Here is a 57,671-nt window from a genome sequence, read left to right as displayed (position 1 = left end):
GCTGGATGAATGCCGGTGGCACGCATCACAGCTGCTTCTCTTTCGGACTCACAGACGAGTATTGGCGTGACTTTGCAGAAATCTTCGACGTTGAGGCATGCATCATCAACAAGGACACCGACTACGAGCAGTTCCGAAAAGAGCTCCGATGGAATGAGGTCTACTACATGCTCAACAAGGCTTTAAGGTAACATTGTGGGTTGTGAGTTGTAGGCCTATGCCTAACAACTCACAACTTTCAACCAGAAACTAACGAACTATCAACTAAAAGGACATGATCGCAAAAGAAACCATACAGAACGGCAAAGCCATCCTCGGTATTGAGTTTGGTTCTACCCGCATCAAGGCCGTCCTCATCGATGGCGACAACAATCCCATCGCACAGGGATCGCACACATGGGAAAACCAGCTTGAGAACGGATTGTGGACTTATAGCATCAAGGCTATCTGGGAGGGCCTGCAAGACTGCTACGCCTCCCTGCGCGAAGATGTGAGAAGACAATACAGTGTAGAGGTCGAGCGTCTTGGGGCCATCGGCATCAGTGCAATGATGCATGGCTATATGGCATTCGACAAAGACCAGGAAATACTCGTGCCTTTCCGCACGTGGAGAAATACCAATACCGGCAAGGCTGCGGCCAAACTCTCGGATCTGTTCCATTTTAACATCCCCCTACGCTGGAGCATCTCGCATCTCTACCAGTGCATTCTTGATGACGAGAGCCATGTCAAGGCCATCGATTACCTCGCCACCCTCGACGCTTACATCCACTGGCAACTCACCGGAAAGCGGGTCACGGGCATAGGCGACGCTTCCGGTATGCTGCCTATCGACCCTGATACAAAGGACTACGACGAGGCAATGGTCAAGAAGTTCGACGCACTCGTGGCCTCCAAAGGCTATCCTTGGACGCTTCGCGACATTCTGCCGAAAGTGCTCGTCGCAGGTCAGGAGGCCGGTAAGCTCACGGAAAAAGGTGCGAAGCTCCTTGATCCGTCAGGTCATCTGAAAGCCGGAGCGCCTATGTGTCCACCCGAAGGAGACGCCGGTACAGGCATGGTGGCAACCAATGCCGTGAGACCACGCACAGGCAATGTATCGTGCGGCACCTCATCCTTCTCCATGATCGTCCTGAAGAAAAACCTCTCCAGGCCCTACAAGAGCATTGACATCGTCACTACACCTGACGGTGCACCAGTGGCCATGGTACACTGCAACAACTGCACCTCAGACATCAACGCCTGGGTCAACATCTTCAAGGAGTTCTTAGAGGCTACGGGGCAGAAGGTGGACATGTCGCAGCTCTTTACCCAACTCTTCAACATCGCAGCCAAAGGCGACACTGACTGCGGCGGTCTGATGGCCTACAACTACTTCTCAGGAGAGCCTGTGACAGGCCTGGACGAAGGCCGTCCGATGATCGTCCGCTCGCCCAACGACAAGTTTACGCTCGCCAACTTCATGCGTGCCAACCTCTATGGGGCTGTGGCCGTGTTGAAGATCGGCAACGACATCCTCTTCAAGAAAGAGAAAGTGACCGTCGACCGGCTCACCGGACACGGTGGATACTTCACCACTCCTAAGGTAGGACAACGCATCCTCGCAGCAGCTCTCAACCTCCCCATCTCTGTCATGAAAACTGCCGGCGAGGGTGGTCCATGGGGAATGGCACTGCTTGCCTCCTATCTGGTCAACAATGAGAAGCGTCAAAGCCTTGCTGACTTCCTTGAGACAGAAGTCTTTGCGGGAAACCAAGGCAGCGAGGTGAAACCCACACAAGAGGAAGTGGACGGCTTCAATACATATATTGAAACCTACAAGAAAGGGCTGGAGATAGAGCAGGCTGCCGTCAAGTATAAAGTTTAACGGTACAATCTGACGATGACCACGGCGTGGTCACCCCATGACCAAAGCGTGGTCATCCTATGACCACGGCGTGGTAATGCAAACTATACAACACAACAGAGGTGCCGCCTTTCTGCTACCGAACGGCATCATCAACCATCGTATCATTACGAATAGCACCAATAAATAAAGATTATCAATGAGAAAGTTCTTTTCCCTTGCGCTGATAGCGGCCGCCTTTACCACTCAGGCACCAGCTCAGGACGTCACCGTGACCATCCATGCCGATCAGGGCAAATACAAGATTAATAAGGAAATCTACGGTCAGTTTGCCGAGCACTTAGGCTCTTGCATCTATGGCGGCCTGTGGGTGGGGCCAGAAAGTCCAATCCCCAACACACAAGGCTACCGTACAGATGTGCTCAACGCGCTCAAGGAACTGAAGGTTCCCGTCCTGCGATGGCCCGGCGGATGCTTCGCCGACGAATACCACTGGCAAGACGGCATCGGTCCGCGAGAAAAACGGCCTAAGATGCAGAACAACAACTGGGGCGGCACCATCGAGGACAATTCCTTCGGCACCCACGAGTTTCTCAACCTCTGCGAGATGTTGGGCGCAGAGCCCTATATCAGTGGAAACGTAGGATCGGGAACTGTTGAGGAGCTTGCCAAATGGGTGGAATATATGACTTCAGACGGTGATACGCCTATGGCAAACCTGCGACGCAAAAACGGGCGGCAGAAGTCATGGAATGTGAAATACCTCGGAGTAGGCAACGAAAGCTGGGGATGCGGTGGCAACATGCGGCCCGAATACTACTCCGACCTCTTCCGGCGCTACTCTACTTATTGTCGCAACTACGACAACCACCATCTCTATAAGATTGCATCAGGAGCCAGCGACTATGACTACAACTGGACCAAAGTGCTGATGGACAGGGCCGGAGGCAATATGGCTGGACTCTCACTCCACTACTATACCGTGAAGGACTGGAGCAATCACAAAGGCTCGGCCACCAATTTCACAAACCAAGAATACTACTGGACCATCTCCAAAGCCCTGCAGATCGAAGACGTTATCAAGAAGCATTGCGCCATCATGGATGAGAAAGATCCCCAGAAGCGCGTAGGCTTGCTCGTCGATGAATGGGGCACATGGTGGGACGAGGAGCCTGGCACCATCCCCGGACACCTCTATCAGCAGAACTCCATGCGTGACGCAATGGTGGCCGCCCTCACGCTGAACGTCTTCCACAGACACACCGATCGCATCAAGATGGCTAACATCGCACAAGTGGTCAACGTGCTTCAGTCGATGATCCTAACCGATACGAAAGGCACCGGACATATGGTGCTCACGCCGACCTACTATGTCTTCAAGATGTATCGCGACTTCCAGAATGCCACACATCTGCCTATCGATGTGAAAGAAGACTCTGTCAATGTCACTGACAACAACATGCAGAATGCTGTCGATAAAGAGATACCAATGGTTTCCGTTTCAGCTGCCAGACAATCCGACGGAAACCTCATCGTCTCTCTTGCCAACACCAGTCTCGACAAGGCCCAGGAGGTACAGCTCAACGTCACTGGCAACAACGTCAAGACGGTCAGTGGAAACATCCTCACCGCCAACAAGATCAGCGACTACAACGACTTCGAACACCCCACCGTTATCAAGGAGACAGCCTTCAAAGACGCCAAGCTGAAAAAGAATACCGTCAAGGCAAAGATCCCGGCTAAGTCGATTGTCGTCCTGAACATAAAATAAAGAATCCGGCAACACCTCAACCTTGTAAGAGCAAGCCCCCGACAAGGTTGAGGCATTGTTGCAGCAATCAGAGACATATTTGAAACGCCAACAGTTGCATTAAATGCTTAAAAAGCTGTATCTTTGCAACAATATTATTATTATCTAACGGCAAACATATTTCTATGAATGACATTCAAATCATGAACCATGCGGCCAACAACATCCGTATCTTAGCGGCCAGCATGGTTGAGAAGGCCAAGTCAGGGCACCCGGGAGGCGCTATGGGCGGCGCCGATTTCATCAATGTGCTTTTTTCTGAATACCTTGTCTGGGATCCTTCTGACCCCACGTGGACAGGCCGTGACCGTTTTTTCCTCGACCCTGGCCACATGAGTCCGATGCTCTACGCAGCCTTGACGCTCCAAGGCCGCTTCACGCTTGACGAGATTCAACAGCTCCGTCAGTGGGGCTCACCCTGCCCGGGTCACCCCGAGCTCGATGTTGTCCGTGGCATTGAGAACTCATCAGGTCCCCTGGGCCAAGGCCACGCCATGGCTGCCGGCGCCGCTGTGGCCGAGAAATTCCTTGAGGCACGTCTGGGCCATGAGGTGATGCAGCACCACATCTTCGCCTATATTTCCGACGGTGGTGTAGAAGAGGAGATTTCACAAGGCGTCGGACGCATTGCCGGGAAACTGGCTTTGGACAACCTCATCATGTTCTACGATGCCAACGACATACAGCTTTCCACTGAGGTAAACAAGGTGATGAGGGAAGATACGGCCGCCAAGTATCGCGCCTGGAACTGGACTGTCATGGAGATTGACGGCAATGACGTGAAACAAATTCGCGAGGCTCTCGACAAGGCCATTGCCGGTACGGGTAAGCCTGTACTGATTATCGGCAAGACTGTAATGGGCAAAGGAGCCCTAAAAGCTGACGGCACGAGCTATGAGCACAGCATCAAGACACACGGTGCCCCCCTTGGCGATGGCGCCTATGTAAATACCATCAAGAATCTCGGCGGTGATCCGGAGAAGCCGTTTGCCATCTTCGATGATGTGAATAAGCTCTACACAGACCGCGCAGAAGCACTGAAAAAGATTGTCGCGAAGCGTAAGGCAGCCGAAGCAAAATGGGCTAAGGAGAATCCTGAGAAGAAGAAACTCATGGATGAATGGTTCTCCGGTAAAGCGCCTAAGATTGACTGGAGCAAGGTGAAGCAAAAGCCTGACTCCGCGACACGAGCGGCCTCATCTGCCTGTCTGAAGGTACTCGCCCAGCAAGTACCCAACATGATCTGTGCCTCAGCTGACCTTAGCAACTCCGACAAGACCGATGGCTTCCTCAAGGAAACTCACGATCTCCGTCCAGGAGACTTCTCCGGTGCCTTCTTCCAGGCAGGCGTTGCAGAGCTGACCATGGCAGACATGTGCATTGGCATGATGCTTCATGGTGGCGTCATCGCAGCCATGGGTACCTTCTTCGTATTCTCTGACTATATGAAGCCTGCTGTCCGCATAGCAGCACTCATGGGTGTGCCTGTCAAGTTTATATGGACCCACGATGCCTTCCGCGTTGGTGAGGATGGTCCTACGCACGAACCTGTAGAGCAGGAAGCACAGATACGCCTCATGGAAAAGCTGCAGAACCATAAAGGCCAGGACAGCGTTCGCGTATTCCGCCCAGCTGATTGCTATGAGACTACAGTCTGTTGGCAAATGGCAATGGAGAATATGGAGACCCCTACCGCCCTTATCCTCTCCCGCCAAGGCATTAAATGCCTGCCCGAGGGCAACGACTATGAGCAAGCCCGCAAGGGTGCTTATATCGTAAAAGGATCGGACGACAACCCCGATATCGTTCTCGTGGCAAGTGGTTCTGAGGTCTCCACGCTTGAGGACGGCACCGAGTTGCTGCGAAAAGACGGCATCCGAGTGCGAGTGGTCAGTGCACCGTCTGAAGGTCTCTTCCGCCGCCAGCCCGTGGGATACCAGGACAATGTACTGCCCTACAACGTAAAGAAGTTTGGCATGACAGCCGGTCTTCCATGCACACTTGAGGGATTGGTAGGCAATGGTCACAACAGCCATGTCTTCGGAATGAAGAGTTTTGGATTCTCCGCACCATACAAAGTGCTTGATGAGAAACTTGGCTTCACCGGAGAAAACGTTTATACACAAGTGAAGGAATTCCTTTCTGAATAAAGGTTCCCACAGGGTTCATATTAAAATCGGGGTGGTTCTTGATGAGCCACCCCGATTTATTTGTATAGGATAAAGGCGAGATTATTTTGCGTAAGCAACGGAACGGGTCTCACGGATTACCGTGATTTTCACTTGTCCAGGATAAGTCATCTCATTCTGAATCTTCTCTGCAATCTCCGAAGACAGTTTGTTGCTGTCTTCATCGTTCATTTTATCTGCACCGACGATGACACGCAATTCGCGCCCCGCTTGAATAGCATAAGTCTTGGTCACACCAGGATAGCTCATGGCTATGGCCTCAAGGTCGTTGAGACGCTTAATGTAAGCCTCCACTATCTCACGGCGCGCACCGGGACGCGCACCGGAGATGGCATCGCAGACCTGAACAATCGGAGCAAGCAGAGTCTTCATCTCAACCTCATCATGGTGAGCTGCAATAGCGTTCACAATATCAGGCTTCTCATTATACTTCTCTGCCATCTTCGCTCCCAACAAGGCATGAGGCAGTTCACTCTCCTCATCAGGAACTTTACCAATATCATGAAGCAACCCTGCGCGCTTGGCTTTCTTGGGGTTCAATCCAAGCTCGGCCGCCATCACTGAGCAAAGGTTTGCTGTCTCACGAGCATGCTGCAACAAGTTTTGGCCATAACTGGAGCGATATTTCATTTTACCAACGATGCGGATCAGCTCCGGATGCAACCCGTGGATGCCAAGATCGATGACGGTACGCTTCCCCGTCTCAATAATTTCGTTATCCAATTGCTTCTTCACCTTTGCCACGACCTCTTCGATACGTGCAGGATGGATACGCCCGTCTGCAACAAGCTGGTGCAGCGCAAGACGACAAACTTCACGACGAACAGGGTCAAAAGCTGAGATGACTATCGATTCAGGTGTATCGTCTACGACGATTTCTACACCGCAGGCAGCTTCCAAGGCACGAATGTTTCGACCCTCTCTGCCAATAATACGACCCTTAACCTCATCGTTTTCAATATGGAAGACACTCACCGAATTCTCTATAGCAGTCTCTGTTGCCACTCGCTGTATAGTCTGAATGACTATTTTCTTAGCTTTCATATTGGCATCCAGCTTAGCCTGATCTACTACCTCATTAATGAAGCTGGCAGCGTCCATCTTAGCCTTGTCCTTCATGCTTTCCACCAGTCGGTTCTTGGCTTCTTCAGCTGAGAGGCCTGAAATCTCCTCTAATTTAACACGCTCCTGTTCCTGCATCTTTTCCAGATCTTGTTGCTTGACAGACATCAGCTGACGCTCGCTCTCTATGCGCTGCTGCTCCCGCTCCATATCCTGACGGATCTTGGCAAGCTCCTGTTGCTTCTGACTGAGCGTAAGCTCGCGTTGCTTGAGCTTGTTTTCTCCCGCCTGCATCTTTTGGTTATGCGCCTGAACTTCCTTGTCCAATTCGCTTTTCTTGTTAAGAAAGCGCTCTTTCACTTCAAGCAATTTCTTCTCCTTAATTACGGCTGCCTCTTTATTTGCAGCTTCTATCATCTGGTTATATTTTCCCGTAATTATATAACGGAAAATGTAGTAACCGGCCGCTCCTCCCACAACAAGGCCTATCACTGCGGCGATAACAATGTTTATCATATTAATACTATCGAGTTATAAAAGTAATATTCTAATCTGTTATGTTTTCTATATTTATTATATGCTATTGTCATTCTTTCGCACTTTCTCCTTCTCCAAGCAGGTCCTCAATCTCTTTAGTCAACTCTTGAATAGAATCATCGTATGGCTTCGTATCGTTGCGCTGCAATTCCTTCTGCAAACGAAGCCCAATATCAATCATGGCATAAAAGATAATTTCCTTATCAGAGATCTTGTCTTTGAAGTTGGCGAAATAGGTATTTAATCGCTCATTGATTAAATCAGCGTCTTTACGGTAAAGCGGTTCCTCCTCTTGCGGCACCTTAACAGGAATAAATGTGTCGTAGATGTGAAGCCTTATGTTTCTCTTTTGATGTTCTTCTTTCATAAGCTGTAAAAGGATCAAGACAATCTCAAACCTGTCCACTGAGCATTGCAATACTCCTGCTCAGATTTCTGATAAGTTTATTGAGTCGTTTACGCGCCTCATCGACATCCCCATCGGTAATCTGCAACATTCTGGCGGCCTTCAGCATCTCATAATCATGACTAAGCCGTTCAAAGCGCCCCTGCAGGTCCTTGATTTCCAATCCACGTGCATCCAACTGAGCCTTAAGAGCGGTGTTTTCTTCTCTCAACTGACTATAGCTGAGCATTAATTGCCGCACCCGTGTAGTAAAAATCTTTAAGCTTTCCGCATTCGACTCCATGAGCTCTTTATCACCTTATTGATTTAGACGGAACATCATCTGCCGCTGATGAATAATTCTATCCTTTGAGTTTCTTCTCCGCCTTCTGTTCTTCCTCCTGCGACGGCGCCGGCTCTTTCTTGGCAAGCATCACTACTTGATAGACGAAATCAGTGACCCATTTCTGAGAGAAATTCAGTTTCTGATTATATTTCCTCACAGACATTACAGACTTTACTACACTGGGATCAGAATAACTGTTTTTGGTGAAGATGTCACTAACAGTCTTTTCTGTCATCGTATAGATTGTCTTTTTGAAAACAGAAGGCACTCTCAGCTTAAACTTCATTAGATTTCCCATGAGCATCATCAGTTCCTGCGTGAAGTTCTGAAACTGTATAAGATACACCTGTACATCGGGGAGCTTGCGGCAATTCCGACGAATGCTTTGGTCAATCTCCTTGAAAAAGCTTTCGTCGGTACCATAGACTTCCTGCATCATCTTTCGGCAATACGACTTTTCTCCCACTCCGAGCTTATTGTTTTGTGTGGCCACATGTAGCGTGGACTTGAACATACGCAGATCCGGAAGCATGGCAAGGTTTGTGATGCCAATTTGGGCAGCCAGCGAAGCCTGAAAATAGACACGCACAAGCGTCATGTAATCTTGCATACCGCCCGTCTTCTCTTCATGAGGTCTCCGGCTAAATATTTTTGAAAATATTCCCATATTTTATTAATACTTAATTCAATTCTTAATTCACATTGATTAAAAATCAATGCAAATGTACGACTATTCTACGATTCCCCAAAGGGAATATCATTATTTTTCCACAATAATGCACTTTTTATATCCAAAAAAGATGTTAACTAAATAAATGTATGTAACTTTGTCCCCACAATCATATATTTGTAAAAACTATGAAAGGCATTGTTTTAGCAGGCGGTTCCGGCACACGCCTCTATCCCATTACCAAAGGCATCAGCAAACAGCTCATTCCTATTTTCGACAAGCCAATGGTCTATTACCCCATTTCCGTACTCATGCTTGCCGGTATACGTGATATTCTTATTATTTCTACTCCACAAGATATTGACTCTTTCAAACGTCTGTTAGGGAATGGAGAACAGTTTGGCATATCGTTTACTTACGCCGTCCAGCCTTCTCCTGACGGATTGGCGCAAGCATTCATCATTGGTGAGGAGTTTATCGGCAATGACAGTGCATGTCTTGTCTTAGGCGATAATATTTTCTATGGAGCAGGCTTCAGCAGCCTCTTGGAGAAAAGCGTGACACTTGCTGACAAGGGTACTGCTTCGGTATTCGGTTATTGGGTCAATGATCCAGAGAGATATGGTGTTGCTGAGTTTGACGATAAGGGTGACTGTCTGAGTATTGAGGAGAAGCCCGCCAAACCCAAAAGCAACTACGCCGTTGTTGGACTTTATTTTTACCCCAACAATATCGTAGAGACCGCCAAGAATGTTAAGCCAAGTGCACGGGGAGAACTTGAGATCACATCGGTCAACCAGGCTTACTTAAGAGCCGGAGCTCTTAAAGTACAACCCTTACAGCGCGGCTTCGCATGGCTTGACACAGGCACACACGACAGTCTCGCCGAAGCGAGCAACTTCATTGAAGTCATAGAGAAGCGTCAAGGGCTCAAAGTTGCATGTCTTGAGGAAATTGCCTATAAGAAGGGTTGGATTGACAAACAAACCCTTATCAACAATGCCAAGCCTATGACAAAGAATGATTATGGGAAATATCTGCTTCAATTAGCAAACGAATCCGAAGTAATATCGTAAAGACTATAAAGCTATGACTTTAGACAAAACGCAGAACAATACAATGAATACAGAGACGGGTAAACAACCTTCCAGCATGCTCTTCACCGATAGTTTCAAGCAGAGACTAATCGATATCATGCTCAATTGGAAATGGGTAATTCTTTCACTAATTGTATGTACGGGATTGGGAGAAGCTTTTATTCGCTATTCCAATACTGTTTATAACATCAGCGAGAAAGTCCTCATCAAAAGCAACGACAACAACTCTGGCAATAGTGCACTTAAGTCTGAAACCATGGGAATGGTATCCAATACCAATGGGTTCGACAATGAGTTGGAAATTCTAAGCACGCATTCTCTTGCCACACAAGCGGTGAGGGATCTCAAACTCTATGTTAATTATTACTCTGTCGGTAAATTAAAGAAGGCTCTCTATTATAAAAACCAACCTGTCAACGTTGGTATCAACATCGGTGATGCTGAGAGATTAAGAAACTCTTTCACCGTCGATGTTGAACATGCCAATGGTGAATACCATATTATTGCGCCAAATGTTGACCAAACAGTAAAGAGCCTGCCAACAACCATTGAGACAAGAGGGTGTCTGCTTAAGCTAAGTATCAATAACGACAATGCCGTGGGAAGCGATTGGAAAATGCAAGCAGTCGTTATGTCTCCCGATCAGGCAGCCTATCATTTTCAAAATAGTTTTGTCGTCGCTCCCGAGTCCGAGACTACAACTATCGCCCGTCTGTCCATCAATGATGAAAACCCCGACCGCGCCATGGACTATCTTCGCCAGCTCATACTCTGCTACAATCTGCAAGCCAATGAGGATAAGAATGAGATAGCACGAAGGACCGAGGAATTCATCAACCAGCGAATTGCCAAGATCAACGAAGAGTTAGGCAGTACAGAAGGACACCTTGAGAGCTACAAAAGAAGCCGCGGCATGGTGGAGCTCAAGACCAACGCCACTCAAGCTTTCACACAAGCCAATACCTATGAGGAGAAATTGGCAGATTTCAACACGCAAATTGCGTTGTTTGATGAGATGTCCTCATTTCTCAACAATCCCTCAAACAGATACCAGCCTCTACCCAATAATGTTGGCATAGAGAACAGTTCGATCACGGCACTCGTCAACAACTATAACCAGACCGTGCAGAAACGCAACCTCCTGCTACAAAGTGCCAGTGAGAGTTCACCGGTTATCACTCCGCTCACTGCTCAGCTTGACCAATTGCACAATGCCATCAGTCAAACACTGCGACAAGTGCGCAAGAGCATGGACATTCAGCGAAGCGGCCTGCAAAGGCAATATGGCAAGTATCAAGGCGAAGTAGGACAAACCCCAGAGCAGGAGCGCGTCCTTACCCAAATAGGCAGACAACAAGAGGTGAAGTCCGGACTTTATCTCCTTCTTTTACAGAAGCGTGAGGAAAATTCCATCTCGCTTGCCGCCACTGCTGACAAAGGCCGCATTATTGACGGACCTGCAACCAGCGGTATCGTAAGTACAAAAAATAGGACCGTAATGGGAATCGCCATCCTCGTAGGTCTTTTCCTTCCTATCGCCATTCTCTATCTGATGAACCTGCTTCGCTACAAGATTGGCGGACGCGACGATGTGGAGAAACTCACCGAGCTACCCATCCTATCTGATGTCGCAATTGCATCGAAACAGGCTAAGGAAGACGGTGAAATCGTTGTCAAGGAAAACCGAAATAATGCCATGGAAGAAGTATTCAGAGGATTACGCTCTAATCTTCTGTTTACGCTTAAGGAAGGAGAGAAAGTTATTGTCTGCACATCCTCTATTTCAGGTGAGGGTAAGACATTCATATCATCCAACCTTGCCATGTCATTTGCCATCCTTGGGAAAAAGACCATCATGATAGGCCTTGACATCCGTAAGCCACGACTGCAAGATGTCTTCGGGTATGAGCATAGGAAGGAAGGCATCACCAACCTCTTGAAAATCGAGAATCCATCGTGGGAGCAAATAAAAGAACAAATTCTTCCATCCAACAAACATGACAATCTCAGCTTGCTTCCTGCAGGTGCCATTCCTCCCAATCCTACAGAATTGTTAGCACGGAAGAGTCTCGACAACATTATCAATACCCTGAAAGAGCATTTTGACTACATTATCATCGACTCGGCACCAGTAGGCCTTGTCACCGACACTGTATCGATAGCGCGTGTGAGCGATGCGACCGTCTTCGTTTGCCGTGCCGACTACACACCCAAACGCGACTTCGACCTTATCAACACTCTTGCCAAAGAGGGACGACTGCGCAACGTCAGTGTGGTCATCAACGGCATTGACATGTCCAAGAAGAAATATGGCTATTATTATGGCTACGGACATTATGGCTATGGTCATCATTATTCCTACGGCTATGGAGGCTATCACTATGGATACAGTGATTATGGAAAAGACAACGATCATTCCATCAAGAAATAGACACTGGTAAACAATGGCAAAAATAGCAGTTGACTTTGATGGTACCATCGTAGAAGACAAGTACCCAAAGATAGGAACTGAGGTGATGTTTGCAACCGATACTCTCCGGATGTTGCAACAAGAGCACCATCAGCTGATACTTTGGACAGTTCGCGAGGGCAAATTACTGGAAGAGGCTGTAAGATGGTGCCATGAAAGAGGCGTGGACTTCTGGGCCGTCAACAGTGACTATCCCGAGGAGAAGCCTTCTGACAAGTACTTTACCCGGAAACTCAAGGCCGATTATTTCATAGACGACCGCAATATAGGCGGTCTCCCCGATTGGGGACAGATTTATGCCATCATCCATCAGCACAAGTCTTTCGCCGACATACTCAGAGATGGGACGATGGAGACCAAGAAGAAAAAGCATTGGTGGAATCTATAATCAGACGATAGATTGGAAAAGAAAGACCTAAGAATCGTATTTATGGGCACGCCAGAATTTGCAGTCGGCACGCTCAGCCGTCTTGTAGAAGACGGATACAATGTTATAGCGGTGGTGACCCAACCCGACAAACCTGTAGGACGCCACCAGGACAAGCTCCGGCCATCAGCCGTGAAGACGTATGCCCTCGCCCACTCCATTCCTTTGCTGCAACCGGTGAAAATGAAAGATCCGGTATTCATCGAGCAGCTGAAAGCGTTGAAAGCCGACCTGCAAGTAGTGGTAGCCTTCAGGATGCTTCCCGAAGTGGTATGGGCCATGCCGCGATTTGGTACATTCAATGTCCATGCGGCCCTGCTGCCACAATATCGTGGTGCAGCCCCGATCAACTGGGCTATCATTAATGGAGAGACGCAAACGGGCGTGACCACTTTCTTTATCGATAAAGATATAGACACAGGAAGAATCATCCTCAAGAAAACATTTGCTATTTCCGATGAGGCTGATGTGGAGTATGTCTATGACGGTTTGATGAAGCTTGCGCCCGATATTGCAGAGGAAACCATCAACCTACTGCTTGACAATGATGGGGAAGTGCCTTCGCAAGAGCAGGGCTGTCTCATTGAAAACAATGAGACACTGCATGCTGCTCCCAAAATTTTCAAGGAGACATGCCACATCAACTGGAATCAACCCGCCAAACAAGTCTATGACTTTGTACGCGGCCTTTCTCCATATCCTGGAGCATGGACAACGCTTCAGCTCTGCCAAAAGGATACAGAGCTGAAGATATTTCAGACCGCAAAAACAGGGACAGCAGCCGGTGACGTACAGCCAGGCAGCATAGTAACCGCTAAAAAATCACTCCGTATCGCATGCGCTGACGAATGGCTCGATATTCTTTCACTCCAGCTCTCCGGTAAAAAACGCATGGACTCCGCCGCATTTCTTAACGGTAACAAACACCTTGATGAAGGGAGAGTGAAATAAGAACATAACTAAACAGAATCATAAAAGCGCTATCATCATCATGATCATAGCGCTTTTATTGTCGGGGCGACAGGATTCGAACCTGCGACCACCTGGTCCCAAACCAGGAGCGCTACCGGACTGCGCTACACCCCGTTACCCAACGTTTCTCGTTAAGCGACTGCAAAATTAAGAAATAATCACTACATGACCAAATGTTTTTGTCTTTTTCTTTCCGTTTCTGTGAAAAAGCAGAAAGGACTTTATTTTTATGTCCAAAGAGACAGACGATTACATAATATTTATTACATTTGCAAGTTAGAAAGAGACTGATCACAAACTAAAACAACTGTTCAATATGAAGAAATCATTAGTAATGGCAGGCCTTGCCCTGTGTCTGGCTGCGCAAGTAAGCGCACAAGCAACCGACTGGACCAAGATGTTCAAGATTTCCGGCTATGGCATGATGCAGTATCAGTACAACGGTCAAGACGGAGCCAAAACCAACAGCTTCAATATTCGCCTCGGCCGTGTCATCGTGGATGCGAAACCCCATAAGGACTGGACCGCAAGAGTACAGTTCCAGTACAATGGAAACACTTCCGACCTCAATAGTTCGCTGAAAGTTGTCGATGTATTCGCAGAATGGCAGAAATATGAATTTTTCCGTGTCAAGGCCGGACAGTTCAAACGTCCCTTCACATTTGAGAATCCCATGAATCCTATCGATCAGGGATTCATGAGCTATGCGCAGAACATCACGAAGCTTTCTGGTTTCACCGACCGCGACGGGGCATCATCGAGCAATGGCCGCGACATCGGCGTGCAACTGCAGGGCGACTTCGTAAAGAATACCGAAGGGCGCAACCTCTTGCACTATCAGATCGGGGTCTATAATGGTCAGGGCATCAACCAAAAGGATGTGGACCAGCAGAAAGATGTCATTGGCGGCATGTGGGTGATGCCTGTCAAGGGCATGCGTATCGGGGCCTTTGGCATGGAGGGGTCATATGCAAGAAAGGGAGCCAACGGTTTGGTGAAACTTCCTCAGCACCGCTATGCCATCTCAGCCGAATACAAGGTCAGCGACTGGACCCTGCGCTCAGAGTACATCCATTCCACGGGTAAGGCGTTCAAGAAAAGCGAGAATTCCAAAGCCGACCGCAGCGACGTGACCGTCAATGAAGCATTGGGCTCAAAGGCTGACGGTGTCTATGCGCTTTGCATAGCACCGGTTATCAAGCATAAGCTCTATGCCAAGGCCCGCTATGACCTCTACCGCCAGTCAGCCAACTGGGCGACATCCAAGACTAATTATGAGATTGGCGCCAACTATTTATTCTCCAAAAACCTACAGTTAAACATGGAGTATGCACTCGTCAACGACCGTGCCCTGGCTGCCGACCACCACAACTATAGCATGCTCGACTGCCAACTCGACTTCCGCTTCTAATCCACAAAAAACCATCTCAGAGATGCAGCAGCTTTCCCTCTACGGCGTAAACGCATCGCCTCTACACCGTAAACGCATCGCCTCTACACCGTAATGGGAATGCCATTACGGTGTAGAGGCAAAACCACTATCCATGCAAAGGGAACGCCTTTGCTAAATGCCGTTATTCCGAGGATAGGGCACTATGCGTGATGTTCCGGCATGATAGCAAAGTAAACAGCATCGTGATCGGTAAGGTTTTCCATATAATGACGGTGGCCCATCGGACAATAATGACACTGTCCCGCCCTACAAATCTCAACCTCATCATCATAATGGAAGGTCAGTGTGCCACTGATGACAAAGATAATCTCCGAGTTGCCTTTATGCGTATGCAACCCGCTCGACGCCCCCGGCCGAAGCGTAGAATACATGATCTTCACGTGGTCGTCCACAAAGTTGCGGGTATCGAGAAACCCTTTGCCACCCTTAAAGCCCGAAAGGTGGGCTTCGGGAATATTCTCAAAATCTATAACCATAACCTATAATGTATTATGTTTAATGATCGATGTCTGTTAAATCTGTTGAATAATAATCACTTTCTTCACACCTCAGCCCATTTATGCCTAACCCTCTCCGTCTATCTTTTTCGGCATAAGCTTTTCCACCTCGTCGAGCCATAGTGTGACAACAGCGTCCGTTGGCATGCGCCAGTCGCCCCGCGGAGAGAGCGAGACAGAACCCACCTTTGGCCCATCGGGTAAGCAGGAACGCTTGAACTGCTGATTGAAAAAGCGACGGCAGAACGTCTTGAGCCAATGCAGGATAGTCTCGTCGTCGTAGCGTCCCACTCCCTCTACCGGTGGCAAGCTCTCACCGAAAGCACGCTTTGCCAGCACGAATATCTTGCGGGGGCCGAACCCGTTGCGCAGGAAATGGTAAAGGAAGAAGTCGTGCAACTCATAGGGTCCAACCAGATCCTCCGTCTTTTGTTGGATGCTTCCATCGCTGCCGGCAGGTATAAGCTCGGGAGAAATCGGAGTCGCGATGATGTCATACAGGGTCGAGGCAGACTCGTCGTCCACTGTCTGAGCCACAAACTTCACAAGATACTGGATGAGCGTTTTTGGGATAGAGGTGTTGACCGCATACATGGACATATGGTCGCCGTTATAGGTGGCCCATCCCAATGCCAGCTCTGAGAGGTCGCCAGTGCCGATGACCAGTCCGCCGAGCTTGTTGGCGAGATCCATGAGAATCTGTGTGCGCTCGCGGGCTTGTGCGTTCTCATAGGTCACGTCATGAGCATCAGGATTCTGCCCGATGTCCTCAAAGTGCTGCAATACGCTCTTCGAGATATTCACCTCGCGCATGTCCACTCCCAAGCTCTGCATCAGACTCACGGCATTGTTGTGGGTGCGCCCTGTAGTGCCAAAGCCCGGCATGGTGACGCCAACAATTCCCTTGCGGTCAAGTTTTAGTTTATCAAACGTCTTCACACAGACGAGCAGTGCCAACGTAGAGTCGAGACCACCACTAATACCCACGACAACTGTCTTGGCATGCGTGTGAAGAATGCGTTTGGCGAGACCCATCACCTGAATGTTGAATATCTCTTCGCACGACTTCTGCATGTTGGTATTGGTTGGGATAAACGGATGTGGATTGACCTTGCGCTCAAGCACGAAGTCGTGTGGCATCGCCGCTGACTCTGCACGGCTGATGCGAATATCCTCGTTCATCATGCGCCGTTGGGCATTGACAAACGTCGTGTTGCCACGACGGTCGCCACGAAGGCGCTCCACGTCTATCTGTGCTGACACAAGCTGACTCTTCAGTGCGAAACGCTCACCTTCAGCAAGAAGTCGACCGTTCTCATACACCAAGGCATTGCCGCCATAGACCACATCCTGCGTGCTCTCACCAAATCCTGCGCCACTATACACATAGCCGCAAATGGTACGTGCACTCTGCTGGGCGAGAAGATCCTTGAGATAGTCATGCTTACCTATCAGCTCATCGCTGGCTGAAAGATTGAAGATGATATCAGCTCCGGCAAGGGCGAGATGATTGCTTGGCGGAGTGGGAGCCCATACATCCTCACAGATCTCCACCCCAAACAAGATACCGTCACCCGTCCGGAAAAGCTGTGGGGCCGCTGTAATACTGACAGGATGACCGGCATAACGCAAATCTTGATCCCGCAGATCCTGCGACGAGGCAAACCAGCGTTTCTCATAAAACTCATTGTAGTTGGGCAAAAACGTCTTTGGCACGATACCAAGGATTTTTCCTCGCTGAATGACGATGGCACAGTTGAGCAACAGGTTACCCACTGCCATAGGTACGCCCACTATGGAGATAATGTCGAGCTGCCTGCTGAACTCTAAAAGTTGCATCACACAGTTCTCAGTGGCATCTAACAGCAACTGCTGACGAAAGAGATCCTGACAGGTGTAGCCTGTCACGCTAAGCTCAGGGAAGACGATGATCTCAACTCCCTGGCCTTCAGCCTGCACAACGAGCGACTCAATTTCCTTGATATTGCTCACGCAGTCGGCAACCTTAACCGTCGGAACAGCTGTCGCCACCTTAATAATTCCGTACTTCATGGCTCTTTATCGTATAGTGACCTGAGTGGCCCCGTAACCGTATTCCTGAAACGAGGCATCCTGCCACTGGTATGACTTGTGCTTATAGGTCAGCTCATTGATGAGGGCACGGCGCAGCACGCCAGCTCCTTTTCCATGAATGAAAATGAGCTTTTGGCCTTTCTTTCCCCCATATTGGTTGAGCGTATTACGAAATACCTTCATTTGATACTCAAGAATATCTCCGGACTGCATGCCCTGAGTGGTGTCGAGCAACGCCTCGGCATGAAGGTCAACAACGACAGCATCGTCGAGCCCCCGATTGTGTATATAAGGAGTGTTCTTGGCATTACCCTTGCTTTGTGACTCATCATACCGGTGCACGAGTTGTGACTTCTTTTCTGCCGATACCATGCCAGCTGCATTTTCATTGCCTGCGTGATGGTACATCTCTTTCTTCAAAGCCTTGGCATCAACAACCAAGGGACGGGCAGGCTTGTCGTTCTCAATCACGGAGCAGAGCAATACCGGCGTTTCGAAGAACGGTGTATTCTCAAAGGTATGAACCTTATAGAACTTCAGTGGTTCAAGCCGGAGCTCCACACTAACAGGCTCTTTCAAGATGAAGCTCTTACCACGCTTATAGGCAAGCAGTTGAACAGCCATCCGGCCTACATGATTGATAGCCTGTGCATCCAGCTCTTCAATAAAAATCTTTGTATTAGGCTCTGCTTCCCCTTCTGCTCTCAATGAGCAGCTGCTACTCTCTTCGTCAAACAGAAGATAGTGCAGATAATAATTGCTGTCATTGACAAAATAGCACTCGAAATGAGGCGTCTCCATGTTGCTATTGTCCATTGGGGCAAAGGCGAGGTAGGCCGACAGCTGATTACCACCCTTGCGCTCCTCTGCCTTCGGACGGTAAGCAACGTCTTTCGAAAGATCCACGGTATCAAGAGCCGACAGGTCCACATCCTCGTCCTGACCTTCCTGCATCATGGCCTTAACCGAACGGTTACCACGCATCAGAGGGGTCTCTGAAGCCTTTCTCTCCTCAGCCTCAGCCCTGCGGTTAATGACATTGGCCGTGCTGTAATCTTCACTGGCCACCACAACCACCTCATTGACAGGCGTTGGAATCTGGAAACCATCCTCATCCTCCACCAACACGATATTCTTCCCCTGGAAACCGGCTACCTTTCCGCCACCAGTCTCACTGAGAAACTTTACTCTATCTCCTATCTTCATTTCTAATACAATATGTTCACTCGGTTGCACACAACCTCTCAAATAATATTCAGCGAATAAGATGAAACTTATTGCTGCTACGGTATCAGCAGATTAGCGTCTCCATAACTCAAGAAACGAAAGTTATGAGAGAGTGCATAGTCATAGACCTTACGCCAGTCGCCCTTCAGGAAAGCACTCACCAGCAACAGCAATGTACTCTTAGGCTGATGGAAATTAGTGACAAGCATCTTCACGATCTTATAAGTATAGCCTGGTGCTATGATAATTTGCGTAGAGGTATGAAGTGCTTCCAAGCCGTCACGGTCCAGATAATCAAGAATTGCCTGGATCGCATCATGCACGCTGACCGCTCTGCCGTCAACGAGCACGCACCCCTCATCAGTGTGGGGCAAATCATAGGGTTCCCACTGATTGACATGAAGATCCTCTTCTGTGGCATTGGGATTGCTCAACAATTTCACACCGATATAATAGAGGCTCTCCAAGGTACGCACACTGGTAGTACCAACCGCTATTGCCCAACAATCGTGCTCAAGCAAATGCTCAAAGGTGTGACGATGGACAACGATGTATTCTGAATGCATCTTATGGCCTTCTATCTCTTCCGTTTTCACAGGCTTGAAAGTACCGGCGCCCACATGAAGCGTCACTTCGTCGCGCAAGACACCGTAATTGTCGAGATCTTTCAGCACTTTATCCGTAAAATGAAGACCGGCCGTAGGTGCCGCCACACTGCCTTTAATCTTAGAGTAGACCGTCTGATAAGTAGTCTTATCACTCTCCTCCGTCTTGCGGTTAAGATAGGGAGGGATGGGCAGCTCGCCAACGGCATCAAGGATCTCCGCAAAGTTCACCTGATCGTTATCCCATACAAACTCCACCCAATAGTTAGAGCCACCACTCTTCTCTACGGACTTGGAGCGGTCCATTGAAGCCGTGAGTGTGAGACGATGCCCTTTGATCTCGAAAACTCTCTTCAATGTGCCCTCTTTCCATTTCTTCAGATTTCCAATCATGCAAAGCCAGCTACAATGACCCGTCGATTGAAACATTTGCTCATAATCAGCAGGTTGAGCAGGCTCCATGAGGAATACTTCAATCAGCGCACCTGTCTCTTTACGAAAGTGCAGGCGAGCCTGTATCACTCTCGTGTTGTTGAAAACCATCAAGGCTCCTTGAGGGAGATAGTGGGGAAGATTGAAGAAAAGATCATCCGATAAGGCACCTTTATTATAAATCAGCAACTTGCTGTGGTCACGTGCTTGTAGGGGAAACTTTGCAATACGATCTTCCGGAAGATCGTAACTGTAATCGTCTATTCTTATATGTTTTGTATTCATTGTCTCTTAAAATGAAGTGCCATAGACTGCCGCCAATATGATGACAGCCAATGTCAACACCAAAGTTGACACAACCACGTCGATATCAGTCTTGGCATAGCCTGATGAAGTGTATTGTGATGAAATGTATTGGAAATTAGTATTGAGCTTATTATAAACCCGATGGAAAAGGAAGTAAACGGCTACCCCGACGAGAGAGCCATACAGCATCCCACAAAAGACATCAGAAGGATAATGCACTCCCAGATATAATCGTGTCCAAACATTCAGTAATGCCCAAAAAGACATTACGGAAGAAAACAGCCGGTCTCTTACCAGAAGACAGAAGAACACAGCCAAAGAAAAGGTATTGGCCGCGTGAGCTGAGAAGAAGCTATAGCTCTCTTCAAGCGTACCCGCTATAAGATTCAGATGTGTCTTGACCATCGGGTCATTACAAGGACGAATTCTCCCAACCATGGGCTTTACGATAAAGTCGTCTACACCACCGGCAAGGACAATACACACCAATACCGCTCCGATGATCAGGCCGATCTGAGCCATCGTCTCATTGTTCTTAACGACAAGATATAGCAAAGCGCCATACAAAGGTAGCCAAGCCATACCATTGGTAAGCATAGGCACCAGTGTATCAAAGAAAGCCGAATTGCCGCTATTCAACCATTGTAGCAGGCTTAAATCAAAACTGCCTGGCATTTTTAAATATTCTCAATTGCTCCTGACTTGATCCAACCTTCTCTACCGTCACCTGTCCTCACTTGCTTCCATCCAGAGATACCATCATCCTCAATATTTACATGTGTGCCTTCGTGCAGGACGAACGCATCAGGAGCTCTGTCCTCAGGCTCCTGCTTGACACCAATGGAAGACGACATCACAATGGCTCCCCGACTATGCTCAAACCAATATTTCTGCTGCCAGGCAAAGACAGTTGAGAGTACAAAAACAACCAAGAATGCAAGGCTTCCGAAAAAGCCAAGTTTCCTCATCCATAAAAGTGATGCGAATAGATAGGCAAGCATTAAGAGGAGAGCCATCACAATGCTCACAATACCTATCAATGCCCAACTATCAACACCACAAAAAGTTACAATGCTGCGATAGACTGCCGTAAAGAAGTTATCATCTTGCGGCGTAATTTTGTCTATGGTCTTCGAACGTGCAAACTGAAGATTAAACCGCACGTCGTCGTCACTCGGAGAGAGACGGTAGGCACGCTCATAGCAGAGAATCGCCTTGGAAAGACTGTCTGAACGATAGTAGGCATTTCCTAAGTTGAAATACACCTCTGCGGAGGCTCCTTGACGGAGGAGCGCTTGATAATCCGCGATAGCCTGTTGATAATTGCCCTGACGATAGTTGTCATCAGCGCCCCGCTTGCTTATGGCAGAGCCGAAAGACGGCAACGCTACTAACGCCAAAAGCAATACTATCAATATGTTTAAACGATGATTGCTCATTTCTTTCTTTTCATTACATCCTCTATATCCACTATGGCCGTCATGGCTGACTGGAATGTCTTTTCCATGTTACCCGCCTCATCACCAGGTGCATAGCGCTCATACTCACATTCCTCCAAAGCAGAGATGAATTTATTAACAACTTCTTCAGAGACACCCCGTGAAGAGAGTTTCTCCTTGATGTTCTCCATCGACAAGCTCTCTATCGGCATATTGAGTTTATAGCTCACATAGCCCCATAGAGCATGAAGCACTTCATCATAGAACTCAGCACTCCGGTGCTCAAACATCAGTTTGCTGGCTTTCTTCAACCGCTTGTGAGCTATCTTGTTGGCTTTCTTACCCCGCATCTTCACAATGTCAGCATTATCTATCGCTCGACGACGGAAGATGACCAATAGCACAATGAAGGTAACCAGAGGTAGAAGCAGACAAATCCAGTAAGCAGTACTCCCTAAGAAGAAATCACCAACACTGACAGGCTTGGCATCCCCCGTCTTGATAGTATGAATATCGTTGTCGGCAGGGTTGTCGAAATTCTCAGAAGCCCCCTTGCCGTCACCAGGTTCTACATTAACCACAAAGGGCCGAGTATACAGCGTCTTATAAGCATTGGCATCCACATCATAATAGATGAATGAGATGGAAGGTATCGTATACAGGCCCTGATTGCGAGGGACTGCGAGATAATCATAGACCATCTTGCCGCCCACGCCGGTATTGGTAAGTCTTGTTTTATCTGTTACTTTCGGATCATACTTATCGAAACCTTTTGGAAATGCGACCACGGGCTGCTTAATGAGCTTAAGATTGCCGGTACCACTAACCTCTACGTGTAGCGTGATAGGATCTCCTGCTTTCACGGTATTCCTACTAAGATGCGCCAAGATATTAAAGCGACCCACTCCACCGGAGAAGCCAACAGGTTTTGCTGGAAGTGGAGCGACCTGAATAGACAGCCCCGGAGCAACGATATTACGCTTTACCTCCACATAGCCAGAACCGCCATTGAAAAACGCCTCAAAGGGATCCACGTTTCTATTCTGCTGTACGACTACACCCTTAAAGGTAATCGAAGGAATCTTCAATGAACCCGTCATTTGCGGATACATAAGATATTGACTCCATGTCACACACTTATAAGGACGCCCATTAACTCTTTCCAGATGAAAGCTCTTCTGCTGGGGCAACGGTATTTCCTGACTGTGGAAACCCGTCAAATCAGGCATCTTGCCTTCCAGTTGCGTAAGGTCTACAAGCGTATAGACCTTATACGTAAGCAATACCGGCTCTTGTTCATGAACAACCCGCTTATTGGCTGTGACCTTAATAAATAAATCCTTATCCGAAATCGGAGTACCTGCAGCACTCATTTCCGGCTGTCTGCCACCGCCATCCTGATGCATTTGTGGAGAACCTCCACTGTTATGAGAATGACCTGCCACCGTAATCCGCACTGGATGTGAGGCAACGACATGACCCCTCACCCGCGCACGAGCCGCAGGAATAGTATAAGTTCCCGTCTTGGAAGCATACAGTGTAAATGTAAACGTAATGGATGACGAACTCGAAGTGTGCCCATTAATCATCTGATAACTGCTCTGCTGCGACGTATAAGGACCGGCTATCAATTCCAATCCGGAAGGGACGTTTCCAGCACGGAAGTCATCTACATCCTGTGTATTGATGGTGTAGGCAATGCGAAAGTTCTCTCCCTCCGCCACCTTAGAGGGTGCCGACACCGATATCTGAGCCACAGAGACACTCCTGCCCCCGAATAAAAAGCCCAAGATAAGTGAAATATATAAGAGTAAATGCTGCGTCATAAATATTTGATCATTTACAATCACTAATTTCCAGAAGTCAACAAAAAGCCTACCAGTTCTTTTCCAAGCGGCGGCGGCGTGGCTGAATCTCATATCTCTTCAGCCGTTGCTGCGTCTGCTCCTCTTCCTGCTCGGCATAGTTGAGAAGTTGCTCGGCATTGTCCTTGCTCATCTCATTTTGTTGCTGCCTCTGCTTCTGCTGCTGATTCTTGTCTTTATTCTGTTTATTGTTATGGTCGTTTTTGTTCTGCTTTTGCTTGTTTTTGTTCTGCTGATCCTGTTTATTTCTATTCTTTTGGTTCTTCTGCTGTCTCATGCACAAAGCCAAATTATAGCGGGTCTCATTATCCGCCGGATTGTTTCTGAGACTTTCCTCATAAGCCTTGATAGCCTCAGGGAAGAGCTGATGCTTCTGGCAAGCCACACCAATATTATGCCAAGCCATCGCTTTACGTCGTTTTGCCGTCTCACTCTTTCCTGCATTCTCCAGCTGAGTCACTGCCGCACTGTCTTTCTGCTGCATAAGCAATGCACATCCTAAATTGTACAAGGCCTGCGTATTGGAAGGATTCTTCCCTAATGCCTTCCGGTATTCAATCTCCGCACGGGCATAGTTTTGCTGTCGGAAGAGACGATTGCCACTTCTTATCAACTGTCTGTCGCTTTGGGCTTGCACTGTCAAACTACTCAACAGGTAAAGTACGAGAAGGAAAATATGATGATAAAATCGCATACTACATTCTTTTCTTAAACAGCCTTACGTTTTTAAGCCTGGGATTCTTCGCTTCCATGATGCAGACATCAAGGATAAGGATTAGCAGAGCAAGAATTGCAAACGCCTGGAACTGCTCATTATACTCACTGTAAATCACAGAGTCAGTATCACCCTTCTGTAATTTAGTGATCTGGTCATTGAGCTGCTCTTGCGCATCCGAGGTATTGTCAACATGGATGTAAGTACCACTTCCTGCCCTTGCTATCTGCTTGCACATCTGCTCATTGAGTGCAGACATGACAGTCTGCCCCATAGCATCTTTCATATAATTGCCGTCACCCATTGGGATCGGAGCACCACCAGTGCCTCCCACACCAAGGATAAAGACGTTAATGCCCTGCTTCTTCGCAGCTGCTGCAGCTCTTTCAGCACCGCCCTCATGATCCTCACCATCAGTGATGACAATGATAGCCCTTCCCACTTTATCTTGTTTGGTGAAACTGTGCATCGCTACATTAATCGCTCGGCCGATGTCGGTCCCCTGCGTCTGGATAAGAGAAGGATCCGTGTTTTGCAGAAACATCTTTGCGGATACATAATCGCTTGTAATAGGCAATTGGACGAAAGCGTCACCTGCAAAAACAACTAACCCAACCTTGTCGTTAGTGAAATGGTCCACCAAATTCTCCACGAGCATCTTGCTTTTGTCAAGACGACTTGGCGCCACATCTTCTGCAAGCATGGAGTTGGAGATGTCCATACAGATAATCGCCTCTATGCCATTACGTCTTTCGTGAGAGAGCTTCGCGCCCATCTGCGGCCGTGCCAACATCACGATAAGTACGGCAAGTGCTGCATTCACCAGCCAAAACTTCACGGTCGGGCGATATTTGGAGACGTCCGGCATGAGCCCTTTGACCAACGCAGGATTACCAAACTTCTGCAGCCTCACCTTCTGCTTCCGCCACATAAAAAGCCGCACCAATGCCAAGAGTGGCACCAGCCATAGCAACCAGAGATATATAGGATCTTCAAATCGAAGCATATTGTTATTTATAAACCACCCTTTCCTTAGGGCTTTACTTGATCATGATACTTTAATTATTACTGATTATTAAGGCAACCGCCTCAAGACCGTATTACGAAGCAGAAGTTCAAGCAGCAAGCAGAGCACAGCCGCCAAAGCGAAGGGCTGATAAGCCTCATAACGCTTGGAGAACTTCTTTACATCCATCTTCGTCTTTTCCAATTGATCTATATCTTTGTATATCTTCTTCAATTGAGTAGTATTGGTGGCACGATAGAAGTTTCCATCCGTGGTCGCAGCTATATCGCTCAGTGTCCCCGTGTCGATGTCAACAGGCATATTAATATACTGCACGGTTCCTCCCACTTGCACAGGATAAGGCGCCACATGGTTAGTCCCCACAGCAATAGTATACACACGGATACCCAGCGACTTTGCTATCTGTGCCGCTGTCTTGGGAGAAATATCACCCATATTGTTAGAGCCATCGGTCAGCAGGATGACAACCTTACTCTTCGCCTTAGAGTTTTTAAGCCTCGAGATAGCATTGGCAAGCCCCATACCTATGGCAGTACCATCCTGTATCAACCCTCTTGCGGCAATGTCAGTCCTAACATTATGCAACAGATTCAGGAGCGAGGCATGATCTGTTGTCATCGGACACTGTGTAAAAGCCTCGCCGGCAAAGATCGTCAAGCCAATATTATCATTGGGACGACCAGATATAAAATCTGACGCCACATCCTTGGCAGCATCAATGCGATTAGGCCGCAAGTCCTCTGCAAGCATGGATGTGGACACGTCCATTGCCAACATGATGTCGATGCCTTCCACCGTCTTGTTGCCCCACGAATTATGAGTTTGTGGCCGGGCAAGCACTAAAACGATAAGCACGAACGTCATACAACGCAGTAACATCGGCATGTCCAAAAGATGCTCACGCCAACTCTTCGGCGTGTTGAGATAGGCATGCGTATCACTCATCCGTATTGTGGGCTCACTCTTCTTACGATAAAGAAAGTACCATAGCACATACGGAATGAGCAGCAACAGAAGCAAGAAATATTCTTTATTTGCGAATTCCATCTTTCACATTATTATATACAGCCCCTTTCTCCACCTCACATCATCAACAGGTACACATTATATATAATGTATGCCAACAATAAGAAAGAGATGATACCACATACCCATAATAACGACTTGATCGTAATGCGGTTGGAACGGACCTTCTTGTCATCGTCTGAAAGGTGTGGAACTATCTTTTCCTCTACAGCCTGCCCCTCCTGCTTGGTTTCATCAATAAAATTGATAGCCTTTACAAGATTAAGATCATTCTCATTGAGCTGAGTCGAATACTTGGCGAACTTCACGAGGTCAGCTGTCTGGAAGAGTTCCCGCAGCTCGTCGATCATCTTTCTGTCGTCTGCAGCTTGCAACCGGTCAATGATCTGGTCTGTTGTCATCTCCAAAGCATTGAATCCGAACCTTTCCTGAATGTACTTTCTCAAGGTATCTGTGAGTTGCGTGTAGTAAGACTTTTGATCCTCACTGACTTGCAGGTGCTCCTTCTTGATGTTCTCAATCTCACTCAGAGCTCGCTGATGTGGCGGTATATGACGCACGATGCGCACTTTCGTGATGATAGGCTTATTTTCTTTCAATCGTACAAAGAGGTAGCAAATTGCGAGGAAAAGCAACAGCACAAAGACTGAGAGCCAGAAATATGGACGCCATTCCGACCACTCGAATGGATTATCCTGCACATCCTTAGGTGGGAAAAATTGATTGGGATGCAGGGTGTCCACATCCACTGTAATCACTTTCAAAACCGAGGTTCCACCCTTATAAGGCTTGCCGTTGACCTTCACCGTCAGTGCGGGAATGGCATAGATACGCTCGTAGAAGGATGTGATAGTGAATGCTTTTTCCACTTTCATTTCACTGCCTGAACTCAGTGTGTCCGGAGCCGAAGACTCCACAACCTCTACTCCCGGAACTATATTCTGCCGCTGTTTCAATTGGGGCCATTGCAACTTAGCGCCTTCGGGGAACACCACGGTAAGCCGCAACTTCGTCTGCTCGCCAATGAACATAGCGACGGAGTCAACCGTCTGTTCCACCGTTACTTGGGCCTGAAGCTCTAACGATAAGAACAATAGACAAAGAGTGAATATGTATTTAACGATCCTTCCCATTATTATTATGGTCACAATATCCTACGATCAACATTCTTTTTATGCCTTTGCTTGAAGAGCATCATCAGTGACTTGACAAAATCCTCATTCGTGGCTATCGATATCCAGTCGACCTTACTCTTCGCAAACATCTGCCGCAAACGCGCTTCCCTTTCAATCCAATAGGCTGTATGCGCGCGGCGAAGACGCTTACTCGACGTGTCGATATACATTTCGTGTCCTGTCTCAGCATCACGGACTTTCAACAGCCCTACATCCGGCAGTGTCTTGGCACGCTGGTCGTACACTTGGATAGCGACAACATCGTGCTTACGGTTGGCGATCTCCATCTCGCGCTGGAAGTCTTTGTTATCATAGAAGTCGCTGATAAGAAACGACGTACACCGCCGCTTCATCACCCGCGTCAAGTAAGCCGTGGCAGCGGCAATGTCAGTCTTATGGCTCACAGGATGGAAGTCGAGCATCTCCCTGATGATGTACAGGATGTGCTTTCGACCTTTCTTAGGCGGGATGTATTTCTCTATCCTGTCGGAAAAGAAGATGACACCTATCTTATCATTATTCTGAATAGCCGAGAAAGCTATCGTGGCGGCTATCTCCGTAGCCATATCGCGCTTCGTCTGAACAGTGGTACCGAAATCGAGGGAACCGGAGACGTCAATCAACAACATGACCGTCAGCTCACGTTCCTCCTCAAACACCTTCACGTAGGGACGGTGAAGCCTTGCCGTGACATTCCAGTCGATGTCACGCACGTCATCGCCAAACTGATATTCCCTCACCTCGGCAAATTCCATTCCTCTGCCTTTGAAAGCAGAATGGTATTGCCCCGCAAAGATATCCTGGCTTAGACCACGGGTCTTGATTTCTATCTTCCTGACCTTCTTCAGAACCTCAGAAGTATCCATTAAGGCACCTCCACCTTGTTGATAATTTGACTTACGATTTCTTCGCTGGTGACATTGGAAGCCTCTGCCTCGTAAGAGAGCCCGATGCGGTGACGCATCACGTCATGGACCACAGCCCGGACATCCTCAGGCACTACATAGCCACGATGCTTGATAAAAGCGTAGGCACGGGCTGCCTTTGCCAGATTGATACTGGCACGCGGCGAACCACCGAATGTAATCAAGTCTTTCAACTGGGGCAGTCCATAACGGTCGGGATAACGCGAAGCAAAGACGATGTCAGCGATATATTGCTCAATCTTTTCATCAATATAGACCTGTCCTACCACCTCACGGGCCTTGAGGATATCATTGGCACTGCACACCGGTTCCACTTTTGGGAATGTCCTCTGGATATTCTCGCGGATGATCTGTTTCTCCTCCTCAACGGTGGGATAACCTATCACAACTTTGAGCATGAAACGATCCACCTGTGCTTCAGGCAACTGATAGGTACCTTCCTGCTCAATAGGGTTCTGCGTAGCAAGGACAAGAAACGGCTTGGGAAGCTCAAACGTCTGGTCACCGATAGTGACCTGATGCTCCTGCATAGCCTCAAGCAGCGCACTCTGCACCTTTGCCGGAGCACGGTTGATCTCATCTGCAAGGACAAAGTTGGCAAACACAGGGCCTTTTTTTACATGGAAACTCTCATCCTTCTGCGAATAGACCATCGTACCCACCACATCGGCTGGTAACAGATCGGGAGTGAACTGAATACGTGAGAAATCGGTGTCGACAAGCTGTGAGAGGGTCTTGATGGCTAACGTCTTAGCCAGTCCAGGCACGCCTTCCAAAAGGATATGTCCGTCACTGAGGAGGGAAATGAGCAGGGAGTCGATCAGATGCGACTGCCCCACAATGACTTGTCCCATGCCCATGGTCAAGGCATTGACAAAGCCGCTCTGTTGCTCTATGAGAATGTTCAGCTCACGAATATCTACTGATTCTGCCATAATTGAGAAATTTTGACTTTTGTAAGAGAGCGTATGTACGCCCATTGTATTCTTTTTTTCAACACGCAAAAGTACTCATTTCTTTTCGAGGAGCGCAATGGAGCAGCCTAAATTATATTAAAAAGGATATTAAGACGTTTATTTTAAGAAAGTTTGGGTGAATAACCATCATATTATCAGACCCCCGCGTAAAGAATCTCACAACACATCAATGCCCTCACGTTTGAGTGCCGACTTCGCTACACGCTCGTAGACCAGCCCCAAGTCAGCAAAGCGCATCACGGCATTCATAGCAGCATGACGTACACCAACGATCGGAGACCTAAGTGCAATCAACGCCTGATCCAGGAACTCATTGATTCCCCGTTCGTTAGGCTCAACGCCATTCATAAAAAGACGTCCAAGGATGTCGTAAGCGCAGATCTCCTTCTCCGGTACAGTACTGGCCATCCATTGATAAGCGAGTCTTGCGCCATAGTCTACATGTTGGTAGAGATTGAAGGCCTGCATCTCCGCCAACTCCTGCGAGTGGGTCTGCTCCATCCATATCTCGGCCACCTCCTCGGGCATTTTCTCCGGAGGCATGAGCAGCGTGGCAAGGATCTTACATTCACGGATGTCCTCTTTCCACAAGGCTATGGCGAAGTCGTAATCATGAGGCAGATCCGCCGCCATCAGCTTGAGCTGGATAAAGGGTACTCCCCAGTTGAGGTGGTAATCAAGCCCTTTCTCACGCATCGATTGTGAGGCGGGACCGTTCATGACAAGCCTGAAGCCACGCTTCAGCTCTTTTAATTTATCATCTATCTCTTCCTTATTCATTATTGTTCAAATAGTACCAATATGCTCACAGCAGGCCATAATCAGCCGAATACCTCAACATCTGATGCGTGTAGCTCTCTGTATAGTCGAGCTCAACATCAGTGATGTTGCCCCCAGCATCGACGACAGGCTTCATCCATGGATTAATGAATCCCTTGTAGGGAGCAATGTCAAGCCTCTTATAGCGTGCGAGGATTTCCTGGTGCAGCTTTGCGTCGACCTTCACGCCATAGGTCTCCACCATGGCTCTCGCCGTCTCGTAGTCACCCTCACTCTTGATGCGCTGTATCTCGGCAAGCAGTTTGCCAAAGAGCTTGCGCAGGCTTGGGTAATCGTTGACTCTTACATACGTCTTTCCATTGATGACCGTCAACTCCACGCATCCATCGGCATGGTCAAGGCACCAGTGTGCGATAATGGCGCGGTTGCGCATATGTGCCTCTTCAATCTGGTCGCCAGGTTTGATGCGCACAAGCTGTGTGAGCAAGCCATTCATCATATAATGGTAATACTGGCTCTTATAAGCCTCTTTATCGGGTACGAGTCCAAGCTCCACCAGCTTATCATCGGCGAGATAGTAAAGTCCGAAAAGGTCGGCACGGGCTTCCTCAATCGTGCTGCCGTAAGCTTTCAAGGCATCGGACGAGACACCAGGGAGGAGTTGCCCACTGCCATGACCGAGACACTCATGCAGATCGGTGTGCAGGTCATCGCATAAATCTCCGTATTTTTCTATGATCGCGCGGGTCTCTTTATCAATCACGAACTCCTCATCAAAGCCATTGCCTCGCGCCGCCTTATTATAGGCATCGGTGAGATTGCCGATCGTGATGCTCTTCGAACCATAGCGCGCGCGTATCCAGTCGGCATTGGGCAAGTTGATACCGATAGCCGACGATGGATACTCTTCACCGCCAAGCATAACAGCCTGAACCACATGAGCCGAGACGCCTTTCACCACCGGCTTGCGGAAACGGGGGTCTACGGGCGAATGGTCCTCAAACCACTGAGCATTGTCCGCTATTGTTCGCGTGCGTTGCGTAGCCTTCTCGTCTTTCAGTTCTACCAGGCCTTCCCACGTGCCTTTCAATCCGAGCGGATCACCATAGACCTCTATGAAGCCATTGATAAAGTCCACGTCACCGCCCTGCTCTTTCAGCCATTCTATGCTATACTCGTCGAAAAGACGCAGATCGCCAGTGGCATAGTATCTGATGAGCAGGTCAATCAGCTCCGTCTGCTTCTCATTCTCGGCTACCTCTTTGGCCTTTTTCAGCCAATACACAATCCTCTGTAAAGCAGCACCATAGAGCCCTGTGGTCGTATATCTCTCTTCACAGAGCTTGCCATTTCTGTTCACTAACCTCGAATTAAGCCCCCATGAAGGCTGACAATCACCGGCCTTAGGATCCTTCATGGCAGCATAGAATCTCTCAGCTTCCTTTTGTGACACGTTCTCATAGAAGTTACCCGCTGACGAGCGCACCAAATCCTCACCCTCGGCCTGATTGACACGCTTGGGCAGCACGACTGGGTTAAAGATGACAGGGCAAAGAGCCGCCGACAGCGATGCTGTATCCGCATAGCCCGACAACGGAAAACAATGAGCAGGTAAAGCACTTACGGCCTTCCTGAACCAGCCCTCAGAAAATCCTGGCGCAAACTTCTCGCAACCGTAATGATGATAGATGCCACTGGAAAACCACACGCGCTTCAGATAAACCACCATCTGCTGGAAGTCCTCCGCTTCCCGATCTGCGCTGTACCGAAGCAAGGCTTCCAATGTCTTTCTGATGGCAAGATTGAATCGGCCGTATTGATCGGTTGTGATGTCGCGGCCTGACAGGGTCGCCTTTGCCAAATAAAAAATATAAGCCTTTTGCCGAACATCCAGAGACTCAAAACCGTCAATACGGTACCTGAGCATCTGGAGATCGGCAAAACGCTCATCAACATAAGAAAATTGTTTGTTATCCATTTATATAATGAGGTTATTGGCCGCCCGCTTCATTTAAACCGTCTCACGCGTGCAGTCTTACGGGTGGGCTCGGAGCCGCCGCCCACTATGATCAGCCAACCGAGCCTCTTCCCCCTCCCTTGGCTTGTTTTTCGATCCTGGCTTACGCCCTCTCTTTTTAGGCTTTTCATCCTGAGGTGGCAACACCTGCAGCCGCCTCTGCCGGTATTCGCGTGGAGTAATGCCGTTGATTTTGTAGAAAGAAGCGTAAAAAGACTGGCGGTTGGAGAAGCCCACCATATCGGAAATCTCCTCCATATTCAACTCATGATACCGTTTATCCACTAACATAGACATGGCCTCCTGGATGCGGTATTTATTGACATAAGAGGTGTAGTTCATATGAAACCGCACATTCACCACCGCCGAGATATACCGCGTGTTGGTATTCAGGTCTTCAGCAAGGCGCTTAGCAGAATAGTCCTTGTCCCTGTACTTCTTTTGAATGATGATAATGTCATTAATGCGGCGTTCCAGCTCATCCATAAGCTTAGGATTGACCAGCGTACGGTAAGCCGCGTCTTTCTCTTTCTTTTCAGTAATGTTGTACTTTGCCATAATTTAGAAGGTCTATACTTGTCCCTATCGGTTTTAAGCTCTACTTGCAAAAATAAAGAAAGAAATTGAATACCACAACTTTTCTTTTTATTTTTTGTTGACAAACAGTCCAATTTAACGTTCATTAGGCAAATCCGTCTATAGATGAACAATTCTTGACGGTTTTGCGACGTAACCATACTGCACGACACATGCCGAATGATCGTGCGACAACTGTCGAACGATTGTACGGCAACTGTCAAACGATTGTCAAGCAACTGTCGAACGATTGTGTGACAATTGCCGCACGATAACACTCCATCGCAACGTCAATATCCATTCGCTCCATTCAAAAAGAAAGCATTAAAGAAATTTATTAACATACCCGAACAGTCTCCCATACACATTCACTTTTCCGGCCCCGTTGAACAGGAATGGAAACCACAGTAAACCAATAAGGATTGAAAAGCAGAATCACAATCATTGTTGACAGCAAGGGAACGGCAGTAACGAGAACTCGTCTAAAAGAGCCACAAGAAAATAATATCAAAAAAAATATCGAAATATTTGGACGGGATATGAAAAAGCTGTACCTTTGCACCCGCAAAACAGAAAAGAGGTCTTCACGGTCTTGGAAATGTTTGTACAGAATGCGCCCTTAGCTCAGCTGGTAGAGCAACTGACTCTTAATCAGTGGGTCTAGGGTTCGAATCCCTAAGGGCGCACTTCTTTTTAATAAAAGGGCTCGCGCCCTTAGCTCAGCTGGTAGAGCAACTGACTCTTAATCAGTGGGTCTAGGGTTCGAATCCCTAAGGGCGCACGAAAGACTGATCTTCTTACGGAGGTCGGTCTTTTTTCAGTTAAGGCTCTTAAAGCAAGGATCATAAATACATATTGATTAATTCCGTTTACAAGCTATGATTACACTTACCAATCTTGCCATCCAGTTTGGCAAACGTGTCCTTTATAAAGATGTGAACATTAAGTTCACCCGCGGCAACATCTACGGCGTCATCGGTGCCAACGGTGCGGGCAAATCCACCCTGCTACGCGCCATCAGCGGTGACCTGGAGCCCAACAAGGGCAGCGTGGAGCTGGGGCCTGGTGAGCGCCTCTCCGTATTGGAGCAAGACCACTTCAAATACGACTCCTATAAAGTCATCGACACCGTGCTCATGGGTTATGACGCGCTGTGGAGCAACATGAAAGAGCGCGAGATGCTCTACAGCAAAGCTGAGATGACCGAAGAGGATGGCAACCGCGCTGCTGAGCTTGAAGAGAAGTTCGCCGAGATGAACGGTTGGGAAGCCGAAAGCGATGCAGCACAGTTACTACAGAACCTTGGTGTGGCCGAGGCCTTGCACCAGAAACAGATGTCGCAGCTCTCGAACAACGAGAAGGTGCGCGTGATGCTCGCAAAGGCTCTTTTCGGCAAACCCGACAACTTGCTGCTTGACGAGCCCACCAACGACCTTGACCTTGACACCGTGGAGTGGTTGGAAGACTACCTCGGCGAGATTGATGAACATCAGACAGTACTCGTGGTGAGCCACGACCGACACTTCCTCGACGCCGTCTCCACACAGACCATCGACATCGACTTCGGCAAGGTCACCGTCTTCGCCGGCAACTACAGTTTCTGGTATGAGAGCTCACAGCTCGCTCTGCGACAGGCGCAGAACCAGAAGATGAAGGCCGAGGAAAAGAAAAAGCAATTAGAGGAATTCATCCGCCGATTCTCTGCCAACGTGGCAAAGAGCCGCCAGACTACCAGCCGAAAGAAGATGCTGGAAAAGCTCAATGTGGAGGAAATCAAGCCTTCCAGCCGCAAATATCCAGGCATCATTTTCCAGATGGAGCGTGAGCCAGGCAATCAGATTCTCGAAGTGCAGGATTTGAAAGCTGTCGACGAAGATGGAACGGTACTCTTCGACAACGTCAACTTCAACATTGAGAAAGGCCAGAAAGTGGTGTTCCTCAGCCATAACCCCAAGGCTATGACCGCACTATTCGAGATCATCAACGGCAATCGGCAGGCCGAGGCGGGCACATATAAGTGGGGCGTAACCATCACCACGGCTTACCTGCCGCTTGACAACACCAAATTCTTCCAGTCGGAGTTGAACCTCGTCGACTGGCTCTCACAGTACGGTCCGGGCAATGAAGTCGTGATGAAGTCGTATCTCGGCCGCATGCTCTTCCGCCAGGAGGACGTAGAGAAAAAGGTCAATGTGCTCTCCGGAGGAGAGAAGATGCGGTGTATGATCGCCCGCATGCAGCTGCAAAACGCCAACTGCCTCATCTTCGATACGCCCACCAACCACCTCGACCTCGAGTCCATCCAAGCCCTGAACAATAACCTTGTAGCATTCAAGGGCAACATCCTCTTCTCATCACACGACGCAGAGCTCATCGAGACAGTATCCAATCGCATCATTGAGCTGACACCCAAGGGATGCATCGACAAACTCATGCCCTACGATGAGTACATCCACGATGACCTGATCAAGGAGCAGAAAGCGAAGATGTACGAGTAAGCCACCTGGTGGCACGGTTTTTGTTGGCTCAGAAAACAATAAAGGTTAACGCATTATGGCAGAAAAAGAAAAAGAAGAAAAAAACATAAAAGGTCAGGCTCATCAGACCGAGACCGAGCAGAAAGAGACAAAGGAAAAGGACGACCGTAAGGCTTGCCAACAGGAAGCAAAGCCTGAGCAGAAGGTCAAAACCGCTGACAAGGAGGCTGAAGAGGAAAAGGCTGACCCTTTGGAAAAAGCAAACGAGGAGATTGCAGAACTTAAGGATAAATACCTGCGCACCCTCGCCGAGTTTGACAACTATAAGAAGCGCACGCTGAAAGAAAAGACTGAGCTCATCCTTAACGGCAGCGAGAAGACGGTTGTCGCCATACTTCCGGTGCTTGACGACTTCGAGCGCGCGCTCAAGGACAAGAGCGAAGATCCTAAAGCCATCAGGGAAGGTGTCAAGATGATCTTCAACAAGTTTGTCAAAGTGCTCGAAGGCCTTGGCGTAAAGAAGATCGACACTGACGGCAAGGACTTTAGTACTGACTATCATGAAGCCGTTGCCATGGTTCCGGGAATGGGCGATGACAAGAAAGGCAAAGTCATCGATTGTGTGCAAACTGGATACACCCTTAACGAGAAAGTGATCCGCCACGCTAAAGTAGCGGTAGGACAGTAAGACCATGGCTGAGAAGAGAGACTATTACGAGGTACTCGGCGTAGACCGAAGCGCATCCGAGGATGAAATAAAGGTGGCTTACCGCAGGCTCGCCATAAAATACCACCCTGACCGCAATCCAGGAGATAAGGTAGCAGAAGAGAAATTCAAAGAGGCCGCCGAGGCCTACGAAGTGCTTCATGACCCTCAGAAACGCCAACAGTATGATCAGTTTGGGTTCAATGCTCCAGGCGGCGGCTTTGGTGGATTCAGCAGCGGTGGCATGGACATGGACGATATCTTCTCGATGTTCGGCGACATCTTCGGTGGTCGCAGTGGCGGATTCGGAGGCTTTGGCGGATTCGGAGGCAATGGCGGCAGTTCACAGCGAGTGTATCGCGGCTCAGACTTACGGCTGAAAGTGAAACTCTCATTGCAGGACATCGCCAGCGGCGTAACCAAGAAATTCAAAGTCCGCGAAGATGTGCCTTGTGAGCACTGCCAAGGCACCGGCTCTGAAGGAGGCGCACGGCCTGAAACCTGTCCCACCTGCCATGGTTCAGGTATGGTGACACGCACCGTACGCTCCATGTTTGGCATGATGCAGACGCAAAGCGAATGTCCCACCTGCCACGGAGAAGGGACCATCATTAAAAGCAAATGCAAGGCTTGTGGTGGCTCCGGCGTGGTGAAAGGGGAGAAAGTAGTAGAAATCAACGTCCCCGCCGGCGTAGAAGAGGGCATGGTGCTCAACGTCCACGGAAAGGGCAACGCGGGACCCCACAATGGTGTACCCGGTGATATCCAGGTCATTATCGAGGAAGAGAAGAACGATGTCTTTATCCGTGACAAGCAAGACCTGATTTACAACCTACTGCTCGACTTCCCCACCGCCGCTCTTGGTGGAGAAGCTGAAATACCGACTATTGACGGCAAGAAGTTCCCACTTAAGATTGACCCCGGCACACAACCAGGCAAGACCATGCGTCTGCGCGGTAAAGGTCTGCCTGCTGTGCAAGGATATGGATCGGGCACAGGAGACATTGTGGTCAATATCAGCGTCTATGTACCCAAAACTCTAAGCAAGAATGAGAAGAAAGCCATTGAGGAACTGCGCGAGAGCGAGAACTTCAAAGGTGACACCAGCACAAAGAAAAGCATCTTCGAGCGCTTGAAAGAGAGATTCAACAATTAGTCCCCGAAGTGCAGACTGCCTAACAAACCATACGGACGATTGAATTGAACCGAACGCACTGGCAAACCAAGGCAAGGATTCAGATGAGATGAATTATCAGGAGACAGTATCATATCTGTTCAATGCTATGCCAGTATTTGAACATAGCGGAGCCTCGGCCTATAAGCCGGGGCTTCAAACCACTTTGGCCTTGGACGAGCATTTCGGACATCCGAATCATGCCTACAAGACCATTCACATTGCGGGCACCAACGGCAAAGGATCATGTTCGCACAGCATCGCCGCTATTTTGCAGGAAGCCGGATACAAGGTAGGACTGTACACTTCTCCACACCTCGTTGACTTCCGCGAGCGTATCCGTGTAAATGGCGAGATGATAACCGAACAACGCGTCATCGACTTCATAGAGCAGGAACGCGACTTCTTTGAGCCTCTACACCCATCGTTCTTCGAGCTCACCACCGCTTTGGCCTTCCTCTATTTCAAAGAGCAGAAAGTGGACGTGGCAGTCATAGAAGTAGGACTTGGCGGACGACTTGATTGCACCAATATCATTACCCCTGAGCTCTCCATCATCACCAATATCAGTTATGACCACACACAGTTTCTCGGTAACACGCTGGCTTTGATTGCCGGAGAAAAAGCTGGCATCATCAAGTCTCACGTGCCCGTGGTCGTCGGTGAGGATGTGCCAGAGACACGTCCTGTCTTTCAGGCCAAAGCCGAAGCGTGCCAATCGCCGATCGTCTTTGCGCAAGACCATGTCATGGTGACCAAGTCACATCCCTGTACAAGTGGCGGGAGAGACTACACTACCTCAACACCTCTTGTCACACTGCACTGCGATCTTGGCGGCGACTATCAGGAAAAAAACCTGAATACAGTGCTCACTGCCCTGCCTTTACTCCGTAAATCGTTTCACATCACAGATAATAATATTCGCGAAGGCCTTGCACATGTATGCCGCCTCACAGGGTTACGTGGCCGTTGGGAAACCATTAGGCAATATCCCCGCGTAGTCTGCGATACAGGTCACAATGTTGGAGGATGGCAATATCTTGCACCCCAGATCAAGCGGCAGCCATGCAAGACACTAAGGATCGTTTTCGGCATGGTCAACGACAAAGACATCAACACTGTCATGGAGCTGCTGCCCAAAGATGCTGTCTACTATTGGGCACAGCCATCAACCAAGAGGGCTTTCCCCTGTGACAAAGTGGCAGAACTTGGAAAAATCCACCATCTCAAGGGCAAAGAATGCGGCTCCATAGCCCAGGCTTACCATCAGGTATTGGCCGAAGCCGACAAGGAAGACTTCATCTTCGTGGGCGGATCAAGCTATGTCGTCGCCGACTTCCTCAATATGAATAATGTGTAAAACTGTTGGTAAAAGATATTTAACACTAAAAATACCATAATAATTGAGGCTTTTAGTTGTCGCTCTCGTATTTTTTTATTTACTTTGCAAAAGACTCAAGAAACAACAACTAAAGACTCAGTCATATGGCAAGTAAAGAAGAAACACCAAATGTTTGCGGTCTGAAGCGCGAAGACTTTCAGACCACTATCAACGGAAAGAAAACCGATCTTTTCATTTTAAGAAACAGTCAAGGCAACGAAGTTGCCATCACCAATTACGGAGGAGCCCTCTTAGCCATTATGGTTCCTGACAAAGAAGGCAAAATGGGCAATGTCGTTATGGGGCACGACAATATCCAAGATGTCATTAACTCCCCAGAGCCATACCTCTCAAGACTAATCGGACGCTTCGGAAACCGAATAGCAAAAGGTAAATTCACCCTGCGTGGAAAGGAATATCAGGTGCCTGTAAACAACGGTGTGAACTCGCTTCACGGAGGAAAGAAAGGATTCAATGTGAAAGTCTGGTCACCTGAACTAATGAATGAGCACACACTTGCCCTTAACTACGTATCACCCTATGGTGAGGAAGGCTACACGGGAGAGCTAAAAGTGACTGTCGTCTACACTTGGACAGATGAAAACGAGTTGCACATTGATTACCTCGCAACGACCAACAAAAAGACCATCGTCAACCTTACCAACCACGCATTCTTCGCATTGGCAGGAATTGCAAATCCTACTCCATCAGTGGAAAATGTAGAGCTGCAACTCAATGCCGACTTTTATCTCCCCATTGACGAGACTTCCATTCCCACTGGAGAAATCAGAAAAGTGGAAGGCACTCCCTTTGACTTCAAGACTCCTAAGCCCATCGGACGAGACATCAACGCCGACGACGAGCAAATCAAGAATGGCACCGGATTTGACCACAACTATGTGCTCAACAAGCATGAGGAGAGTGAGCTCTCACTCGCCGCTAAGCTCTATGAGCCTGTTAGTGGACGAACCATGGAGGTCTACACCACCGAGCCCGGCATTCAACTCTACACCGGCAACTTCCTCTCCGGCATCCGCGGTGCACATGGAGCCACCTATCCCAAACGCTCAGCTGTCTGTCTTGAAGCTCAACACTTCCCCGATTCACCCAACCGGCCTTATTTCCCATCAGTGATACTTAACCCGGGAGAACGCTATAAGCAGACCACCATCTATAAGTTTGGTGTCAAATAATAACCTTTTAAATATTTATTACCACACATTTAACGACCTCTACTATGGATATAGAATTTGTAAGAAGTCGATTCATCAAGCATTTTGATGGAGCGACAGGTAACATTTATGCCTCTCCGGGGCGCATCAACCTCATCGGAGAACATACCGATTACAATGGCGGCTTTGTCTTCCCAGGAGCCGTAGAGCAGGGTATTTTGGCTGAAATCCGCCCCAATGGACTGAAAAGTGTCAACATCTACTCTATCGATCTGAAGGATATGACTCACTTCACACTTGATGATCCTAAAGGCCCAAAAGCCACTTGGGCACGCTATATTTACGGTATCTGCCGCGAGATGATGGCCAGGGGCGTTGATGTCAAGCCGTTCAATGCCGCCTTTGCCGGCGATGTGCCATTAGGTGCCGGCATGTCATCAAGCGCTGCCTTGGAGAGCTGTTTTGCATTCGCGCTTAATGATCTCTTCGGTGACAACAAGGTCTCCAAATGGGATCTCGCATTGGCCGGGCAAGCCACTGAACACAAATATGTTGGTGTAAACTGCGGCATCATGGATCAATTTGCATCCGTCTTCGGTATGAAAGGGAAGCTCATGCGTCTCGACTGCCGCAGCCGCGAGTTTGAATACTTCCCTTGGGAGCCAAAAGGCTACAAGCTCGTATTACTCAACTCTAAGGTAAAGCACGAACTAAAAGGCTCCCCTTATAACGACCGCCGCAACTCCTGCGAAAATGTAGTGAAAGCCTTGAATACCAAATTCACCGACCGCCATTTTGATACACTTCGTGATGCTGACTGGAGCGACTTGGAAGCTGTCAGGGAAGAAGTCAGTGCGGAGGACTACAAGCGTGCACATTTCGTACTTGGCGAGGTGGATCGTGTTTTGGCCGTAAGTGAAGCGCTTGAAAAAGGCGACTATGAGACTGTCGGACAAAAGATGTATGAAACTCATCATGGCCTGAGCAAGGAGTATGAAGTAAGCTGTGAAGAGCTCGACTATCTTAACGATATTGCCAAGGAGAATGGCGTAACCGGTAGCCGAATCATGGGAGGAGGCTTCGGAGGATGTACCATTAACCTCGTCAAGGATAATCTTTACGAAAAGTTCATTGCTAATGCCAAGACAAAATTCAACGAGAAATACGGTCATGAGCCACAAGTCATCGACGTAGTCATCGGCGACGGCTCACGCAGAATCTGCTAAATATATTTCGGTATTGGTGCAGGGGCGGCTCCTGTGGCCGCCTACAACCAGTATCTATGTATCGAAAATGCTCTATTCCCTGTTCCTTCTCATCGTCTCTCTTCTTCCACAACACCATTTTGCAGATATTCCACCAGGAAACTATAGTGGCATCACATGGCTGGGAGGTGACAAATACGCTGTCGTGAGCGACAAATCAGATGAGGACGGGTTCTTCATCTGGCACATCGGGCTTGATTCCATCACGGGCGAGATCAAGTCTGCCGCAAACGAAGGGTTCCATTCTGCTTTGCAACCCAACCGCGATGGGGAAGGCATCGCCTTCAATCCGCACACCCAAACCATCTTCATCAGTGGGGAGAATGACAACTACATCAAGGAATATGACTTATCAGGAAAGCTCACAGGCCATGAGATTCCTCCTACCTCATTTTACAAGAATCTTCCTGAAAATTTAGGACTTGAAGCACTCAGTTACAACGACTCCACACGCACGCTGTGGACCTGCAACGAGAGTGGGAACATCGTCATTCAAAGTTATGGCACAAGTCTTCAGCCGTTACATCATTTCCCCTACACACTCGATGCTCCCTTAGTAAATCAGGCAAAGGCGCAATTCTATGCACATGGTGTAGGGACGATCTGCGCCTTCGACGATGGATCTCTACTCACGCTTGAGAGAGAGTTTTATGTGCCAAAGAAGAAGTTCGGCGCCTTTGTCAACTGCAAGCTCTTCCATTTCATACCGGACAAGAATAAGAAAGAACTGCTCACCGAATGGAAAACTTCATTAAATCTCTTCAAGCGTGATCTTGCCAACTACGAGGGGATGTGCCTTGGGCCCACGCTCAAAGACGGCTCTCGGATTCTGATTCTTGTTGCCGACTCACAGAATCGGGCTCACGGGGTGCTGAAGGACTGGATAAAGACAATCCGGATACGGACGGCTCACTCTCAACCGTCTGGCCTTTAAATACCTTTTTAAGATGGTTGTATCCATCAAAATTATAGTGTCTGCCAATGAGTAAAGCCACAAAAACTGCCAACAAAGAAGCACTCAACACCGCTATGAAAAAAGAGACCTGTAAGACCGTAGCCGCGAGGACGTTCATGCCTGCTATGGTTGCTACAAAAAAGATGACAGGTGCTGTGGCGAAAACAACCGCAGACATCTGGCGACTGACAAATAATACCGATGCCTGCAATGCCCTACGCAGGAAATATTCCGTGGCCTGAGCATGAGTAGAGCCATTGCCAAGTAAGTAATAATAAAGCTGGGCATGGTGACGCAAACCTGCATAATAGACTTCAAGAGCACGCGAAACAGCTCCAATCATACCGCCAGACAACAAGCCCATAACAGGCACGAGGTGTACAGACACCTGCCAACCACGTGCACCAAGAATTAAGGGAACAGTGTACACTCCCACTATCAACAAACCCGATAAGAAGCCGCACAGGACCGGAACAAAAACTGCCTTCATCCTCAGACGAGACTGCAACACTGACATAGAGGCTGCAAACATCCCAAACAACAATGCGACAATAATGTTGACTACTAAACTATTAAGTTTCACGCAGAGTAACGTCGCAAGTGCTACAAGGCTTGTTGTCAGAACAAGACGAAGCAGTGCCTTCACAAACCGGTTGAGAAGCGGGAGACGATAACGAATGATAACAAATATAGGAAATGCAATAATTAAAAGTGCAAAGAAAACACTAAGCAATGAAACATTCATATTGAAAGGTTTATCTCTTTATCAAAAGACAGTCGGCTGTCTTTACATGTGTAAATAATTTCTATCCCCCTCGCTGCAATCTTACCCAACAAAGCATCGACCTCATATGAGGGAATGACATTGTCAACCAGCAATATTTTCCGGTCAAGCAAAGACGCCACGCTCAAGAGCAACTTCTGAACGACGGCAGACTCAAAATCTGAAAACTTTTGTGAATACTGTTCTGCTTTAATCTCTGTGAGTTTATCGACATTCACCTGAAGACTACGGCAAATCTCTGCCAAAGTGATATCTCCCTCTGGAAGAGCCTGTGGAACATACGCCATCATCGTCCGGAAATAAGGAGCTGAGCCGAGGGAAATCAGTTCTCCATCGAGTGTAATAAATCCTGAGGCCAGTGGGCAAAGCCCTAAAGCAGCAAGCAGAATCCGACTTTTGCCTGTATGAGGACCCCCGTGAAGACACACCCGTTCACCATCTTCCACAATTAAAGAAAAGGGCGGAGAAAAACCACCACCGCGAAGCGCTACACTGACATCTTTAAACTCAAGCATCTTCTGTCTCCTACTTTTGTTTCCGCAAATTTACCCAATATATCTCACACCACAAACTTTTTAATTTATTTTTTGTGCGCCACGCCATTTCACGATTGTCGGTGGTATTCCTCGTTTTGTATAATACCAACGTAAAGACAAGTGAACGTCTTTACATCATTCCCCACTGTCTTTTGCGCTTTTTTCTTGTTTTTTCCTTAATTTTGCAGAGATAGATTGGAAAACGAATGGACAACAGCAGCTTTTATCTCCCTGCCGAATGGGAGCCTCAAGACGGTATCATGCTCACATGGCCTGCGCCCCACACCGACTGGGCACCTTATCTCAACAGCATCACCAATACATATGTGGCTCTCGTCAAAGCCATCCTCACCCACGAGCGCGTTATCATTGCCACTGAAGATCCTTTGCATACCGCCACTATCTTAGAAAAAGGTGGCTGTGCTATGGAACGCATCAACCTCTATTCCTGCCTTATCAACGATACCTGGTCGCGCGACCATGGACCGTTGACACTTGTTAACCCCGCCGACGGCAGCATGCGGATGCTCGACTTCAGGTTTAACGGCTGGGGTGAAAAGTTCGACTGGCAACGCGACAATGCCATTACCCAGAAACTATTTAGTCTCCACGCCTTCAACGCTGAAAGAGAAAGCCACGATGACTTTATTCTTGAAGGAGGCTCTATAGAGAGTGACGGAAAAGGCACGATCTTCACCACAGCACAGTGTCTCCTGGCTCCCCACCGCAACCAACCGTTGAGCCAACAAGCCATTGAGGAAAAGCTCTGTAAACTGCTTCATGCCCAGCGGGTGATATGGATACATCACGGGAATCTTATAGGAGACGATACAGACGGACACATTGATACTATTGTCAGAGCGTGTCCAGACAATACCCTAATCTACGTAAGCTGCGACGATAAGACTGACGAACAATATGCAGACTTCCAAGCTTTAGATGCTGAACTCCAAGCACTCCAAACGATGGAGGGCACGCATTACCGTCTGCTTAGACTTCCCATGCCCGACCGTATGGAATTTGATGGAGAACGCCTGCCGGCCACCTATGCAAACTTTCTCATCATTAACGGTGCTGTAATCGTACCAATTTATGGTCAGAAAGAGAAAGACGAAGAAGCCTTGACCACCATAGCGCAAGCATTCCCTGAGAGAGAGATTATCCCGATTGATGCCTCCGTCATCGTGCGACAACACGGATCTATCCATTGCCTCACCATGCAGATACCACATAGTGATCGTACAAGGGCCAACCTCTGCACAAATACTAATTGCACACAATAATCCCAAATACATAACAACCATGCCATTAAAAGTAGGAATCATACAGCAGCACAACACGCAGGACGCAGAAGACAACGTCCGACGACTCTCCGAGAAATGCAGGACACTCGCCCAACAAGGCGCGCAGCTCATCGTCATGCAGGAGCTGCACAACAGTCTTTACTTCTGTCAGACGGAAGATGTTGATAAGTTCGACCTCGCCGAAACTATCCCAGGCCCTTCCACTGAATATTTCGGGAAATTAGGCAGAGAGTTAGGCGTAGTCATCGTCATCTCTCTCTTTGAGAAGCGGGCAGCAGGTCTCTACCACAACACAGCCGTAATAATTGAGAGCAATGGCACCATCGCAGGCAAGTACCGCAAGATGCACATCCCCGACGATCCAGCATACTATGAAAAGTTTTACTTTACTCCCGGTGACCTCGGCTTCCATCCTATCAACACCTCTGTCGGTCGTCTCGGCGTGCTCGTCTGTTGGGACCAATGGTATCCTGAAGCTGCACGTCTCATGGCTCTGCAAGGAGCTGAGCTACTTATTTATCCTACCGCCATTGGTTTTGAGAGTAGCGATACAACCGACGAGCAGGAACGGCAACGTGAGGCGTGGATAACCGTACAGCGGGGACACGCAGTGGCCAACGGGCTACCTGTCATCACGGTCAACCGTGTGGGCTTTGAGCCTGACCCAAGCGGGCGAACGAAGGGAATCCAGTTTTGGGGTTCCAGCTTCGTTGCCGGCCCGCAGGGCGAGTTGCTTTATCGTGCGGATTCAAGGAATGAATGCGAGCAAGTGATCAAGGTGGATTTAGAACGGTCTGAGCAGGTCAGACGCTGGTGGCCCTTCCTCAGAGACCGTCGCATTGACAAATACGGTGACATCCTCCGACGGTTCATCGACTGAGATCAGAACTGCACTGGCACGATGAGCTTCATGGTGACATTACGTCCCATGTTGCAAATGCCTTGATGACCGTTGTCGGGTGTTGCCTTCACGTACTTCAGCCGGCTGAGATGGCTCTGATAAGCCCGGTTGAAGAGATTGGTGCAGCCGAGATAGAGGCTTGCACGCTTACGGCCATGGATCTTGAGGTCGGTGCCGGCAAGAATATTGAACAAAGTGTAGGAGGGCGTTGCCGTCTCTGTGCCGTTGAAAGCATAGAAATGGTTCTGGCGGAGGTCGCACTCCGCTTGCAACGCGACATAGGTGTTGTTCAAAATGCTGCCGTCACGGATAAGGTCGTAGCGCAGGTCACTCGTGAAGCGGGGTGCGGGTGTCCATGGGAGATATTTGCTTTCGCGCGGCTGATGGAGCTGCACGCTGTTGACATAGGAGAACGTGTTCTGGAAGTGGAGGCGGCTGACGGGATGGATATCCACACTTGCCTCACCTCCGAGCATGCGGGCGTCGCCCTGGTGGTACTGATAGGTATCGTAGCCCTTGGTCTTCACGCCTGCCAACTTCTCAGTGAAGATATAGTTGTCGATGAAGTTGGCAAAGAGTGAGAGCTGGAACGAGATGACGGCTGATGTATAGTCCCATCCGGCATCTATCTGCCATGAGTATTCAGGCTTGAGATCGCCGTTGCCGAGCTCGTATCTCACCGATCCCTCGTGTACGCCGTTGGAGCTCAGCTCACTGAGGTTGGGGGCCCGGAAGCCGCGTGCGAGGTTGAGGCGGAGATTCATCCTGGGACTGACGGCACAGACGGCGCCGATACTCCCCGTCAGGGCTGCGAAGTTGCGGCTGAGGCGGCTGAAGGTGTCACCCAGCGCAAAGGTGTGGATGTGGCGGTTGTCGTATCTCACTCCGCCGCTGAGCGTGAGGTTTCCGGTCTTATAAGAACTTGTGGCAAAGGCACCCACGTCGAAGAGGTTGTAGGCGGGGATAAGATATTCATCGCCTTCGTTGAGCATCTTCTGATACATCCCGTTCACGCCCGTTGCTATGTTCCAGTTGTCTGTGACGGGAAGCTGATATTTCAGATTATAATTGATGGTATGGAGTTTCATGTCGAGGCCGGGGTCCGTGGCACTTTCCTCATACTCCTGACGATGGTTCTGCTGGTAGGCGATGACAGCCTGGAGCGTGCCGTTGCCGAGGAAGACCGAGTTGTCACTCACCACCTTATAATGATACACCTGCTGGAAAGGCAGGTTCCTGCCGTAGGAATAGCTGTCGCTCCGCTCGCCCTCGGCGATGCCCGGCGTGAGGTTGTAGTAGCTTAGCTTCAGATGGCTGAAGCCCCAGCTCCGGTTGATGCCGGCCATGCCCTCGGCGGCACGTTCGCGATACTGAGATCCGGCGACATAGCGGTCGAGCTTGTTCTTGTAGGAGTGAGCCAGCGTCTGCGACCACCGCGCGTCCCATACGATGCCGTCCTCGTTGCCTTTGAAGTTGACCGAGTAGCCGAAGAGTCCGTTGTTGGTCTGGTATTGCGTCATGGCATTAGCCTCCATCGTCCCGAGGGCTGCCGTTGGCTCATCATGGAAGACGATGGCTCCTCCCATTGCGTCACTGCCGAACATCAGTGAGGCGGGACCTTTGAGGATCTCAGCCGACGAAACACTCTCGGGGTCGATCTCCACGCCGTGCTCCTCGCCCCACTGGTTGCCTTCCTGCCGGATGCCGTCGTTGACGACAACGACACGGTTGAATCCGAGGGCGCGCACCACCGGTTTGGAGATGCCGCCTCCGGTCGTGACCTGCGCGACTCCGGGCTGGAAGCTCAGGGCATCGATGATGTTCGTGGAAGGCGTTGCCTCAAGCATTGTCTTGTTGACGACGGAGATGGGAGTGGGCGAGTCCTTCATCAGAGACTTGCCTGTGAGCCCCGTTACGACAACCTCATTGATCATCGCATTCGACTCTTCCATCTTAAGGTTGAGCGTGTGCGTCTTTGAGAGGTCGATGTTCTCAATGATTGTCTTGTGGCCGAGATAGCTCACTTGGACGGGCGTAGTCTTATCCGGGAGCCGGGTGAACTCAAAATGCCCGTCCTTGTTAGTTGTCGTACCATTGGAGAGCTCGGGGAAATAAATAGAAACACCGACGAGCTTCTCTCCGCTCTTCTTGTCGGTTACGGTTCCTGAGAGGTTGTTGTCACCGTTCAGGGTATCTGCTGCGGCACCCATACATAAGAGCACCGTGAGCAGAAGAAATATGATTCTGTTCATGAGGAAAAAATAATTGTGATATTGGTTGCTTGCAGGGCGGTCCCCTGCACTGGGGTGAAAAACGGGGCGTTATCGCATCGGTGGCGCACGGAGAGAATAAGCCCTTTGTTTCCTCAGACAAAGGGTATAAGAAGACTTGTAGCCGAGAGAAAAGGCCAAACCACTGACAGCAAAGATAGCGAGGGTGATTCCGGCTACATAAGGTAGGGCCAAGAACGTGCAGAGCACGCAGTGGTCGATAGAGAATGTGTTGGAAGTAAGGTGACTATTGTGATGGATGTGATGAAGACAGGCATAGCACTCTGTCGTTGTCATCCCCTGTTCCTGTTTGTGAGTATGAAGAGAAGCGAACAAGAGCATTGGGATGAATACTCCTAAGAGAATCCAAGCACTCAGTTGCCGCTTATGGCCCAAATTTCTCACAATCTTCCTATTCTTGTTTGCAAAGTTAGCGTTTTATTGTCAGAATTGGAAAGGTTTTAATAATTTTGCAGACAAATTAAGGATAAGTTATGTCTATAAAACTGAAGCGTTCGGATGAGGAGATGCGCTGGAAGACGATCTCTTCAGAATATGTTGTGAAAGAACCATGGATGACGGTTCGCAAAGATAAGATGATGTTGCCGGATGGTCGCATCAAGGATGACTATTGGTCACTGGAGTATCCCGACTGGATCAATGTCATTGCCATCACAAAAGACGGGAAGTATCTCTTTGAGCGCCAATACCGCCATGGACTGGATGTCGTGGAGTGGGAGATTCCTGCCGGCGTGATCGAGAAAAGGGAAGAACCAATGGCTGCTGCCAAGCGCGAGTTGATGGAGGAGACGGGCTTCGGTGGCGGCGAATGGGAACCCTTCATGAACCTTTGTCCGAATCCGGGTACTAATAATAATATCGCCCACACATTCCTTGCCCGTGGTGTGGAACATGCAGGCGCACAACATTTCGATGCCAATGAAGATTTGGATGTCTACCTCCTCACGGCGGAGGAGGTGCGTGGCATCCTGGAGCGGGGAGAGATCATGCAGGCGTTGATGGCTGCTCCGTTGTGGAAGTTAGTTGCAACCCTTCGTCGGTGATGTCGATGAGGTGGCGCTTGTAGAGGTCGCCGACGGCTTTCTTAAACACTTTCTTGCTCACCTGAAACGTGCGCTTGATGTCGTCGGGTGCGCTCTTGTCTCCAAAGGGACAGAAACCATCGTGACTCTCGATCCACTGCAGGAGGATGTCGGCAAAGTCGAGCGTCTGTCGCCGTCCGGTGGGCTGGAGAATGATGTCGAGCCTGCCGTCAGGACGGACTTTCTCTATAAAGCCTTTCAGTTGGTCGCCCGTGTGGATCTGCTGAAAGATCTGGTCGCGGTAGATGAGCCCCTGGTACTTGTTGTTGACGATGGTCTTGAAGCCCAGGTCGGTCTTCTGCCAGATCAGCAAGTCAACCTCCTGGCGCTCTTTCAAGCCGGCGGATTGGGCAGACTGGAGATACTTGTCGATCTTTGCTGTCGCGACGATGCGGTAGCTCTCTTCATCGAGGTGGATATAGACAATATAGCTCTCGCCCATCTCCATTTTCTTCTTCTGCTCACGGAAGGGACAGAAAAGGTCTTTCATCAGGCCCCAGTTAAGAAACGCGCCGTACTGGTTGACCCATGTGCACTCGAGGTATGCAAAATCGCCTGCTTTAGCGAGCGGGATCTCCGTAGTGGCAATAAGCCGCTCCTCCTGGTCGAGATAGACGAAACAGCGTATCTTGTCACCCACTCTTGCACCTTCGGGCACATACTTCTTCGGCATGAGGATGTCGCCCTCACGCCCGCCGTCGAGGAAGATGCCGAAGGTCTCCCTGCCGCCCGCAGAGTGGGGATTGTCCCGCTGGGCCAGCCGTGTGACGGTAAGCGTGTTGTAGTCACCTAAACGTAATGTGGTCTTTTCCTGTTCCATGATCTTACAATGTTATTTCTCCCGAACCGTAGCATTTGTGGTGCTCTGCATCGTAGATGACACAGAACTGTCCCGGGGCCACGCCATGGATCTGTTCTTTACTGTGAATGGTGTAGGAGCCGTCACCGCAGTCTGCTACCGTTGCTTCGTGGCAGTCTGGTGTGTGGCGGATCTTGAAGGTGACGCACTCGGGCAGAGACGTGACGCCCTCGGTGAGAAAGTCGAAGCCGTGGATGAGGAAGTCGCTCTTGTAGGCCGTCTGTGGATCATAGCCATGGCTGACATAGAGGATGTTCTTTTCCGCGTCTTTCTTCACGACGAACCACGGACCTCCGCCGAGCCCGAGACCCTTGCGCTGGCCGATGGTGTGGAACCAGTGGCCCCTGTGCTCACCAATCTTCCTGCTGGTCTCCAGTTCGATGACGTCGCCTGTCTTCTCTCCGGCATAGCGGCGGATATACTCATCGTAATTGATATTGCCCAGGAAGCAGATGCCTTGCGAGTCCTTGCGCTTGGCGTTGATAAGATGCTCGCGCTCCGCGATCTCACGCACCTCGTTCTTGACATAGTGACCGATGGGGAAGAGTGCTTTCTTGAGTTGCCACTGATAGATCTGCGCGAGGAAGTCGGTTTGATCCTTCACGGGGTCGGGGCTTGTCGTGAGCCACTTGTGTCCGTCAATCCATTCGGTCTGGGCATAGTGACCGGTGGCTATGAGGTCGTAGCTGTACCCCATCTTCTCGTCGAACGCCCCGAACTTGATGAGACGGTTGCACATCACGTCGGGATTGGGAGTAAGCCCCGCCTTCACCTTCTCCATGGTATACTTCGTCACCCTCGACCAATATTCCCTATGGCAGTCTACGACCTGCAGTTTACAGCCGTATTTGGCAGCGACAGCTGCCGCCATCTCAAGGTCCTCCTCCGAGTTGCAGTCCCATTCCTCCTTCTCCCCGGGGCCTATCTTGATGTAGAAACAGTCGGGGTGGATGTCGCGTGAAGCGAGTTCATAGACGGCCACAGAGGAGTCGACGCCGCCACTGAGCAGTACCGCGATGCGCTTGTCTCTTATCTTGTCGTAATCAATCATCGTTATTTCTTTTCATCTGCTTCCTCTCTCTCAACGGTCCCCTTCCCGTCTTCTTTAGCCTCCTCCTCAAGCCGTTTCTTTTCCATGGCCTTGTTGTAAGCGTCTACGATGGGGTCACCTGTATTGTCCATTTCCTGGAACTTCCGGCGTACGGTTCTCAGATGCTTGCGGTCGCGGCGTCCGCGGCGGTCAAGAATATTGGCAAGGTCAAAACTGCCTATGATACCTGTTTTCGCACTTGGCAGTGGGTTATAGCCGACACTTTTTTTAATTTGTTGATTGATGTCATTCTTTCCCCATACTGTCACCTCACCGATGGAAGATCCGGTGGGAATGAGTGAGGTGGTATCCTTCAGCTCCCTGGCCAGCACGTGCTCTGGGATATAATTGTGCCTGAACACCGTGAGTGTGTCGAATTTTGCAGGCACATAACAGACGCCGCGCCAGTTGGTGGTGTCACGGTAGCCGTCTTTCGTACTGACGATAACGCCCCGCATGGGGACCTTTGTCTCGATATCAATGACCACGAGTTTCTTGCGCTGTGGTTCCTGCTGCTGCTCCTGCGCGTATGTTGGACAGAGGGCAATGAGCACGGATATGAAAGAAAGAATATATCTGAGCATGTAATGTGTCTTATTCAGTTGGGTTTGGATATATGATACGGTGCCGATGCGCTGATACCCTTTATGACCCGATGATCTGCTCCCAGTCGCCAAGCAGCTCCGTCATTTTCTGGTAGAGGAGGTTGGGCTTCTCTACAAGGAGGTCACTGTCGGGGAGCGGCCCGCTGTTGACAGCGATGGTGAAGCATCCGGCTGCCACACCTGCATGAATACCCAAGGGCGCATTCTCTACGACGATGCCTTGCCAGGGCTTGAGATCTCCGGCTTTGCGAAGTCCGGTGAGATAAGGGTCCGGGTCGGGTTTGCCACGGTCCACGTCATAGGCTGTTGTGATATGGTCGGGAGCGAGCCATTGACCGAAGTCATGAGTCAGCCGTGCGATGAGCGGTTTCTGAGCACTTCCGGTGACGACGTTGACAGAGAGTCCTGCATCCGTGACGCGCTGCATGAGCTCTTTCACGCCATCAAAGATAGGAGCCTCAGGCATGGCATGGAAGATGTTACTCTTCACTTCATACATCGCTTTAGCCTTCTCATCAGAGATGTCTGTGCCTTTCTGCCGCTTGACGAGCATCTTCACGGTGTCGAAGCCGCGTGCACCCTCTGTGGCATAGACATCGTGCGCCGTCATGTGAATGCCGAATTGTGCCATGGATTTCTGCCACGCGATGGCATGACGAGGCATGGAGTCGTAGAGCACGCCGTCCATATCGAAAAGCACGGCCTTGGGATGGAACTCCACCCCAAAGGTCGTGTTATAAGAGTTGATGGCTTGTTTGATATCCATCATTATTTATTTATCACTGATAATACTATCACTGAATTCAAATTATTTCTCCTTAGCGAGACGCTTCTTGATAGCAATGGTCTCATCTTCGTAGCCGGGCTTGCCGAGCAGTGCGAACATGTTCTTCTTGTAAGCCTCCACACCAGGCTGATTGAACGGGTTCACACCCTCCAGCAGACCACTGATACCACAAGCCTTCTCGAAGAAGTAGATAACCTGACCGAGGTAGTACTCGTCGAGCTTGGGCACACTGACACGGATATTAGGCACGCCACCGTCAACGTGAGCCAGGCGTGTGCCGAGCTCAGCCATCTTGTTGACCTCGTCCACGCGCTTACCCTCAAGGAAGTTGAGGCCGTCGAGGTTCTCGTCATCATGCGGGAAGAGGAGCTTACTGTTGGGCTTCTCCACAGAAAGCACTGTCTCGAAGATAGAGCGCTCGCCCTGCTGGATCCACTGACCCATGGAGTGGAGGTCGGTTGTGAAGTCGCAGGCTGCAGGGAAGATGCCCTTGCCGTCCTTACCCTCGCTCTCCCCATAGAGCTGCTTCCACCATTCTGCCATGAAGTGGAGCTTCGGCTGGAAGTCAGCGAGAATCTCAATCTTCTTGCCGGCCTGCGTATAGAGGGCCTGACGTATAGCGGCATATTGTGCCGAGATGTTCTGCTTGAAAGGTACGTCGACAGCCGTAGCCTTCTCCATGTCCTGAGCACCCCTGACGAGCGCCTTGATGTCGAATCCAGCTACAGCGATAGGCAGCAGACCTACCGGGGTGAGCACTGAGAAACGACCGCCTACGTTGTCGGGGATGATGAATGTCTTGTAACCCTCTTTCTCAGCGGTCTTACGGGCAGCACCCTTCACGGAGTCGGTGATGGCAACGATGACATCCTTGGCCTCATCCTTGCCGCGCTGTGCCTCGCACTGCTTCTTCAGCAGACGGAAAGTGAGTGCGGTCTCCGTTGTCGTACCACTCTTGGAGATGTTGATGACACCGAACTTCTTGTCCTTGAGGTAGTTGGTCAGTTCTGACAAGTAATCCTCAGAGATGCTGTTGCCTGCGAAGATGACGTTGGGAGCCTTGGAACCGTCGTTGACGAGCCACTGTAACGAGTTACCGAGAGCTTCAATGACGGCGCGCGCACCGAGATAAGAACCACCGATACCAGCTACGACAACAGTGTCGCACTTGGCGCGAAGCAATTCGGCACAGGCCTCCACATCATTGAGGAAATCGCCTGTGGTCTCTGTGGGGAGGTGGAGCCAGCCCAAGAAATCACTACCTTCACATGTGCCGCTCTCAAGAGCTTCCTGAGCGGCCTTCACCTTCGGCTCATAACCTTTCACTGTACCGGCAGCAAGAAACTCCACGGCCTTGCTGGTGTCTAACTTAATGTTTTCCATAATGACAAAATTACATGCATTGAGGACAAAAAGACATAAAGAACATATTTTCTATAAAGACAAATCTTCTCTTCTATCAAGACGGACTCTTCTCTTCTATCAAGACAGACACTTCTCTATCTTAAAAAGATGGATTCTTCTTTATTTTATGAGCGGAATATGCTTTAAATATGCTTTATATGTCTTTGTGTGTCGCTGCTTTTGTTATTTAATTAAAATTATAGTTTACGATACGTTTTATATTTCCGTTTTATCTCTATTTTATCACTGCCAAAATTCACGAGGAGACCATTCTCGATGTTTAATGCAGTAAGATAGTTGACGAGTTGGACTTCGTTATCCAGCGTGAGATGTTGGGTAGCCTTCAGTTCAATGATAATATTTTTGTTCACAATCATATCTGCCTTATAGCTCCCAACGATGTGATTTTTATAGACGACATTGATTGGAACCTCCGTCTCAACAGGCATCCCTTGCTCTTTGAGCTCAATGTATAGCGCATTCTTGTATATCTTCTCAAGAAATCCAGGAGGCAGCACTCCCCGCACATTATAGATGCACTGGATAATCTTCTTTATGAGTAGCTCAACATTTGCACTATCCATATTCATGCCTGTGTTTCTTTACGTCTTAAATATGTTCTTTATGTCTTTATGTCTTAAAAAAATCTTTATGTCAACTTTTCAGTCAGCGTCAGTATGGCCTTAGCTGGATTCACCTGTCTGTAGAGTATGTCGTAGACGGTGTTGAGAATCGGCATATCTACTTTTGCCTGTTTGTTAAGTTCCATCATACACTTAGTCCCATAGTAGCCTTCGGCCACCATCTTCATCTCTAACTGAGCACTCTTGACGCTGTAGCCTCTACCGATCATTGTGCCGAACGTGCGGTTGCGTGAGAAGTTGGAGTAGCAGGTCACCGTGAGATCACCGAGATAAGCACTGTCACAGATATTCCGTTTGGCAGGAGACACGGCTGTCAGGTAGCGGTCCATCTCGCGTACACAGTTGGTGAGCAGCACCGCCATGAAGTTATCGCCATAGCGCAGTCCGTTGCAGATACCTGCGCAGATGGCATAGACATTCTTCAGCACGGCAGCATATTCGATACCCATGATATCCTCAGATGTTTCTACGCGTACGTAGTCGCTTCGTAACACATTGGCGAAAGCCTCGGCAGTCTTCTCCGCGGTACACCCTATCGTGAGATAGGTGAGGCGGTCCATGGCCACCTCCTCAGCATGTGAGGGGCCTCCGATACAGAGAATATGATCCTGCGGCACATTGTAACGTGTGTGGAAATATTCGCTCACGACCATATCCTCGTCGGGCACGATGCCTTTCACTGCTGTCACAATAGTCTTGCCGCTAATGTCGGCGGTGAGCTTGGCAAGGTGGTTCTTGAGGTAGGGCGACGGAGTGACGAAGATGAGCGTATCGTATTTGCGTGCCACAGCGTTGAGGTCGGCGTAGAAGCTTATCTGGCTGACATCGAAGTTGAGTGTCGTGAGATAGGCAGGATTATGTCCGAGCCGCTTGAACTCTGCGATACGGTCACTTCTGCGCATATACCATCCGATATGCCCCGTCCGGCCCACCACTATCTTGGCGATGGCCGTGGCCCACGAGCCGCCACCGATGATGGCAATGCCACCCTCGACGCCGCCCCACGGCTTGGTGGGATGAAGCACTTTCTGCCAAAGATTGTTGATGAAGCTCATAATACTATACAGTTTGAAATGTTGTTGCGGGCGGCCACAAAGGCTTACCCCTGCATTGACCTCTCACTCTTCACTCATCACTTATCCTTCTTCACTCCCCAGCTTTCTCGATCCATTGCTGAATGGTGCCGAGTTCAGGTTTGTCGTAGCCGAGCTTGTACTTCTTGTTAATCTCGAGCATCTTCTGCTGCAGAGCCTGGGCCTTGACATCCTTGATGTCGGAGATAAGATTGTAGCCGGCCTTGCGGAGCACATACACCCAGTTCTCGGGTACGCCCACCTTGTCAGCCCAGTCATTCACGCTGGTCTGTGGCATCTTAGCTTCAGGCTTAAGTTGCGGAAAGAGCATGACCTCCTGGATGAACTCCTTGGCGGTCATGAGCATCACGAGACGGTCGATGCCGATGCCGATGCCCGACGTGGGCGGCATGCCATACTGCAGGGCACGCAGGAAGTCATGATCGATGACCATTGCCTCGTCGTCGCCCTTGTCGGCAAGCTTCATCTGCTCTTTGAAGCGCTGCTCTTGGTCGATAGGATCGTTGAGCTCAGAGTAGGCATTGGCCAGTTCCTTGCCGTTGATCATCAATTCGAAGCGTTCTGTAAGACCGGGCTTAGAACGATGCATCTTAGTGAGAGGTGACATCTCCACAGGATAATCGGTGATAAATGTGGGCTGGATGAACGTACCCTCGCAGAACTCTCCGAAGAGCTCGTCGATGAGCTTGCCTTTGCCCATGGTCTCGTCAATCTCCAAGCCCTTACTCTGACAGAAACTGCGAATCTCATCCTCACTCTTACCCTCGCAGTCGAAGCCGGTCTTTTCCTTAATGGCCTCAAGGATAGGCAGACGACGGAAGGGAGCCTTATAACTGATCACCTTGCCGTCAGGATAAGTTACTTCAGGCTTGCCGTTGACCGCTGTACAAATGGTCTCGAGCAGCTGTTCGGTGAAGTCCATCATCCAGTTGTAATCCTTGTAAGGCACATAGAGCTCCATACACGTGAACTCAGGGTTGTGGTTCTTGTCCATACCCTCATTGCGAAAGTTCTTGCCAATCTCATAGACGCCGTCGAAGCCGCCCACGATGAGGCGCTTGAGGTAAAGCTCCGTGGCGATGCGCATGTACATATCAATGTTGAGCGCATTAAAATGAGTGATGAACGGCCGTGCGCTGGCACCGCCGGCGATGGCTTGCAATGTGGGGGTCTCCACCTCGGTATAGCCTCTCTCATCAAAGAACTGGCGCATGGTGCGCAGCACGGTGGCGCGCTTGAGGAAAGTCTCCTTCACGCCGTCATTGACAATGAGGTCAACATAGCGCTGGCGGGCACGCATCTCAGGGTCATCAAACTTGTCATAAGCCACGCCGTCCTTGTATTTCACAATGGGCAGAGGTTTGAGGCTCTTCGAGAGCAAGGTCAATTCCTGCGCGTGAACAGAGACCTCCCCTGTCTGGGTCTTGAAGACAAAACCGCGCACGCCGATGATATCGCCAATATCGAGTAGCTTCTTGAAAACTACGTTGTAAAAGTCTTTATTATCATCGGGGCAGATATCGTCGCGCGTGGCGTAGACCTGGATGCGGCCCTTACCGTCCTGCAGCTCCATAAAGCTGGCCTTGCCCATAACACGGCGGCTCATCATGCGACCGGCGACAACGACCTCGGGCTTCTCGCCATCCTTGAAGTTCCGCTTGATCTCCGTGCTGAAAGCCGACACCGGAAACTCTGCGGCAGGATAGGGGTTGATGCCCATCTCGCGCAACTGCTGCAGGCTTTGGCGGCGGCCAATCTCTTGCTCACTCAACTCTAATATATTCATGTGTACTTGATATTTATTCCAACCAATCGCTATAATGTGCAAAATTACGAAATAAAGTTCATTAAAAGAAGAGATTGACAAAATTTAGCCTTATTCTTTGGATGAACATTGCACGACCTGGCGTCTACACCGTAATGGCGATGCGTCTACACTGTAATGGCAATGCGTCTACACTGTAAAGGCGATGCGTCTACACTGTAAAGGCGATGCGTCTACACTATAATGGCAATGCGTCACAGATACGAATGGTCGTGTAGTACCTTTTAGTGAAAAGACGGGAGAAAGAAAACGCCGGAACCCTCACGGATTACGGCGCTCTTATTAATTGTTAAACATGTTTTCTCTGTAAATCAATGGAAGGCTCACGCCTTAGCGTGCGTTCCTGTCCATCATCAGGGCCAACAGCGAGATGCCGATAAACATCAGGGCGGCCATAGCTGCAAAAGT

50 protein-coding genes, 3 tRNA genes and 1 pseudogene (1 of these 54 running past the window's edge) are annotated in these 57,671 nt (G+C 49.3%); 21 read left to right on the top strand and 33 right to left on the bottom strand.

The window, feature by feature from the left end:
• The 4 genes from araA to PREMU_RS12920 form a co-directional block, all read left to right on the top strand.
• A protein-coding gene (araA, locus tag PREMU_RS12935; protein WP_007575960.1) for an L-arabinose isomerase crosses the window boundary here: on the top strand, nt 1-191 show its end. Its footprint begins 1,354 nt before the window's first position; 191 of the gene's 1,545 nt are visible here — the last part of the coding sequence; its start codon lies beyond the left edge, outside the window; the stop codon is at nt 189-191.
• An 83-nt stretch (nt 192-274) separates the two neighbouring features.
• Complete coding sequence (locus PREMU_RS12930) at nt 275-1,867, top strand: xylulokinase (protein WP_007575958.1); 1,593 nt, start codon at nt 275-277, stop codon at nt 1,865-1,867.
• 178 nt (nt 1,868-2,045) lie between these two features.
• A complete protein-coding gene (locus PREMU_RS12925) occupies nt 2,046-3,617 on the top strand; it encodes an alpha-N-arabinofuranosidase (RefSeq protein ID WP_007575956.1) in 1,572 nt (523 codons plus the stop codon).
• 164 nt (nt 3,618-3,781) lie between these two features.
• Nucleotides 3,782-5,806: a transketolase family protein gene (locus PREMU_RS12920; protein ID WP_007575955.1), complete on the top strand. Its 2,025-nt coding sequence runs from the start codon at nt 3,782-3,784 to the stop codon at nt 5,804-5,806.
• A gap of 81 nt (nt 5,807-5,887) precedes the next feature.
• Here PREMU_RS12920 and rny read toward each other — a convergent pair whose 3' ends face one another.
• The 4 genes from rny to PREMU_RS12900 all read right to left on the bottom strand — a co-directional run bounded on the left by rny (nt 5,888) and on the right by PREMU_RS12900 (nt 8,842).
• The gene (gene rny, locus PREMU_RS12915) at nt 5,888-7,423 is read right to left on the bottom strand and encodes a ribonuclease Y (protein WP_007575954.1); all 1,536 of its coding nucleotides are present in this window, start codon (nt 7,421-7,423) and stop codon (nt 5,888-5,890) included.
• 70 nt (nt 7,424-7,493) lie between these two features.
• Nucleotides 7,494-7,811, bottom strand: a complete 318-nt coding sequence (locus PREMU_RS12910) for a cell division protein ZapA (RefSeq protein ID WP_040559083.1) — start codon at nt 7,809-7,811, stop codon at nt 7,494-7,496.
• Nucleotides 7,812-7,836: 25 nt separating this feature from the next.
• Nucleotides 7,837-8,079 (bottom strand): hypothetical protein, encoded by a 243-nt coding sequence (locus PREMU_RS12905; RefSeq protein ID WP_156804026.1) that lies wholly within the window; start codon nt 8,077-8,079, stop codon nt 7,837-7,839.
• A 112-nt stretch (nt 8,080-8,191) separates the two neighbouring features.
• A complete protein-coding gene (locus tag PREMU_RS12900; protein WP_007575951.1) occupies nt 8,192-8,842 on the bottom strand; it encodes a hypothetical protein in 651 nt (216 codons plus the stop codon).
• Between the two features lie 191 nt (nt 8,843-9,033).
• On the opposite strand from PREMU_RS12900, the gene rfbA reads away from it, so the two are divergent.
• Genes rfbA through fmt form a run of 4 tightly spaced genes read left to right on the top strand, consistent with a single transcriptional unit; the run spans nt 9,034 to nt 13,790 of the window.
• Complete coding sequence (gene rfbA, locus PREMU_RS12895) at nt 9,034-9,921, top strand: glucose-1-phosphate thymidylyltransferase RfbA (protein WP_007575949.1); 888 nt, start codon at nt 9,034-9,036, stop codon at nt 9,919-9,921.
• Between the two features lie 13 nt (nt 9,922-9,934).
• On the top strand, nt 9,935-12,373 hold the full coding sequence (locus PREMU_RS12890; protein WP_007575948.1) for a GumC family protein: 2,439 nt from the start codon (nt 9,935-9,937) through the stop codon (nt 12,371-12,373).
• Nucleotides 12,374-12,386: 13 nt separating this feature from the next.
• Nucleotides 12,387-12,800 carry a BT0820 family HAD-type phosphatase gene (locus tag PREMU_RS12885; protein ID WP_007575947.1) on the top strand — a complete coding sequence of 138 codons (414 nt, stop codon included), beginning with the start codon at nt 12,387-12,389 and terminating at the stop codon, nt 12,798-12,800.
• A gap of 12 nt (nt 12,801-12,812) precedes the next feature.
• Entirely contained in the window at nt 12,813-13,790 is a 978-nt protein-coding gene (gene fmt, locus PREMU_RS12880; RefSeq protein WP_007575945.1) for a methionyl-tRNA formyltransferase, read from the top strand.
• A 61-nt stretch (nt 13,791-13,851) separates the two neighbouring features.
• On the opposite strand, the gene PREMU_RS12875 is transcribed toward fmt, so the two are convergent.
• A tRNA-Pro gene (locus PREMU_RS12875) sits at nt 13,852-13,925 on the bottom strand.
• 202 nt (nt 13,926-14,127) lie between these two features.
• Here PREMU_RS12875 and PREMU_RS12870 point away from each other — a divergent pair.
• The gene (locus PREMU_RS12870; RefSeq protein ID WP_007575943.1) at nt 14,128-15,222 is read left to right on the top strand and encodes a porin; all 1,095 of its coding nucleotides are present in this window, start codon (nt 14,128-14,130) and stop codon (nt 15,220-15,222) included.
• A 182-nt stretch (nt 15,223-15,404) separates the two neighbouring features.
• Here PREMU_RS12870 and PREMU_RS14720 read toward each other — a convergent pair whose 3' ends face one another.
• The 16 genes from PREMU_RS14720 to PREMU_RS12790 form a co-directional block, all read right to left on the bottom strand.
• Nucleotides 15,405-15,740 carry a cupin domain-containing protein gene (locus tag PREMU_RS14720; RefSeq protein ID WP_007575939.1) on the bottom strand — a complete coding sequence of 112 codons (336 nt, stop codon included), beginning with the start codon at nt 15,738-15,740 and terminating at the stop codon, nt 15,405-15,407.
• A gap of 87 nt (nt 15,741-15,827) precedes the next feature.
• Nucleotides 15,828-17,813 carry an NAD(+) synthase gene (locus PREMU_RS12860; protein ID WP_007575937.1) on the bottom strand — a complete coding sequence of 662 codons (1,986 nt, stop codon included), beginning with the start codon at nt 17,811-17,813 and terminating at the stop codon, nt 15,828-15,830.
• Nucleotides 17,814-17,819: 6 nt separating this feature from the next.
• A complete protein-coding gene (locus PREMU_RS12855) occupies nt 17,820-19,040 on the bottom strand; it encodes a DUF2027 domain-containing protein (protein ID WP_007575936.1) in 1,221 nt (406 codons plus the stop codon).
• A gap of 77 nt (nt 19,041-19,117) precedes the next feature.
• The gene (locus PREMU_RS12850) at nt 19,118-20,383 is read right to left on the bottom strand and encodes an S-adenosylmethionine:tRNA ribosyltransferase-isomerase (RefSeq protein ID WP_007575934.1); all 1,266 of its coding nucleotides are present in this window, start codon (nt 20,381-20,383) and stop codon (nt 19,118-19,120) included.
• Between the two features lie 6 nt (nt 20,384-20,389).
• Nucleotides 20,390-21,043, bottom strand: coding sequence for a phosphatase PAP2 family protein (locus PREMU_RS12845; protein ID WP_244863888.1), 654 nt, complete (start codon nt 21,041-21,043; stop codon nt 20,390-20,392).
• Between the two features lie 38 nt (nt 21,044-21,081).
• On the bottom strand, nt 21,082-21,819 hold the full coding sequence (locus PREMU_RS15890) for a tetratricopeptide repeat protein (protein WP_306420862.1): 738 nt from the start codon (nt 21,817-21,819) through the stop codon (nt 21,082-21,084).
• A gap of 20 nt (nt 21,820-21,839) precedes the next feature.
• Nucleotides 21,840-23,669 carry a BatD family protein gene (locus PREMU_RS12835; RefSeq protein ID WP_007575929.1) on the bottom strand — a complete coding sequence of 610 codons (1,830 nt, stop codon included), beginning with the start codon at nt 23,667-23,669 and terminating at the stop codon, nt 21,840-21,842.
• Between the two features lie 49 nt (nt 23,670-23,718).
• Nucleotides 23,719-24,402 (bottom strand): tetratricopeptide repeat protein, encoded by a 684-nt coding sequence (locus PREMU_RS12830; protein WP_007575928.1) that lies wholly within the window; start codon nt 24,400-24,402, stop codon nt 23,719-23,721.
• Nucleotide 24,403: 1 nt separating this feature from the next.
• Nucleotides 24,404-25,429, bottom strand: a complete 1,026-nt coding sequence (locus tag PREMU_RS12825; protein WP_007575927.1) for a VWA domain-containing protein — start codon at nt 25,427-25,429, stop codon at nt 24,404-24,406.
• 69 nt (nt 25,430-25,498) lie between these two features.
• A complete protein-coding gene (locus PREMU_RS12820; RefSeq protein WP_007575926.1) occupies nt 25,499-26,497 on the bottom strand; it encodes a vWA domain-containing protein in 999 nt (332 codons plus the stop codon).
• Between the two features lie 35 nt (nt 26,498-26,532).
• Nucleotides 26,533-27,609 (bottom strand): hypothetical protein, encoded by a 1,077-nt coding sequence (locus PREMU_RS12815; RefSeq protein ID WP_007575925.1) that lies wholly within the window; start codon nt 27,607-27,609, stop codon nt 26,533-26,535.
• An 11-nt stretch (nt 27,610-27,620) separates the two neighbouring features.
• Nucleotides 27,621-28,517, bottom strand: a complete 897-nt coding sequence (locus PREMU_RS12810; protein WP_007575924.1) for a DUF58 domain-containing protein — start codon at nt 28,515-28,517, stop codon at nt 27,621-27,623.
• Nucleotides 28,517-29,512 (bottom strand): AAA family ATPase, encoded by a 996-nt coding sequence (locus tag PREMU_RS12805; protein ID WP_007575923.1) that lies wholly within the window; start codon nt 29,510-29,512, stop codon nt 28,517-28,519. The genes PREMU_RS12810 and PREMU_RS12805 overlap by 1 nt, the downstream gene beginning before the upstream one ends.
• 198 nt (nt 29,513-29,710) lie before the next feature.
• Nucleotides 29,711-30,334, bottom strand: a complete 624-nt coding sequence (locus PREMU_RS12800; protein ID WP_007575921.1) for a DNA alkylation repair protein — start codon at nt 30,332-30,334, stop codon at nt 29,711-29,713.
• 25 nt (nt 30,335-30,359) lie between these two features.
• Nucleotides 30,360-32,312: a dipeptidyl-peptidase 3 family protein gene (locus PREMU_RS12795; RefSeq protein ID WP_007575919.1), complete on the bottom strand. Its 1,953-nt coding sequence runs from the start codon at nt 32,310-32,312 to the stop codon at nt 30,360-30,362.
• A gap of 57 nt (nt 32,313-32,369) precedes the next feature.
• The gene (locus PREMU_RS12790; RefSeq protein WP_007575917.1) at nt 32,370-32,909 is read right to left on the bottom strand and encodes a helix-turn-helix domain-containing protein; all 540 of its coding nucleotides are present in this window, start codon (nt 32,907-32,909) and stop codon (nt 32,370-32,372) included.
• Nucleotides 32,910-33,540: 631 nt separating this feature from the next.
• Here PREMU_RS12790 and PREMU_RS12785 point away from each other — a divergent pair.
• The 9 genes from PREMU_RS12785 to PREMU_RS12745 all read left to right on the top strand — a co-directional run bounded on the left by PREMU_RS12785 (nt 33,541) and on the right by PREMU_RS12745 (nt 42,036).
• Nucleotides 33,541-33,613 (top strand) — tRNA-Lys (locus PREMU_RS12785).
• 22 nt (nt 33,614-33,635) lie between these two features.
• Nucleotides 33,636-33,708 (top strand) — tRNA-Lys (locus PREMU_RS12780).
• Nucleotides 33,709-33,805: 97 nt separating this feature from the next.
• Nucleotides 33,806-35,425 carry an ABC-F family ATP-binding cassette domain-containing protein gene (locus PREMU_RS12775; protein WP_007575914.1) on the top strand — a complete coding sequence of 540 codons (1,620 nt, stop codon included), beginning with the start codon at nt 33,806-33,808 and terminating at the stop codon, nt 35,423-35,425.
• 55 nt (nt 35,426-35,480) lie between these two features.
• Nucleotides 35,481-36,092, top strand: coding sequence for a nucleotide exchange factor GrpE (locus PREMU_RS12770; protein WP_007575912.1), 612 nt, complete (start codon nt 35,481-35,483; stop codon nt 36,090-36,092).
• 4 nt (nt 36,093-36,096) lie between these two features.
• Nucleotides 36,097-37,266: a molecular chaperone DnaJ gene (gene dnaJ / locus PREMU_RS12765; protein ID WP_007575910.1), complete on the top strand. Its 1,170-nt coding sequence runs from the start codon at nt 36,097-36,099 to the stop codon at nt 37,264-37,266.
• Between the two features lie 88 nt (nt 37,267-37,354).
• Nucleotides 37,355-38,644 carry a bifunctional folylpolyglutamate synthase/dihydrofolate synthase gene (locus PREMU_RS12760; protein ID WP_007575908.1) on the top strand — a complete coding sequence of 430 codons (1,290 nt, stop codon included), beginning with the start codon at nt 37,355-37,357 and terminating at the stop codon, nt 38,642-38,644.
• A 125-nt stretch (nt 38,645-38,769) separates the two neighbouring features.
• A complete protein-coding gene (locus tag PREMU_RS12755) occupies nt 38,770-39,858 on the top strand; it encodes an aldose epimerase family protein (protein WP_007575906.1) in 1,089 nt (362 codons plus the stop codon).
• Nucleotides 39,859-39,902: 44 nt separating this feature from the next.
• A complete protein-coding gene (gene galK / locus PREMU_RS12750; RefSeq protein WP_007575904.1) occupies nt 39,903-41,063 on the top strand; it encodes a galactokinase in 1,161 nt (386 codons plus the stop codon).
• Nucleotides 41,064-41,130: 67 nt separating this feature from the next.
• Nucleotides 41,131-42,036, top strand: a complete 906-nt coding sequence (locus PREMU_RS12745; protein ID WP_083819260.1) for an esterase-like activity of phytase family protein — start codon at nt 41,131-41,133, stop codon at nt 42,034-42,036.
• 52 nt (nt 42,037-42,088) lie between these two features.
• Here PREMU_RS12745 and PREMU_RS15795 read toward each other — a convergent pair.
• Nucleotides 42,089-42,802 (bottom strand): annotated as a pseudogene (locus PREMU_RS15795) (ABC transporter permease); the annotation flags it as partial.
• A complete protein-coding gene (locus PREMU_RS12735; RefSeq protein ID WP_007575899.1) occupies nt 42,799-43,356 on the bottom strand; it encodes an ATP-binding cassette domain-containing protein in 558 nt (185 codons plus the stop codon). The gene PREMU_RS12735 and the pseudogene PREMU_RS15795, both read right to left, overlap by 4 nt.
• A 227-nt stretch (nt 43,357-43,583) precedes the next feature.
• Here PREMU_RS12735 and PREMU_RS12730 point away from each other — a divergent pair, with 227 nt between their 5' ends.
• Together PREMU_RS12730 and PREMU_RS12725 are read left to right on the top strand one after the other, a co-directional pair.
• Nucleotides 43,584-44,660 (top strand): agmatine deiminase family protein, encoded by a 1,077-nt coding sequence (locus PREMU_RS12730; RefSeq protein ID WP_007575897.1) that lies wholly within the window; start codon nt 43,584-43,586, stop codon nt 44,658-44,660.
• A 19-nt stretch (nt 44,661-44,679) separates the two neighbouring features.
• A complete protein-coding gene (locus tag PREMU_RS12725; protein WP_007575895.1) occupies nt 44,680-45,561 on the top strand; it encodes a carbon-nitrogen hydrolase in 882 nt (293 codons plus the stop codon).
• Nucleotides 45,562-45,563: 2 nt separating this feature from the next.
• Here the strand turns inward: PREMU_RS12725 and PREMU_RS12720 are convergent, their stop codons facing one another.
• Nucleotides 45,564-47,834, bottom strand: a complete 2,271-nt coding sequence (locus tag PREMU_RS12720) for a TonB-dependent receptor (RefSeq protein ID WP_007575893.1) — start codon at nt 47,832-47,834, stop codon at nt 45,564-45,566.
• A 69-nt stretch (nt 47,835-47,903) separates the two neighbouring features.
• The gene (locus PREMU_RS15170; protein ID WP_007575891.1) at nt 47,904-48,149 is read right to left on the bottom strand and encodes a hypothetical protein; all 246 of its coding nucleotides are present in this window, start codon (nt 48,147-48,149) and stop codon (nt 47,904-47,906) included.
• Between the two features lie 197 nt (nt 48,150-48,346).
• Here PREMU_RS15170 and PREMU_RS12715 point away from each other — a divergent pair, with 197 nt between their 5' ends.
• Nucleotides 48,347-48,916 (top strand): NUDIX hydrolase, encoded by a 570-nt coding sequence (locus PREMU_RS12715; RefSeq protein WP_007575889.1) that lies wholly within the window; start codon nt 48,347-48,349, stop codon nt 48,914-48,916.
• Here the strand turns inward: PREMU_RS12715 and PREMU_RS12710 are convergent.
• From PREMU_RS12710 to lysS, 8 genes are all read right to left on the bottom strand, one after another.
• On the bottom strand, nt 48,858-49,775 hold the full coding sequence (locus PREMU_RS12710; protein ID WP_007575887.1) for a CvfB family protein: 918 nt from the start codon (nt 49,773-49,775) through the stop codon (nt 48,858-48,860). The two genes, PREMU_RS12715 and PREMU_RS12710, sit on opposite strands and share 59 nt — an antisense overlap.
• Before the next feature lie 4 nt (nt 49,776-49,779).
• Nucleotides 49,780-50,865 (bottom strand): tRNA 2-thiouridine(34) synthase MnmA, encoded by a 1,086-nt coding sequence (gene mnmA / locus PREMU_RS12705; protein ID WP_007575885.1) that lies wholly within the window; start codon nt 50,863-50,865, stop codon nt 49,780-49,782.
• Between the two features lie 2 nt (nt 50,866-50,867).
• Nucleotides 50,868-51,488 (bottom strand): hypothetical protein, encoded by a 621-nt coding sequence (locus tag PREMU_RS12700; RefSeq protein WP_007575883.1) that lies wholly within the window; start codon nt 51,486-51,488, stop codon nt 50,868-50,870.
• A 61-nt stretch (nt 51,489-51,549) separates the two neighbouring features.
• Nucleotides 51,550-52,275, bottom strand: a complete 726-nt coding sequence (locus PREMU_RS12695) for an inorganic diphosphatase (RefSeq protein WP_007575881.1) — start codon at nt 52,273-52,275, stop codon at nt 51,550-51,552.
• A gap of 42 nt (nt 52,276-52,317) precedes the next feature.
• Nucleotides 52,318-53,679, bottom strand: a complete 1,362-nt coding sequence (locus PREMU_RS12690; RefSeq protein ID WP_007575879.1) for a glucose-6-phosphate isomerase — start codon at nt 53,677-53,679, stop codon at nt 52,318-52,320.
• A gap of 218 nt (nt 53,680-53,897) precedes the next feature.
• Nucleotides 53,898-54,290, bottom strand: coding sequence for a GxxExxY protein (locus tag PREMU_RS12685; RefSeq protein WP_007575877.1), 393 nt, complete (start codon nt 54,288-54,290; stop codon nt 53,898-53,900).
• A 59-nt stretch (nt 54,291-54,349) separates the two neighbouring features.
• A complete protein-coding gene (locus PREMU_RS12680; protein ID WP_007575875.1) occupies nt 54,350-55,399 on the bottom strand; it encodes an NAD(P)H-dependent glycerol-3-phosphate dehydrogenase in 1,050 nt (349 codons plus the stop codon).
• Between the two features lie 91 nt (nt 55,400-55,490).
• Nucleotides 55,491-57,224 carry a lysine--tRNA ligase gene (lysS, locus tag PREMU_RS12675; protein ID WP_007575873.1) on the bottom strand — a complete coding sequence of 578 codons (1,734 nt, stop codon included), beginning with the start codon at nt 57,222-57,224 and terminating at the stop codon, nt 55,491-55,493.
• Nucleotides 57,225-57,671: the final 447 nt, after the last annotated feature.

The sequence above is a fragment of the Hallella multisaccharivorax DSM 17128 genome, assembly GCF_000218235.1.
Classification (GTDB): Bacteria; Bacteroidota; Bacteroidia; order Bacteroidales; family Bacteroidaceae; genus Prevotella; species Prevotella multisaccharivorax.
This window is presented reverse-complemented; position numbering and strand designations above follow the sequence as displayed.

Bases quoted from the DNA above. Each gene is read 5' to 3' on its own strand.
- PREMU_RS12775 (WP_007575914.1), top strand. From the start codon at position 33,806: ATGATTACACTTACCAATCTTGCCATCCAGTTTGGCAAACGTGTCCTT.
- PREMU_RS12800 (WP_007575921.1), bottom strand. From the start codon at position 30,334: ATGAATAAGGAAGAGATAGATGATAAATTAAAAGAGCTGAAGCGTGGC.
- PREMU_RS12745 (WP_083819260.1), top strand. From the start codon at position 41,131: ATGCTCTATTCCCTGTTCCTTCTCATCGTCTCTCTTCTTCCACAACAC.
- PREMU_RS12735 (WP_007575899.1), bottom strand. From the start codon at position 43,356: ATGCTTGAGTTTAAAGATGTCAGTGTAGCGCTTCGCGGTGGTGGTTTT.
- PREMU_RS12805 (WP_007575923.1), bottom strand. From the start codon at position 29,512: ATGGCAGAATCAGTAGATATTCGTGAGCTGAACATTCTCATAGAGCAA.
- PREMU_RS12905 (WP_156804026.1), bottom strand. From the start codon at position 8,079: ATGCTCAGCTATAGTCAGTTGAGAGAAGAAAACACCGCTCTTAAGGCT.
- PREMU_RS12690 (WP_007575879.1), bottom strand. From the start codon at position 53,679: ATGGAAAACATTAAGTTAGACACCAGCAAGGCCGTGGAGTTTCTTGCT.
- mnmA (WP_007575885.1), bottom strand. From the start codon at position 50,865: ATGATTGATTACGACAAGATAAGAGACAAGCGCATCGCGGTACTGCTC.
- PREMU_RS12695 (WP_007575881.1), bottom strand. From the start codon at position 52,275: ATGGATATCAAACAAGCCATCAACTCTTATAACACGACCTTTGGGGTG.
- PREMU_RS12900 (WP_007575951.1), bottom strand. From the start codon at position 8,842: ATGGGAATATTTTCAAAAATATTTAGCCGGAGACCTCATGAAGAGAAG.
- PREMU_RS12930 (WP_007575958.1), top strand. From the start codon at position 275: ATGATCGCAAAAGAAACCATACAGAACGGCAAAGCCATCCTCGGTATT.
- PREMU_RS12890 (WP_007575948.1), top strand. From the start codon at position 9,935: ATGACTTTAGACAAAACGCAGAACAATACAATGAATACAGAGACGGGT.
- galK (WP_007575904.1), top strand. From the start codon at position 39,903: ATGGATATAGAATTTGTAAGAAGTCGATTCATCAAGCATTTTGATGGA.
- PREMU_RS12710 (WP_007575887.1), bottom strand. From the start codon at position 49,775: ATGGAACAGGAAAAGACCACATTACGTTTAGGTGACTACAACACGCTT.
- PREMU_RS12795 (WP_007575919.1), bottom strand. From the start codon at position 32,312: ATGGATAACAAACAATTTTCTTATGTTGATGAGCGTTTTGCCGATCTC.
- PREMU_RS12835 (WP_007575929.1), bottom strand. From the start codon at position 23,669: ATGACGCAGCATTTACTCTTATATATTTCACTTATCTTGGGCTTTTTA.
- rfbA (WP_007575949.1), top strand. From the start codon at position 9,034: ATGAAAGGCATTGTTTTAGCAGGCGGTTCCGGCACACGCCTCTATCCC.
- PREMU_RS12855 (WP_007575936.1), bottom strand. From the start codon at position 19,040: ATGAAGATAGGAGATAGAGTAAAGTTTCTCAGTGAGACTGGTGGCGGA.
- PREMU_RS12685 (WP_007575877.1), bottom strand. From the start codon at position 54,290: ATGAATATGGATAGTGCAAATGTTGAGCTACTCATAAAGAAGATTATC.
- PREMU_RS12830 (WP_007575928.1), bottom strand. From the start codon at position 24,402: ATGCGATTTTATCATCATATTTTCCTTCTCGTACTTTACCTGTTGAGT.
- PREMU_RS12870 (WP_007575943.1), top strand. From the start codon at position 14,128: ATGAAGAAATCATTAGTAATGGCAGGCCTTGCCCTGTGTCTGGCTGCG.
- PREMU_RS12815 (WP_007575925.1), bottom strand. From the start codon at position 27,609: ATGGGAAGGATCGTTAAATACATATTCACTCTTTGTCTATTGTTCTTA.
- rny (WP_007575954.1), bottom strand. From the start codon at position 7,423: ATGATAAACATTGTTATCGCCGCAGTGATAGGCCTTGTTGTGGGAGGA.
- PREMU_RS12850 (WP_007575934.1), bottom strand. From the start codon at position 20,383: ATGAATACAAAACATATAAGAATAGACGATTACAGTTACGATCTTCCG.
- PREMU_RS12770 (WP_007575912.1), top strand. From the start codon at position 35,481: ATGGCAGAAAAAGAAAAAGAAGAAAAAAACATAAAAGGTCAGGCTCAT.
- PREMU_RS12715 (WP_007575889.1), top strand. From the start codon at position 48,347: ATGTCTATAAAACTGAAGCGTTCGGATGAGGAGATGCGCTGGAAGACG.
- lysS (WP_007575873.1), bottom strand. From the start codon at position 57,224: ATGAATATATTAGAGTTGAGTGAGCAAGAGATTGGCCGCCGCCAAAGC.
- PREMU_RS14720 (WP_007575939.1), bottom strand. From the start codon at position 15,740: ATGGTTATAGATTTTGAGAATATTCCCGAAGCCCACCTTTCGGGCTTT.
- PREMU_RS12885 (WP_007575947.1), top strand. From the start codon at position 12,387: ATGGCAAAAATAGCAGTTGACTTTGATGGTACCATCGTAGAAGACAAG.
- PREMU_RS12730 (WP_007575897.1), top strand. From the start codon at position 43,584: ATGGACAACAGCAGCTTTTATCTCCCTGCCGAATGGGAGCCTCAAGAC.
- PREMU_RS12820 (WP_007575926.1), bottom strand. From the start codon at position 26,497: ATGGAATTCGCAAATAAAGAATATTTCTTGCTTCTGTTGCTGCTCATT.
- PREMU_RS12700 (WP_007575883.1), bottom strand. From the start codon at position 51,488: ATGCTCAGATATATTCTTTCTTTCATATCCGTGCTCATTGCCCTCTGT.
- PREMU_RS12755 (WP_007575906.1), top strand. From the start codon at position 38,770: ATGGCAAGTAAAGAAGAAACACCAAATGTTTGCGGTCTGAAGCGCGAA.
- PREMU_RS12910 (WP_040559083.1), bottom strand. From the start codon at position 7,811: ATGAAAGAAGAACATCAAAAGAGAAACATAAGGCTTCACATCTACGAC.
- PREMU_RS12720 (WP_007575893.1), bottom strand. From the start codon at position 47,834: ATGAACAGAATCATATTTCTTCTGCTCACGGTGCTCTTATGTATGGGT.
- PREMU_RS12790 (WP_007575917.1), bottom strand. From the start codon at position 32,909: ATGGCAAAGTACAACATTACTGAAAAGAAAGAGAAAGACGCGGCTTAC.
- PREMU_RS15170 (WP_007575891.1), bottom strand. From the start codon at position 48,149: ATGACAACGACAGAGTGCTATGCCTGTCTTCATCACATCCATCACAAT.
- PREMU_RS12810 (WP_007575924.1), bottom strand. From the start codon at position 28,517: ATGGATACTTCTGAGGTTCTGAAGAAGGTCAGGAAGATAGAAATCAAG.
- PREMU_RS12925 (WP_007575956.1), top strand. From the start codon at position 2,046: ATGAGAAAGTTCTTTTCCCTTGCGCTGATAGCGGCCGCCTTTACCACT.
- PREMU_RS12825 (WP_007575927.1), bottom strand. From the start codon at position 25,429: ATGCTTCGATTTGAAGATCCTATATATCTCTGGTTGCTATGGCTGGTG.
- PREMU_RS12920 (WP_007575955.1), top strand. From the start codon at position 3,782: ATGAATGACATTCAAATCATGAACCATGCGGCCAACAACATCCGTATC.
- PREMU_RS12760 (WP_007575908.1), top strand. From the start codon at position 37,355: ATGAATTATCAGGAGACAGTATCATATCTGTTCAATGCTATGCCAGTA.
- PREMU_RS12860 (WP_007575937.1), bottom strand. From the start codon at position 17,813: ATGAAGTACGGAATTATTAAGGTGGCGACAGCTGTTCCGACGGTTAAG.
- PREMU_RS12725 (WP_007575895.1), top strand. From the start codon at position 44,680: ATGCCATTAAAAGTAGGAATCATACAGCAGCACAACACGCAGGACGCA.
- PREMU_RS12680 (WP_007575875.1), bottom strand. From the start codon at position 55,399: ATGAGCTTCATCAACAATCTTTGGCAGAAAGTGCTTCATCCCACCAAG.
- dnaJ (WP_007575910.1), top strand. From the start codon at position 36,097: ATGGCTGAGAAGAGAGACTATTACGAGGTACTCGGCGTAGACCGAAGC.